Origin of the sequence: Paenibacillus terreus (genome assembly GCF_042138595.1) — a bacterium.
In the GTDB taxonomy this organism is placed as follows: domain Bacteria; phylum Bacillota; class Bacilli; order Paenibacillales; family Paenibacillaceae; genus Paenibacillus; species Paenibacillus terreus.
Genome location: NZ_JBHIRX010000007.1, coordinates 173,015 through 230,685 on the forward strand (window position 1 = coordinate 173,015; position 57,671 = coordinate 230,685).

At 48.3% G+C, this 57,671-nt stretch carries 56 protein-coding genes and 4 pseudogenes (2 of these 60 running past the window's edge); 39 read left to right on the forward strand and 21 right to left on the reverse strand.

All coding sequences use genetic code 11. From position 1 onward, the window contains the following. Positions 1-352, forward strand: the end of a protein-coding gene (locus tag ACE5KN_RS14800; RefSeq protein WP_375523908.1) for a 5-methyltetrahydropteroyltriglutamate--homocysteine S-methyltransferase. The gene continues 770 nt to the left of window position 1, outside the view; 352 of the gene's 1,122 nt are visible here — the last part of the coding sequence; its start codon lies beyond the left edge, outside the window; it ends in the stop codon at positions 350-352. Here the strand turns inward: ACE5KN_RS14800 and ACE5KN_RS14805 are convergent. Further along, positions 349-1,284, reverse strand: coding sequence for a DNA-3-methyladenine glycosylase family protein (locus ACE5KN_RS14805; protein WP_375533098.1), 936 nt, complete (start codon positions 1,282-1,284; stop codon positions 349-351). The genes ACE5KN_RS14800 and ACE5KN_RS14805 overlap by 4 nt on opposite strands. Positions 1,285-1,572: 288 nt before the next feature. Between ACE5KN_RS14805 and ACE5KN_RS14810 the strand changes: the two genes are divergently transcribed. Beyond that, positions 1,573-3,393 (forward strand): assimilatory sulfite reductase (NADPH) flavoprotein subunit, encoded by a 1,821-nt coding sequence (locus tag ACE5KN_RS14810; protein ID WP_375523910.1) that lies wholly within the window; start codon positions 1,573-1,575, stop codon positions 3,391-3,393. Positions 3,394-3,429: 36 nt separating this feature from the next. After that, positions 3,430-5,157, forward strand: a complete 1,728-nt coding sequence (gene cysI, locus ACE5KN_RS14815) for an assimilatory sulfite reductase (NADPH) hemoprotein subunit (protein WP_375523911.1) — start codon at positions 3,430-3,432, stop codon at positions 5,155-5,157. A 66-nt stretch (positions 5,158-5,223) separates the two neighbouring features. On the opposite strand, the gene ACE5KN_RS14820 is transcribed toward cysI, so the two are convergent. After that, complete coding sequence (locus tag ACE5KN_RS14820) at positions 5,224-6,342, reverse strand: mandelate racemase/muconate lactonizing enzyme family protein (protein ID WP_375523912.1); 1,119 nt, start codon at positions 6,340-6,342, stop codon at positions 5,224-5,226. A gap of 268 nt (positions 6,343-6,610) precedes the next feature. On the opposite strand from ACE5KN_RS14820, the gene ACE5KN_RS14825 reads away from it, so the two are divergent. The 5 genes from ACE5KN_RS14825 to gerPC all read left to right on the forward strand — a co-directional run bounded on the left by ACE5KN_RS14825 (position 6,611) and on the right by gerPC (position 8,505). Then, complete coding sequence (locus ACE5KN_RS14825) at positions 6,611-6,841, forward strand: spore germination protein (protein WP_375523913.1); 231 nt, start codon at positions 6,611-6,613, stop codon at positions 6,839-6,841. Continuing rightward, a complete protein-coding gene (locus tag ACE5KN_RS14830) occupies positions 6,841-7,104 on the forward strand; it encodes a spore germination protein GerPB (protein WP_375523914.1) in 264 nt (87 codons plus the stop codon). Before ACE5KN_RS14825 ends, ACE5KN_RS14830 begins: the two co-directional genes overlap by 1 nt. Positions 7,105-7,186: 82 nt before the next feature. Then, entirely contained in the window at positions 7,187-7,360 is a 174-nt protein-coding gene (locus ACE5KN_RS14835) for a spore germination protein GerPD (protein ID WP_375524018.1), read from the forward strand. Positions 7,361-7,363: 3 nt separating this feature from the next. After that, positions 7,364-7,732 carry a spore germination protein GerPE gene (locus ACE5KN_RS14840; protein WP_375523915.1) on the forward strand — a complete coding sequence of 123 codons (369 nt, stop codon included), beginning with the start codon at positions 7,364-7,366 and terminating at the stop codon, positions 7,730-7,732. Positions 7,733-7,905: 173 nt separating this feature from the next. Then, positions 7,906-8,505, forward strand: coding sequence for a spore germination protein GerPC (gerPC, locus tag ACE5KN_RS14845; RefSeq protein ID WP_375523916.1), 600 nt, complete (start codon positions 7,906-7,908; stop codon positions 8,503-8,505). On the opposite strand, the gene ACE5KN_RS14850 is transcribed toward gerPC, so the two are convergent. The 3 genes from ACE5KN_RS14850 to erm all read right to left on the reverse strand — a co-directional run bounded on the left by ACE5KN_RS14850 (position 8,484) and on the right by erm (position 10,277). Continuing rightward, the gene (locus ACE5KN_RS14850) at positions 8,484-8,855 is read right to left on the reverse strand and encodes a YmaF family protein (protein ID WP_375523917.1); all 372 of its coding nucleotides are present in this window, start codon (positions 8,853-8,855) and stop codon (positions 8,484-8,486) included. The two genes, gerPC and ACE5KN_RS14850, sit on opposite strands and share 22 nt — an antisense overlap. Positions 8,856-8,862: 7 nt before the next feature. Next, the gene (locus tag ACE5KN_RS14855; RefSeq protein ID WP_375523918.1) at positions 8,863-9,294 is read right to left on the reverse strand and encodes an Hsp20/alpha crystallin family protein; all 432 of its coding nucleotides are present in this window, start codon (positions 9,292-9,294) and stop codon (positions 8,863-8,865) included. A 122-nt stretch (positions 9,295-9,416) separates the two neighbouring features. After that, positions 9,417-10,277 carry a 23S ribosomal RNA methyltransferase Erm gene (gene erm / locus ACE5KN_RS14860; protein ID WP_375523919.1) on the reverse strand — a complete coding sequence of 287 codons (861 nt, stop codon included), beginning with the start codon at positions 10,275-10,277 and terminating at the stop codon, positions 9,417-9,419. Positions 10,278-11,283: 1,006 nt separating this feature from the next. Here erm and ACE5KN_RS14865 point away from each other — a divergent pair. From ACE5KN_RS14865 to ACE5KN_RS14895, 7 genes are all read left to right on the forward strand, one after another. Next, on the forward strand, positions 11,284-12,513 hold the full coding sequence (locus ACE5KN_RS14865; protein ID WP_375523920.1) for an MFS transporter: 1,230 nt from the start codon (positions 11,284-11,286) through the stop codon (positions 12,511-12,513). A gap of 51 nt (positions 12,514-12,564) precedes the next feature. After that, complete coding sequence (locus tag ACE5KN_RS14870) at positions 12,565-13,386, forward strand: class I SAM-dependent methyltransferase (protein ID WP_375523921.1); 822 nt, start codon at positions 12,565-12,567, stop codon at positions 13,384-13,386. A gap of 206 nt (positions 13,387-13,592) precedes the next feature. Continuing rightward, positions 13,593-15,131 (forward strand): spore germination protein, encoded by a 1,539-nt coding sequence (locus tag ACE5KN_RS14875; RefSeq protein WP_375523922.1) that lies wholly within the window; start codon positions 13,593-13,595, stop codon positions 15,129-15,131. 33 nt (positions 15,132-15,164) lie between these two features. After that, complete coding sequence (locus ACE5KN_RS14880; protein WP_375524019.1) at positions 15,165-16,316, forward strand: Ger(x)C family spore germination protein; 1,152 nt, start codon at positions 15,165-15,167, stop codon at positions 16,314-16,316. A gap of 24 nt (positions 16,317-16,340) precedes the next feature. Then, complete coding sequence (locus ACE5KN_RS14885; RefSeq protein WP_375523923.1) at positions 16,341-16,565, forward strand: hypothetical protein; 225 nt, start codon at positions 16,341-16,343, stop codon at positions 16,563-16,565. A gap of 14 nt (positions 16,566-16,579) precedes the next feature. Next, positions 16,580-17,668, forward strand: a complete 1,089-nt coding sequence (locus tag ACE5KN_RS14890) for a GerAB/ArcD/ProY family transporter (protein ID WP_375533099.1) — start codon at positions 16,580-16,582, stop codon at positions 17,666-17,668. A 387-nt stretch (positions 17,669-18,055) separates the two neighbouring features. Next, positions 18,056-18,820 (forward strand): TrmB family transcriptional regulator, encoded by a 765-nt coding sequence (locus ACE5KN_RS14895; RefSeq protein WP_375523925.1) that lies wholly within the window; start codon positions 18,056-18,058, stop codon positions 18,818-18,820. A gap of 18 nt (positions 18,821-18,838) precedes the next feature. Here ACE5KN_RS14895 and ACE5KN_RS14900 read toward each other — a convergent pair whose 3' ends face one another. Next, entirely contained in the window at positions 18,839-19,960 is a 1,122-nt protein-coding gene (locus ACE5KN_RS14900; protein ID WP_375524020.1) for an MFS transporter, read from the reverse strand. A 255-nt stretch (positions 19,961-20,215) separates the two neighbouring features. On the opposite strand from ACE5KN_RS14900, the gene ACE5KN_RS14905 reads away from it, so the two are divergent. From ACE5KN_RS14905 to xerS, 18 genes are all read left to right on the forward strand, one after another. Continuing rightward, complete coding sequence (locus ACE5KN_RS14905) at positions 20,216-21,343, forward strand: ROK family transcriptional regulator (RefSeq protein WP_375523926.1); 1,128 nt, start codon at positions 20,216-20,218, stop codon at positions 21,341-21,343. 184 nt (positions 21,344-21,527) lie between these two features. Then, the gene (locus tag ACE5KN_RS14910) at positions 21,528-22,493 is read left to right on the forward strand and encodes an ROK family protein (RefSeq protein WP_375523927.1); all 966 of its coding nucleotides are present in this window, start codon (positions 21,528-21,530) and stop codon (positions 22,491-22,493) included. After that, a complete protein-coding gene (locus tag ACE5KN_RS14915; RefSeq protein WP_375523928.1) occupies positions 22,462-23,187 on the forward strand; it encodes a glucosamine-6-phosphate deaminase in 726 nt (241 codons plus the stop codon). Before ACE5KN_RS14910 ends, ACE5KN_RS14915 begins: the two co-directional genes overlap by 32 nt. A 67-nt stretch (positions 23,188-23,254) precedes the next feature. Then, a complete protein-coding gene (locus tag ACE5KN_RS14920) occupies positions 23,255-24,565 on the forward strand; it encodes an ABC transporter substrate-binding protein (protein WP_375523929.1) in 1,311 nt (436 codons plus the stop codon). A 199-nt stretch (positions 24,566-24,764) separates the two neighbouring features. Beyond that, on the forward strand, positions 24,765-25,568 hold the full coding sequence (locus ACE5KN_RS14925; protein WP_375523930.1) for a carbohydrate ABC transporter permease: 804 nt from the start codon (positions 24,765-24,767) through the stop codon (positions 25,566-25,568). Between the two features lie 9 nt (positions 25,569-25,577). Beyond that, positions 25,578-26,411, forward strand: a complete 834-nt coding sequence (locus tag ACE5KN_RS14930) for a carbohydrate ABC transporter permease (protein WP_375523931.1) — start codon at positions 25,578-25,580, stop codon at positions 26,409-26,411. A gap of 22 nt (positions 26,412-26,433) precedes the next feature. Continuing rightward, a complete protein-coding gene (locus ACE5KN_RS14935; RefSeq protein WP_375523932.1) occupies positions 26,434-27,819 on the forward strand; it encodes a family 4 glycosyl hydrolase in 1,386 nt (461 codons plus the stop codon). A 20-nt stretch (positions 27,820-27,839) separates the two neighbouring features. Beyond that, positions 27,840-29,963: a glycoside hydrolase family 3 N-terminal domain-containing protein gene (locus tag ACE5KN_RS14940; protein ID WP_375523933.1), complete on the forward strand. Its 2,124-nt coding sequence runs from the start codon at positions 27,840-27,842 to the stop codon at positions 29,961-29,963. A 162-nt stretch (positions 29,964-30,125) separates the two neighbouring features. Continuing rightward, positions 30,126-30,404 (forward strand): GntR family transcriptional regulator, encoded by a 279-nt coding sequence (locus tag ACE5KN_RS14945; protein WP_375523934.1) that lies wholly within the window; start codon positions 30,126-30,128, stop codon positions 30,402-30,404. Between the two features lie 652 nt (positions 30,405-31,056). After that, entirely contained in the window at positions 31,057-31,689 is a 633-nt protein-coding gene (locus ACE5KN_RS14950; RefSeq protein WP_375523935.1) for a YkoP family protein, read from the forward strand. A gap of 86 nt (positions 31,690-31,775) precedes the next feature. Then, complete coding sequence (locus ACE5KN_RS14955) at positions 31,776-32,402, forward strand: YqaA family protein (RefSeq protein ID WP_375523936.1); 627 nt, start codon at positions 31,776-31,778, stop codon at positions 32,400-32,402. Then, positions 32,380-32,901, forward strand: coding sequence for a phosphatase PAP2 family protein (locus tag ACE5KN_RS14960; RefSeq protein WP_375523937.1), 522 nt, complete (start codon positions 32,380-32,382; stop codon positions 32,899-32,901). The genes ACE5KN_RS14955 and ACE5KN_RS14960 overlap by 23 nt, the downstream gene beginning before the upstream one ends. Before the next feature lie 24 nt (positions 32,902-32,925). Beyond that, the gene (locus tag ACE5KN_RS14965; RefSeq protein ID WP_375523938.1) at positions 32,926-34,092 is read left to right on the forward strand and encodes an MGDG synthase family glycosyltransferase; all 1,167 of its coding nucleotides are present in this window, start codon (positions 32,926-32,928) and stop codon (positions 34,090-34,092) included. A gap of 30 nt (positions 34,093-34,122) precedes the next feature. Next, the gene (locus ACE5KN_RS14970) at positions 34,123-34,824 is read left to right on the forward strand and encodes a polysaccharide deacetylase family protein (RefSeq protein ID WP_375523939.1); all 702 of its coding nucleotides are present in this window, start codon (positions 34,123-34,125) and stop codon (positions 34,822-34,824) included. A gap of 138 nt (positions 34,825-34,962) precedes the next feature. Next, positions 34,963-35,247 carry a hypothetical protein gene (locus ACE5KN_RS14975; protein WP_375523940.1) on the forward strand — a complete coding sequence of 95 codons (285 nt, stop codon included), beginning with the start codon at positions 34,963-34,965 and terminating at the stop codon, positions 35,245-35,247. Between the two features lie 34 nt (positions 35,248-35,281). After that, on the forward strand, positions 35,282-36,184 hold the full coding sequence (locus ACE5KN_RS14980; RefSeq protein WP_375524021.1) for an MFS transporter: 903 nt from the start codon (positions 35,282-35,284) through the stop codon (positions 36,182-36,184). Then, positions 36,162-36,779: a DedA family protein gene (locus ACE5KN_RS14985; protein WP_375524022.1), complete on the forward strand. Its 618-nt coding sequence runs from the start codon at positions 36,162-36,164 to the stop codon at positions 36,777-36,779. The genes ACE5KN_RS14980 and ACE5KN_RS14985 overlap by 23 nt, the downstream gene beginning before the upstream one ends. A 283-nt stretch (positions 36,780-37,062) precedes the next feature. Further along, complete coding sequence (gene xerS, locus ACE5KN_RS14990; protein ID WP_375523941.1) at positions 37,063-38,133, forward strand: tyrosine recombinase XerS; 1,071 nt, start codon at positions 37,063-37,065, stop codon at positions 38,131-38,133. A gap of 144 nt (positions 38,134-38,277) precedes the next feature. On the opposite strand, the gene ACE5KN_RS14995 is transcribed toward xerS, so the two are convergent. Both ACE5KN_RS14995 and ACE5KN_RS15000 read right to left on the reverse strand, forming a co-directional pair. Then, a complete protein-coding gene (locus tag ACE5KN_RS14995; protein ID WP_375523942.1) occupies positions 38,278-38,646 on the reverse strand; it encodes a nuclear transport factor 2 family protein in 369 nt (122 codons plus the stop codon). Between the two features lie 235 nt (positions 38,647-38,881). Further along, complete coding sequence (locus ACE5KN_RS15000; RefSeq protein ID WP_375523943.1) at positions 38,882-39,505, reverse strand: AraC family transcriptional regulator; 624 nt, start codon at positions 39,503-39,505, stop codon at positions 38,882-38,884. A 151-nt stretch (positions 39,506-39,656) separates the two neighbouring features. On the opposite strand from ACE5KN_RS15000, the gene ACE5KN_RS15005 reads away from it, so the two are divergent. Beyond that, positions 39,657-40,826, forward strand: coding sequence for an epoxide hydrolase family protein (locus tag ACE5KN_RS15005; RefSeq protein ID WP_375523944.1), 1,170 nt, complete (start codon positions 39,657-39,659; stop codon positions 40,824-40,826). Between the two features lie 591 nt (positions 40,827-41,417). Further along, positions 41,418-41,611, forward strand: a pseudogene (locus ACE5KN_RS15010) (IS30 family transposase); the annotation flags it as partial. Positions 41,612-41,643: 32 nt separating this feature from the next. On the opposite strand, the gene ACE5KN_RS15015 reads toward ACE5KN_RS15010, so the two are convergent. The 5 genes and pseudogenes from ACE5KN_RS15015 to ACE5KN_RS15035 all read right to left on the reverse strand — a co-directional run bounded on the left by ACE5KN_RS15015 (position 41,644) and on the right by ACE5KN_RS15035 (position 46,189). Continuing rightward, positions 41,644-42,063 (reverse strand): GNAT family N-acetyltransferase, encoded by a 420-nt coding sequence (locus ACE5KN_RS15015; RefSeq protein WP_375523945.1) that lies wholly within the window; start codon positions 42,061-42,063, stop codon positions 41,644-41,646. A gap of 282 nt (positions 42,064-42,345) precedes the next feature. Continuing rightward, positions 42,346-43,040: pseudogene (locus ACE5KN_RS15020) on the reverse strand (MerR family transcriptional regulator). 185 nt (positions 43,041-43,225) lie between these two features. Beyond that, on the reverse strand, positions 43,226-43,942 hold the full coding sequence (locus ACE5KN_RS15025; RefSeq protein ID WP_375523946.1) for a hypothetical protein: 717 nt from the start codon (positions 43,940-43,942) through the stop codon (positions 43,226-43,228). Positions 43,943-44,057: 115 nt separating this feature from the next. Next, positions 44,058-45,440 carry a sensor histidine kinase gene (locus ACE5KN_RS15030; protein ID WP_375523947.1) on the reverse strand — a complete coding sequence of 461 codons (1,383 nt, stop codon included), beginning with the start codon at positions 45,438-45,440 and terminating at the stop codon, positions 44,058-44,060. A 41-nt stretch (positions 45,441-45,481) separates the two neighbouring features. After that, positions 45,482-46,189 (reverse strand): response regulator transcription factor, encoded by a 708-nt coding sequence (locus tag ACE5KN_RS15035; RefSeq protein WP_375523948.1) that lies wholly within the window; start codon positions 46,187-46,189, stop codon positions 45,482-45,484. Between the two features lie 152 nt (positions 46,190-46,341). Between ACE5KN_RS15035 and ACE5KN_RS15040 the strand changes: the two are divergent. Further along, positions 46,342-46,504 (forward strand): annotated as a pseudogene (locus tag ACE5KN_RS15040) (GlsB/YeaQ/YmgE family stress response membrane protein); the annotation flags it as partial. 190 nt (positions 46,505-46,694) lie between these two features. Here ACE5KN_RS15040 and ACE5KN_RS15045 read toward each other — a convergent pair. Together ACE5KN_RS15045 and ACE5KN_RS15050 are read right to left on the reverse strand one after the other, a co-directional pair. Continuing rightward, positions 46,695-47,126 (reverse strand): universal stress protein, encoded by a 432-nt coding sequence (locus tag ACE5KN_RS15045; RefSeq protein ID WP_355323555.1) that lies wholly within the window; start codon positions 47,124-47,126, stop codon positions 46,695-46,697. A gap of 331 nt (positions 47,127-47,457) precedes the next feature. Next, positions 47,458-48,018 carry a helix-turn-helix domain-containing protein gene (locus ACE5KN_RS15050; RefSeq protein ID WP_375523949.1) on the reverse strand — a complete coding sequence of 187 codons (561 nt, stop codon included), beginning with the start codon at positions 48,016-48,018 and terminating at the stop codon, positions 47,458-47,460. A 402-nt stretch (positions 48,019-48,420) separates the two neighbouring features. Here ACE5KN_RS15050 and ACE5KN_RS15055 point away from each other — a divergent pair, with 402 nt between their 5' ends. After that, positions 48,421-49,368 carry an NAD(P)-dependent oxidoreductase gene (locus ACE5KN_RS15055; protein WP_375523950.1) on the forward strand — a complete coding sequence of 316 codons (948 nt, stop codon included), beginning with the start codon at positions 48,421-48,423 and terminating at the stop codon, positions 49,366-49,368. Positions 49,369-49,483: 115 nt separating this feature from the next. On the opposite strand, the pseudogene ACE5KN_RS15060 reads toward ACE5KN_RS15055, so the two are convergent. Further along, a pseudogene (locus tag ACE5KN_RS15060) lies at positions 49,484-49,999 on the reverse strand (GNAT family N-acetyltransferase). A gap of 390 nt (positions 50,000-50,389) precedes the next feature. Between ACE5KN_RS15060 and ACE5KN_RS15065 the strand changes: the two are divergent. Then, on the forward strand, positions 50,390-51,070 hold the full coding sequence (locus ACE5KN_RS15065) for a TetR/AcrR family transcriptional regulator (RefSeq protein WP_375523951.1): 681 nt from the start codon (positions 50,390-50,392) through the stop codon (positions 51,068-51,070). Then, the gene (locus tag ACE5KN_RS15070; RefSeq protein ID WP_375523952.1) at positions 51,057-52,193 is read left to right on the forward strand and encodes an alpha/beta hydrolase; all 1,137 of its coding nucleotides are present in this window, start codon (positions 51,057-51,059) and stop codon (positions 52,191-52,193) included. Before ACE5KN_RS15065 ends, ACE5KN_RS15070 begins: the two co-directional genes overlap by 14 nt. A 177-nt stretch (positions 52,194-52,370) precedes the next feature. Here ACE5KN_RS15070 and ACE5KN_RS15075 read toward each other — a convergent pair whose 3' ends face one another. From ACE5KN_RS15075 to ACE5KN_RS15095, 5 genes are all read right to left on the reverse strand, one after another. Further along, positions 52,371-52,739: a glyoxalase superfamily protein gene (locus ACE5KN_RS15075; protein WP_375523953.1), complete on the reverse strand. Its 369-nt coding sequence runs from the start codon at positions 52,737-52,739 to the stop codon at positions 52,371-52,373. Between the two features lie 85 nt (positions 52,740-52,824). Further along, positions 52,825-54,324 (reverse strand): alpha/beta hydrolase family protein, encoded by a 1,500-nt coding sequence (locus ACE5KN_RS15080; protein ID WP_375523954.1) that lies wholly within the window; start codon positions 54,322-54,324, stop codon positions 52,825-52,827. A gap of 153 nt (positions 54,325-54,477) precedes the next feature. Then, the gene (locus tag ACE5KN_RS15085; protein ID WP_375524024.1) at positions 54,478-54,633 is read right to left on the reverse strand and encodes a phosphotransferase; all 156 of its coding nucleotides are present in this window, start codon (positions 54,631-54,633) and stop codon (positions 54,478-54,480) included. Between the two features lie 128 nt (positions 54,634-54,761). Further along, complete coding sequence (locus tag ACE5KN_RS15090) at positions 54,762-56,801, reverse strand: GxGYxYP domain-containing protein (RefSeq protein WP_375523955.1); 2,040 nt, start codon at positions 56,799-56,801, stop codon at positions 54,762-54,764. Between the two features lie 2 nt (positions 56,802-56,803). Then, a protein-coding gene (locus ACE5KN_RS15095; RefSeq protein ID WP_375523956.1) for a glutaminase family protein crosses the window boundary here: on the reverse strand, positions 56,804-57,671 show its final stretch. 1,145 nt of this gene lie beyond the right edge of the window; the window shows 868 of its 2,013 coding nt (coding positions 1,146-2,013); the start codon falls outside the window, past its right edge — the gene reads right to left on this strand; the stop codon is at positions 56,804-56,806.

Sequence of the window (57,671 nt, forward strand, 5' to 3'; positions counted from 1 at the left end):
GGCAGGAGGGTATGAGCCTATTGCCGAGCAGCTGTTCTCGCAGGCGAAGGTTGATGCTTTCTTCCTGGAGTATGACAATGAGCGTGCGGGTGATTTCCGGCCTTTGCGCCATATCCACGATCAATTCGTTGTCCTCGGGCTGGTCACGACCAAGCATGGGGGGCTTGAAAGCAAGCAGCAGCTTAAGGAAAGAATTGCCGAAGCCGCTCAATACGTAGACATAGAGAAGCTCTGTCTTAGTCCGCAGTGCGGCTTTGCCTCGACTGAGGAAGGCAATTTGCTGTCAGAGGAAGAGCAGTGGGACAAAATCCGGCTTGTAATTGAAACGGCAAATGAGGTCTGGACCGACTAATACAGCACCCTCCACAAATAAAAGGTGGCATAAGCTTCCCAAGGTGCCCAGTTGGCGGACAGCTGCAGCAGCTCCTGCCTGGTCGGTTTGCGTTCAGAGCCGAGCAGCGCTTTTACGGAGTTATGCAGCCCTACATCATCAATTGGAAAAGCCGACGGGAAGCGCAGGCACCTCATCAATACATAATTGGCCGTCCAGGGGCCGATGCCGCGGATGGAGGTCAGCATTCGCTCCGCTTCTTTGATGCTGCCTGCTCGCAAGAGCTGCTCCTTGTTGAGCTGTCCGTTTGCGATCAGGCGGGCTGTTTCAATAAGATATTCGCTTTTTCTGGCGGTGAAGCCGAGAGGTTTAAGCTCTTCTGCCGTCAGAGCCGCAATCCGTTGGGGGGAGGGGAAAATCCAATATGGCTCCCCTTCATATAATATGGAGCTGCCGTAGGCTTCAACAAACCTTCTTTTCAATGTATAGGCAAATGCAAGGTTGATCTGCTGACCGATGATGCCCCAGCAGACGGCTTCGAACAAATCGGGAATTCCCATGATACGCAGGCCGTAAAACGATTTGGCCGTCTGGCTCAGCAGCGCATCCGATTGGGCCGTCTCGTAGAAAGGGGCAAGGTCTCTATCCAGATCGAACCAATCACGTATGTAAAATGCAATATCCTCTCGAAGCTGACTGCTTATGCCGCCTGATTTCTCCAAAAAGCGGACATGCAGCCCGCCGCTCTTATCCGGACCGATTTCAACCATCACGACTTCCTGTCCTGCCTGAATGGCCTTATACACTTTGCCGTCACGGATCTCCAGCATACATTCATTGGTCGATCTGGAGAGGTATTTCAAGTTCTCCTGAAAGCTGAATTCAACCGGCACATGTACAGCAATGCCATCCGGCAGATCCGTCCAAAGGGGCGTATTCATCGTACTTTCCATTCCTTTCTATGCAAACTCTCTCGTAATTGGCTACACACAATCATAGGAACATATGTTCACATCTATCTTAATATGCAATATGGAGCTTAGCAAGCAAAATTAACCGCGGAGAGATGGAACCTCTTATTGGCCCGGGTCTTTCCTTTTTATCAGCAGAATTGATAAAACATATAAGATGAATATAATTGACCTGTATCGCCTGCTGTGATAGGTTCAATAGAGCGAAAAATAATTTGGATCAAAATACTAGGAATTCATACTACAGCAGCTTTGCGAGGTGGGATATCGTTGGAATTACAAGTAACTAATAGCCCTTTTAATCAGGAACAAGCGGAATTGCTGAACACAGTTTTGCCTACGCTGTCACCGGTACAACGGATCTGGCTGAGCGGATATCTCACGGCTCTTCAGGGTGCCGTGGCTTCGAATACCTCTGCTGAAGCGGTTTCTCAGGCTTCTCTCCCGGCCGCGGCAAGCGTATCCAAGGAGGCCACGGTTCTCTTCGGATCCCAGACAGGCAACAGCAGCGGATTGGCGAAGAAGACGGCCAAGCTGCTTGAAGACCGAGGCTTCCAGGTAACGGTGACCTCCATGGGGGATTTCAAGCCCAATACATTGAAAAAGCTGCAAAACCTGCTGATTATCGTCAGCACCCACGGCGAAGGCGAACCGCCGGATAATGCGATAGCCTTCCATGAATTTCTGCACAGCAAGCGGGCCCCTCAGCTCGAGGAGCTTCGTTATTCCGTACTGGCGCTGGGCGATACTTCCTATGAGTTTTTCTGCCAGACGGGTAAAGACTTTGACAAGCGCCTGGAGGAGCTTGGCGCCAAGCGGATCGTGCCGCGTGTGGACTGCGATGTCGACTTTGACGAACCGGCAGCGGAATGGATGAACCGGGTGGTTCAGGAGCTGGGGCAGGCATCCGCATCGGCGGTCACCCCCATTTCTGCAGGCTCGGCTGTTAGAAGCGGAGTGGAAACGGAATATTCACGGACCCATCCCTTCCATGCGGATGTTCTGGAAAATCTGAATCTGAACGGCCGCGGCTCGGACCGTGAAACCCGCCATATCGAGCTTTCTCTGGAAGGATCCAATCTGCAGTATGAACCAGGAGACAGCCTGGGCATATATCCGGAAAACCACCCTCGTCTGGTGGACGAACTGATCGATGCGATGGGCTGGAAGGCGGAAGAATCCGTCACGCTGAAAAACGGCGACGTACTGGCGCTGCGTGATGCGCTGCTGCGCCATTATGAAATTACGGTTTTGACCAAACCCCTGCTGGAGCAGGCGGCGCAGCTCGTTCCTGACAGCGGAATTTCCAAGCTGCTGGAACCGGGTAAGGAGCAGGAGCTGAGAAGCTATATCGAAGGCAGAGACCTGCTTGATCTGGTGCAGGATTACAGCCTGAGGGGGGTTCCTGCTTCAGCATTTACAGGAATACTGCGTAAAATACCTGCCCGTCTGTATTCGATCGCCAGCAGTCCGAAGGCATTCCCGGATGAAGTGCATCTGACGGTGCGGACCGTGCGCTATGAATCGCAAGGACGGAACCGGTATGGTGTATGCTCCGTACAGCTAGCGGAGCGCGTCCAGCCTGGCGACAAGCTGCCGGTGTACGTTCAGCATAATCCAAGCTTCAAGCTGCCGGAGAATCCGGACGCTCCGGTCATTATGATCGGACCGGGCACGGGCGTAGCTCCGTTCAGGGCTTTTCTTGGTGAACGGGAGGAAACAGGGGCTGAAGGAAAAACATGGCTCTTTTACGGGGATCAGCATTTCAGCACGGACTTTTTGTACCAGGTGGAATGGCAGCGCTGGCTCAAGGAGGGTGTTCTTACCCGGATGGATGTGGCGTTTTCCCGGGACAGCGACCAGAAGGTGTATGTCCAGCACCGGATGCTGGAAAAGAGCCACGACCTCTATCAATGGCTGCAGGAAGGCGCCTATATCTATGTCTGCGGGGATGAGAAGAAGATGGCGCATGACGTCCATGCCGCTCTTGGAACCATCCTGGAGCAGGAGGGCGGGCTGAGCCCGGAGCAAGCCTCGGAATATTTGATTCGTATGCAACAGGAAAAACGTTATCAGCGGGACGTATATTAGACAACAGCCCCCATGATTACGAGAGGAGATGCAAGCATGGCACAAAATCAATTTTATCCGCCGCATGATCGGCCGCACAGCGATGTTGAAGATATCAAGCGCCGCAGCAACTATCTCAGGGGCAGCCTGGCCGAGACGCTGCAGGACCCGATTACCGCGTCCATTCCCGAGGATGATAACCGCTTGATGAAGCACCACGGCAGCTATATGCAGGACGACAGGGATCTGCGAAATGAACGGGCGAAGCAGAAGCTGGAGCCGGCCTATCAGTTCATGCTGCGCGTACGGGCGTCCGGCGGTGTGGTCACTCCCGAGCAGTGGCTGATGATGGACCGGATTGCCCATAAATACGGCAATGGTACAATCCGTCTGACCACACGCCAATCCTTCCAGCTGCACGGCGTATTGAAGTGGAATCTGAAAAATACGATCCGCGAAGTCAATGATGCGCTGCTGAGCACGCTTGCAGCCTGCGGCGACGTGAACCGGAACGTCATGGCCAGCCCGAATCCTCACCAATCCGATATTCATGGCGAGGTGTACGAGTGGGCGTGCAAGGTGAGCAAACATCTGGATCCGCGCACCAGAGCGTACCATGAAATCTGGCTGGACGGGGAGAAGGTCGTGGACAGCCGGGAGCAAGGGGAAGAACAGGAGCCGATTTACGGTGCGGTGTACCTGCCGCGCAAATTCAAGATCGGCATTGCAGTGCCCCCATCCAATGACGTGGATGTATTCTCACAGGATTTGGGCTTCATCGCCATCGTGGAGGACGGCAAGCTGCAGGGCTTTAATGTTTCCGTAGGCGGCGGCATGGGCATGACGCATGGTGATCCGAAAACGTATCCGCAGGTGTCCAAGGTGATCGGGTTCTGTACGCCTGAGCAGATGATTGAGGTCGCGGAAAAAATAGTAACCATTCAAAGAGACTTTGGGGACCGGGCGGTACGCAAGCACGCGCGTTTCAAATATACCATTGATGACCGCGGACTCGACTGGCTCGTACAGGAATTGAGCAGCCGTCTGGGCTGGAATCTTGCGGAAGCGCGCCCTTACCATTTTGACAGCAATGGAGACCGGTATGGCTGGGTGCAGGGCAGCAATGGAAAATGGCACTTTACCCTGTTCATCCAGAACGGCAGAATCAAGGACGAAGAGGGCTACCTGCTGATGACCGGACTGCGCGAGATTGCCAAGGTCCACACCGGCGACTTCCGGCTTACTCCCAACCAGAACCTGATTATCGGCAGCATCGGGCCAAAAAAGAAGAAAAAAATCGAGAAGTTAATCAGTGAATACGGGCTCACCGACGGCATCCATTATTCTGCTCTGCGCAGAAACTCCATGGCCTGTGTCGCTCTGCCGACCTGCGGCCTGGCGATGGCCGAATCGGAACGGTATTTGCCGACACTGCTGTCTAAAATCGAGTCGATTCTGGAAGAGGCCGGCCTGCGTGATGAAGATATTGTGATCCGCATGACCGGCTGCCCGAACGGCTGTGCCCGTCCAGCACTGGCCGAGCTCGCTTTTATCGGGAAAGCGCCTGGCAAGTACAATATGTACCTGGGCGGAGGGTTTACAGGCAACCGCTTGAACAAGCTGTATAAGGAGAACATCGGAGAGGCTGAGATTCTTAAAGAGCTGCGGCCGATCATGAACCGTTATGCCAAGGAACGCCATGAGGGCGAGCGTTTTGGCGACTTTGTGATCCGGGCCGGTTATGTAGAGGAAGTAAACGATGGACGCCAATTCCACGTATCCTGATAACAGAGATAAAGAAGGATATCCACGCCGATGCAGGCGATGGATATCCTTTTTTGCATCTGCTTTTCAGGAATAGACGGCCCCATCCCAGGTATAGAAGCGGATTCTGTCCATATCCGGCTCAACGCCGATGCCCGGCTTTTCCGGCACCTGGCACAGGCCGCCTCTACGTGGTAACACGAAAATGTCATTTAGCGGATTGTCCATGGCGTCCCATTCGACGGGTTCAATGGGTCCGAAGTCGGCTTTGCCACAGGGAGGCAGGCATGCTTGAGCCATGATGGCAAAGATTCTGGATAGCGGTCCGTCATAACTATGGGGAGATACCGCCATACCGAATACCCGCGCAAGCTGCAGTGTATTTCGATAGGCCTCAATGCTGCCGAGATGAACCGGATCAGGATGCAGGTAATCGAGCGCCCTGTTGGTAAGCCAGGGGAGATAACCGCTCGTCTCCCGTATATTTTCTCCACCGGACAGCGGTACAGCCAGCGTGTTTCTGAGGCGGACATAATCTTCCGTTTGATTCAGGGATACAGGCTCTTCGAGCCACATCCAGTTGGCATACGAATCCATCATTTTTTTCCATTCCAGTACAGCGTGGGGCAGATAGCTTTGGTTCGCATCGAGAGCGATCCGGATATTCGAGCCGAAATAATCCTGAATCATGCGTATATGCTGCTGGTCCTCGGCTGTGGATCTTCCGCCAATTTTGACCTTGATGAGATTAAAGCCTGCGATCACTTGTTTTTCCACATCACGCAGCGAGCTATCCTGCCAATCGAGTGCTTCACGATAGGACTGAAAGGAGGCATAGAGCGGTATCTCCGCCCGCTGCCTGCCGCCCCAGTATTCACACAGGGAAATGTCCGCAGCCTTGGCGGCCAGATCGGCAAGAGCCATGCTGACGGCTGCAGCAGCTCTGCGATGCCACCTGGCCACTGTTTTCTCGATCAAGCTTCTGTCCAATATGGTTCGGCCCAGCAGAAACGGAATGATGCGGTCCCGGAAGCCGATGTGAAGCGTTGGCAGCCAATCCGAGCATTCACCCCAGCCGGACAGGCCATAGGCGGTCTGAATACGAATCAGAAAGAGGGAACGGTAGCGTTTATACCCGTTGGCATCCCCATAAGGAACGGGCAGTCTGTAATATAGTGGATAGGTTTCAACCGCTGTAATAATCATGTAGGTCACCTGAATTTTTTCATGAGTTGGGTCGTTCGCCAAAGGAGAACGGTTCCATTATTCCCACAAGGCAGAAAATCATGTGTGAGTATTCATCTTCACGCTAAAATGTGGAACGGTTTGTTCGTTGCATGCAATTCATCAAAAACCGTAACGAAAAGACGCTTAACCCCATATAAATGTAAGGGTTGAAATAATGGTTATTTATCCAAGAGCATAACATCCATCCTAAACACGGGACGAACCGGAGGAAGAAGGTGTCTAGCGCATGCCTGCAATCGTCGGGAACATAAAGATAGTTAGCGTTGGTTCCAGTGGAGTGGTGCAATTTGGCGATGCTCTGGTCATTTCTCCGCAGAGCTCATCGAAAACATTTGCAGGCTCGGGATCTTTCAATACTGGGGATCTTCCAGTTACGAACAACGGCTTGAGTGCGACCCAAACCTTTGATCCTGATGTTATCGATGATGCGATCAGCAAGGGGGGGACCGTGGCTTAATGATAAAAGTACAGCAGACCATTACAATTGGTTGCCTCCGCATCAACGGTATTTCGAATTCTTCCGTGCTGCAAATCGGAACGGCCGGGATCATAAAATCGCTATCCAATCTGTACAATACCGGAGGGTTTACCGGCCCCGCTCCGACAGCTGGTCCAACGGGTCCAACGGCTCCAACCGGTCTAGTTGCTCCGGTTGCTCCAGCTGGTCCAGCTGGTCCAGTTGCTCCAGCTAGGCCGTTGGTCCCTTTTGCCGGCCGATGATCAACCTACACAGTACATATGGTTAAGCCGACTGAGGCCAAGAATGACAAGGGGAAAGGTGTTGAAAAGAGTGAAGGAAAAAATTCGCTTGGATGTGACAAATGATAAAATCCTGGTTGACAACATTAAAATTTTGGGAGTAAGCAGCTCGTCGGTCGTTTTAATTGGGGATACCGGCTCCATTCGATGTTCCTCCATGTTTGATACTCCGCCGGAATCCCTCATTATCGGGCCGCTTGTTCCATTTGCGATGTAGACCATGATACGGACATCTTGTGTCAATCAGTTGAAAGTGAGTTTGGTGATTTATTCCTCTTTTCTTCATGTAGGGGATGTTTGGGGTATCTTTCCCGATTCAAAGGTACTCGCTATACAACGCGAAGTTCCTGTTTTTTGGGGGGATGAGGGAAAGCTGACGAATATACCTCTGTTCGCTCAACCGTTTCCCTACCCCGAAATCAATGAACAAGTCATTTTTACACAAAAAAATAAAAGCTCTTGCATTGGTGTGAACAATATTTATATCGTGGGTCTTTCAACTTCCGCAGGGCTGCAAATCGGCAACACCGTGAAGCTTGACGCCAAGAACCGCACCAAGCATATCAGGCATCTTTTGTCCAAAGATTAACGGTTAAGCGGGCGGTCATTGCAGATCCATGCTGAAGGAGAGTCCGGTAATTCTTTTCATTTTACCGGGCTCAGTTGATCCGTACGACGGACATGCCTTTATGCATCTAATTCATTGCAAGGCGGGCGATGGATTAGCATACGTTGATAAAGAAAGGGAAGGGGGAAGGCCCATTGTCGGGACATTACTCAAATCATTGGCTGGAACAAATCCATCATGCCTTGCGTTGGCAGCATGATAAATTATTTCAATTGGAAAATGAAATTTCGACGCTGAAAAAGCAGCTCCAGGAGCTGCAATCCATACCAAGGCAGCATATCGAAAAAATAGACTACAATTTTGAGCAGTTGAAAGTAGAGAACCTCAACGGCACCCTGATCATCGGAATCAGTCCTACTGATCAAGGAACCGTTGAGGATCTATGGACAGTCGGCAAACATACGGAGGATGTCAATCTTGGTCAGACCCCCGGGAATCCAAGCGATTCAACTTTCAAAACCATTAAAATTGAAGTGCAACGGTACATAGAAGAGGACATCGCCTCCTTGCTCGCCGAGAAAGCAAGCCACCGTAACGTGAACCTCTCGGCCGATCAGCTGCAATCCATCAAGGACGACATGACCCGACAAGTCGAGGACCGCCTAGCCTTTTATATGAGTCAAGGGCAAGCGGGTGCGGATGTTCATGAACAGGTTGAGCGGCGTTTAAAGGATGATCTTCTGCAAGCGACGGATCAATATATCGATTACTTTCACCAACAGGCAGGTTCGTAACCCAAGGGGGGACCGGTTTTCCCCCGAAAATCGTGGCGATGTCGCGGGATATTAAACAGGGTTTTATAGTATTGTCCTTCAAATTCAAACGGCTCGTCATCGACAACGCCGTCAATCATGTGAACATGAGATCCGTCAGGCAATGCGATAGGCGGGCCGGTGTAACCGTCAAATGTATGGAAATGCTGATCCCGGTAAAACGTGATGCCATGATAACGATGAAAGTGCAAATCGCCTGCATTTCCATTAACGGGATACGTAAAAATATAGATGCTATGTTGGTGCCCCAGATTGATGGATGTCAATGCATGAAACTCGTGCGCATGCGCCAGGCCATTCGTCACAAACATGGGGGATTTATTTCCCGTTTTCATTTTCGATAAAGATATCGCTAAAATTTTTGGACTCCGGCAGCTTGGGCAATTGGATTTCCAAAACCCCGTCCTTATATTTTGCGCGGGCTCGTTTGGGATTCACTTGTTTTTTGAGCTGGATTTCCTGTGTCTCGCCGCTCGGTGAAACGATCCGCAGCTTGTTGCGATTCACCGAGACTTTAGTTTGATCAGCTGCAACCTGGTCTGGAACGGGCAATCGGACAATCAGATTGTGGTGTGTTTCGTGAAGGTCACAGCTCATCACGTTTTTTACTTTACCAAAGATAGGAATATTGAAATCGGTTGACATGGATTTTTGAAGCTGTTTTTGAACAAAATCGCCTACCCAGGAGAGATTTCTGTCGTCATTGGCATGTGTAAAGTTTTTCGGCAAAAAAGGAAACCGCTCCAGCATTTCCTTTTCGAAATCCTCCCAGCTCGACAACCCGTCATTATTTTGCATATGGCATCACCTGTATACATAATATGCCTAAGTTTATTCAGCGGAGCATGTTCAAACGGACGATATAACCGTACTTATCTGGAGCTTCTCTTCTTTTTGCCTCGCTTGGGCCAGCGGTAAGGAGGCACTTTCTCGCGCATCGTCTGAAAAATGACGCCCCAATCCCGTTCCCGCAGGGAGCATACAGGTATTCTTCTGTCCAGCTTTAGTTGCAGCAGCAGCAGCTTGATTTGAACGGGCGTGAAAATTCCGGCCAGTACATCGCACACCGGCATTTCCGGATACGCAAGCCCGTATTCCGCCAGACCCTCGAACGCATGCCGGTCCTTGGCTTCCACCCAAGGCGTATTGCGGCGGCGGATACGGAGAATGGCCGCGTCAACGCGGGGCGGCGGTGAAAAATACCTGCGTGGCACAACTTTCACCAGCTCAAGGTCAAACCACATCCGCCATGTGAGCAGCCGAGGGCTGCGGAACATCCTTGAAGTCAGGCCCTTGGCCGCCCCGTGCTGCACAATCAGCACCGCGCCCTGGAATGGCGAGCCGGGTTGGTCAAGCAGCTTTTCCAAAATAGGTGTTGTGATAAAAAAAGGAATGTTGGCGACCACATGAAACGGTTCCTTTGGCAAATACGTGTCCCGGATGTCCTGTTCGATGACGGACACATTGCGACAGGGGGCTGATTTCTGCCGGAGGACCGCCGCAAAGGCGTCATCGTTCTCGACAGCCAGCACTTTGCCTGCCCGCTCTGCAAGCGGCATGGTGATGGCCCCGCGGCCGGCACCCAAATCGAGCACCACGTCGGCGGCAGTGATTCCCGCCAGCTCGATCATTTCATGAATGACCGGTTGATGGTGCAGCAGATGCTGCCCCCTCACTGCGGGTATCTCCGCAATGCTCTGCGTTCCCGCTTTTCGTTGTCGTTGTTTGTGCATGAATGAATCCCTCCGTTACTCAGCGATATAAGATTCCGATCGGCTGAGCTGTGTGGAAGGGAAACGCAGGAAATGTCCGGATTCGCGAACGAGCCAGGCAGGTCACGGACATGCCACGGCATGGGAGCGGAAGATGCGTCGGTTGAAGAGAATACCGCCATGAGCCGGACTAAGGCGCGGTTGATGTCGTTCACAAGGGCAATTATTTCCTGGATATAAAGAAGGTTACCTGTAAAAAAGGGCAGACCTATCCTGAGTTTCTCTGTACACAGCAAAGCCAACGGCTTTTTGTCTTAGCAGCTGTACACCGTGCGAACCCGGATAAACTGATCTACCACACGTAACCCTCCTTATCCTGAAAATCGAAATAGGAAAACCTGAAAACAAGCACAAAAAAACACAGGCTGTCTGCCTGTGTTACTGTTTCGCGGAGAACCTTTGCAAGGGAAAGGAGATACTGCTCCTTCACCGCAGGATACGAGGTCCAATTGGATGAAGAACGACTTCGGCCTGAGCGGCAGGAGGCATATCATCTTCCTATCATATCAGGCACTATATTCTTTATCCATGAGTGGTTTCTTAAAGGCGGGCTGAAAGCTACTTTCTGATATCCATAAGTATTACAGCCCTGATTCAATGTATGCAGTACATATAAGGTTACCTTTAAAAAATGGCAGACCAATCCCGGTTCTCCGCGTACAAGCAGAGAGGTTTGCAATATTCATTTGCAAAACGTTCTAACCCGGATAAACTGATCTACCACACGTAACCCTCCGTTCATTGTGAATTAACAACAGGCTAACATATCAATCCATTTTTAGCAAGTGACAATCCGTCAGCTGAATGAATGGCATGATGAGATGATGACGCGTTCCGGAAATGATCGAGACCCGCTGCTTTGCTGGCGAGGGCCGATTTTTTTATTGACAAGCAGTTGGCAAGGTTTGTGTTATATACTGGATGTGTCAATGACAGAGACAAAATCCAATTGCTAAGGAGAGAACTGATGAACTCGGACAGGAACTGGAAGAGGAACACCGCGCTTTTCTTATCTGGCCAGACGATATCTCTATTTGGATCATCACTGGTACAGTATGCCATTATGTGGTACATCACGCTAAATACCCAGTCAGGCATCATGATGACCCTTTATATTCTTTGCGGTTTTCTGCCCACCTTCATTCTATCGCCATTTGCAGGCGTTTGGGCGGACCGCTACAACCGGAAAAAACTGATCATATGGTCCGATTCGACCATCGCCTTTTCGACGCTTGTCCTCGCGATCTTGTTTCTGGCAGGCTATCATTCGACCTGGCTGCTCTTCGTAGTAGCAGGGATACGTGCATTGGGAACGGGCGTACAGACACCTACGGTCGGCGCATTGCTGCCGCAAATGGTACCAGGGGACAAGCTTACCAAAGTGAACGGGATTTTGAGCAGTCTGCAGTCAGTTGTCATGCTGCTGTCTCCCATGCTTAGCGGCGCTTTGATGACGGCAGCTCCTATTGAATTCATTTTCTTTATCGATGTGATTACGGCGGTTATTGGGGTTTCAATCCTCTTATTTTTTGTGCGGGTACAATCCCATGAGAAAGCCGGGCAGGAGCAGGCTATTAGCTATTTTGAAGATATGCGTATCGGTTTTGCTTATATCAGGGACCACGTTTATGTACGAACCTTTTTTATATTTATAGCCTTTTTTATGATCCTTGTTTCGCCGGCCGCATTTTTGACTCCATTACAGGTGACACGAAGCTTTGGCAATGATGTATGGCGTCTGACCGCCATTGAAATCGTCTTTTCGATCGGCATGATGGCAGGCGGCCTGCTGATGGCTTCCTGGGGAGGCTTAAAAAACAAGGTTCATACGATGGTGCTTTCCTGCCTGGTGATCAGCCTCAGTACCATTGCGCTTGGCATTGTTCCTGCTTTTTGGCTGTACCTCGTGATCATGGGCATTTTCGGAATTGCAATGCCATTTTTTAACACCCCCTCCAATGTGCTGCTGCAGCAGAAGGTGGAGGAGAACTATTTGGGCAGAGTATACGGCGTTTACGGGATGCTGAGCAGCAGCATGATGCCGCTCGGAATGCTGGCTTTTGGCCCGATCTCCGATATGATTGCGATTGAATGGCTGCTGGTGGGAACCGGGGTGCTTCTCCTGATTGAGAGCCTTCTTATGCTGCGGAGCAAAGCGTTGGTCGAGGCCGGAAATCCTGATGGATTGGCAGAGTGATTAAGAAAGCGAAGAAACGGAAGCTTGCGGAATCGGGCAGAGAGAGGCAAAATGGAAGAGTCATCATCTGATAAAGGGGATGCTGCTATGCCAATCGATTTTCATTCGGAGAGAAACCGTTTCACCTATGCGAGCCGGGAAGTGGATGCCAGCTGGCTGGAGAAAATTAGTGAGCTTGCAGAAGTCAGTGGTAAGCAGGCCTTGGACCTGGCCTGCGGGGGAGGTATTTATACCAAAGGTCTGGTGCAATTGGGGGCTGGTCATGTCACAGGTCTGGATTTCTCGAAAGAGGTGATCGCAGGTGCCCGGATCCATTGCCAAGGCATCGAAAATATCGAGTTTGTTGAAGGCAATGCACTCGAAACGGGCTTACCGGGTGACGGATATGATTTGATTTTGCAAAGAGCGTTGATTCACCATCTGGATGAACCCGGTTTGAAGCAGTGTTTATTGGAATGCAACCGTTTACTGCGCAAAGGCGGAGTACTGCTTATCCAAAACCGTACACCGGAAGACTGCTTGCTGCCTGGGAGTAGTACCCATATTCGCGGTTACTTTTTTGAGCGTTATCCAAAATTATCGGCCAAAGAGGTTAAACGCCGTTATGCAAGTGATGTGGTGATGAATAGCTTGCGGGACGCAGGCTTTACAAAGGTGGAAGAACATCAGTTTTGGGAGACCCGGAAAATTTACAATGAACCCGAACAGTTATCCGACGACCTGCTGCAGCGCACGGGCCGTTCTTTGCTGCATGAGCTGACCGACGAGGAGCTCGCAGACCTTGTGGGTTATATCGGGCGACAATTACAATGGCAGGCGGGCTCGCCAATCATTGAAAAAGACAGATGGACGATTTGGAAAGCGACTAAATAGAGTTTAAAAAGAGATAAAAAAATCTTTTAATGCAGGAGATGATGCCCTCTATGGAGCAACTCCTTCTTTTTTTTGCTATTAAAAAACTATTTTGCTGGAGGAACATGGATTGAGCGGCTGGTAAAAGACGGGATAATAATTACCACTTTGGTTAAAATAACGATATGTTAATACCGTAAACAGAATTGATGACAGGAGGAGGGGGGATGCAGACACGATTTTCTGCTTCGGATGGCAATAACGAATCTAAAGACCGTACTGCTCTGGTTGCTGAGCTGGACGTCAATGTAAAGGCACTTAAAGAAGCATTAGGCGAAGCCGACGACATTTCATTTCGGTCATTTTTGATCGGAGGAACGGTCAGGGCAGAACTTATCTATATTCCCGGTATGTCGGACAGGCAGGAGATTGACAACAGCATCCTGAGGCCTCTCATGGAAGCAGGGGACATTGCAGTCAACGATTTGCAGGCTGTGAAACTCAACCTTTTACCTGTCATTTCTGTCGATGAGTTTGCGTCTGCTGAGGAATGTGCCGCGCAGTTGATCAAAGGAAATCCCATGATCCTTGTTGATGGTTGCACCGGTGCTTTAGTTTTCGGAATAGCTCAATGGGACAAGCGCAATGTGGAAGAGCCTCAGACTGAAACGGCGTTGCGGGGCCCGCGCGAAGGTTTCACCGAATCGATCACGACCAATCTCTCCCAGTTACGGCGCAAAATTCAGAGCGTCAAACTGAAGGTAAAATCGCTGACACTTGGAAGATATACAGGGACTGAAGTCTGTATCGTTTATATCGACGGCTTGGCTAAACCTTCCTTAATACATGAAGTGCAGAGCCGGCTTGAGCGTATCGATATTGACAGTGTACTGGAAACCGGATACATAGAAGAACTGACAGAAGATCATCCATACTCACCGTTTCCGCAGCAGCAGTTTACGGAACGGGTCGATATCGCGGCAGCGAGCTTGCTCGAAGGCCGCGTTGTTCTGCTGGTCGACGGCACGCCCGATGTGCTGATCGTCCCTGCGACGCTGGCAACGCTTCTCCAGGCCTCTGACGATTATTACAACCGAGCAATATATTCAAGTTCATTGCGTTTTTTGCGATACTGGACACTTCTCATATCCATGGTGCTTCCGGCAGTGTATGTCGCGATTTTAAATTTTCATCATGAAATGGTGCCTGGCAAGTTGTTGGTCAGCATTGCCTCCGCTCGTGAGGAAATCCCGTTTCCGACTTTCGTGGAAGTCATGATGATGCAACTCGCGTTCGAGGTGCTGCGTGAAGCCGGGCTCCGTCTTCCTAGGCAAATCGGTTCGGCTGTTACCATCGTCGGTGCGCTGGTTGTGGGAGAAGCCGCCGTATCCGCAGGACTTGTGTCGGCTCCGATCGTCATTATTATTGCGTTCACGGGTATTGCGGGATTTACAGCGCCACATTATTCTTTGGAATTCGCCATTCGCCTGTTGAGGCTGCCGCTCATCGTGCTGGGCGGGACACTGGGCATGCTCGGCGTAATGTTTGGCATTATCGCCATTGCTACTCATTTGTGCATGCTGCGCTCTTATGGCGTCCCCTTTTTATCCCCGTTTGCACCTTTTACGCCAAATGAAATAAAGGATACCATCATTCGTGCCCATCTCTGGAAAATGTTAAGGCGTCCCGGTTTTACGAGTCTGAAGAACCGTCATCGACTGGCACGGGGACAAAACCCGGGCTCACGCAGAGGAGGCGGGAAGTGACGTCATATGAACAGAAGGTTAACTTTTACCTGCATGCAAGCTTCTAAGCAGCTATTACTTGTGATGGCGGTGACTGTTTTAATATTTACGACGGGATGCTGGGATCGAATGGAAGTCAATGATCTGGCGATTGTGACGACAGCAGGTTTGGACCGCAAGAACGATGGAATGATTGAATTGTCCTTGGAGATTGTCATCCCCAAGGAGGGAGGGAGTAAGACACAAAAGAGCAACAGCAGCTCCAAAGGCAACGGCTCGACTTTGATTTGGTCCGCTTCAGGAGTTACGGCGGCGGATGCTGCCTCAAGGGTGCAGCGCAAGCTGTCCCGCACCGTCTACTGGGGGCAGCTTGAAATGCTGGTTGTGGGAGAGGCGTTGTCCCGCAGCCAGTTTCGCGAACAGCTGGATTATCTCGTTCGCGACAACAATATCCGCCTGCAGGTTGAGCCTTTCGTCTGCAAGGGAGCAGCACGGGATTTTCTTGCATCCGCCTCCCCGCTTGAACAGACCAAAGCGGATTTTCTGGGTGGTGAATCCCGGCGGCTTTTTGGCAGACCGATAACGCTAAACCGCCTGGTACAGCATCTCGGCAATATTTCAGAAGAGGCTATAATTCCTTATGCTGATACTACGCATGACGGCAAGAAGAGTGTCCCATATGTAAAAGGTTATGCTGTCTTCTCCCGCGATCATATGGCTGGAGTGATTCAAGGCAAGTCATTCTCGGGAATGAAATGGATATTGAAGCAAGTTGAGGGTGAAGTTGATACGGTGAGGTTGGAGCGGCCCTTCTCTTCGCTCATTTCCCTTAAAGTCATCTCTTCCAGCACCCGGCTGGTTCCTAAACTGGAGGGAGAAACGCCGCATATGGACATGTTGATCGAAACCGAGATGAGTGTTGTTCAAAATACGACTCGTTTCAAAACGTCTGATACGAAATTTATTCGTTATGTTGAGAATGCGGAGGTCGACAATATCCGCAATAAGGTTGAGACATCAATAAAGCAGGCCCAAAGGCTGGGGACCGATATTTTCGGCTTCGGCGAAGCAATCAACCGCCGCAATCCCCGGGAGTGGCAGCATTTACAAGACCGGTGGAGGCGAATTTATCCTTCGATTCAAACCAATGTAATGGTCAAGGTGAAGATCCGCCAAATTGGGATGAACAATGAGCCAGTCGGCTAATCATGAAAAGAGGTGTTGAGCTAAGTGACTTGGTTGAATGTGGCAGGAACAACGTTCGCAACCGCTTTGATGATCTGGGCCGAATGGCGCGGTCTGGGTGATAAGCAAAAGAGAGAACGGGTGTCCTTGATCGCCGCCGCAGGTGTCGCATGGTTCATGGCTATGCTCATACTTCTGTTTCCCAATATTCCAGGCCCGATCGAAATGTTGAACAGTCTATTCAATCCGCTGACTGCCGGGTTGAAGTGAGGAGGGGGTTTCCTGTGGTGGAGAAAGGAAAGATTTCCGCAGCGCAGCTAGGTCTGCTTTTTTATTCGGTAGCTGCCTATGACGGAATCCTGTATATCCCGAAAATAACGGGGAAGGAAGCCGGACACGATTTGTGGATATCACCGATCTGGGCTCACCTGCCCGGTTTGCTGTTCGTTCTTATGGTGCTCCGCCTCGCCCGCATATTTCCGAAGGAAAGCATAATCCAGTATAGCGAGCGGCTTCTCGGACCCTGGTTTGGCAAAGCCGTGGGACTTGCCGTTGTATTTTACGGTATTAATCTGACCTCCGTTATATTGAGAGAGTATGGCGACTTCATTTCAGCCGTTTTTATGCAAAAAACACCCACCCTTGTCGCCACAGGAAGTATGGTTTTGCTTATATCTTATGCCGTCAGAGGAGGCGTGGAGGTTCTGGGGCGGCTGGCACAGCTGTTCCTGCCGCTGACGTTCCTGGTGTTCGGACTGTTGATTTTGTTGTCGATTCCTGAATGGGACGCAAATAATATTTTACCAATTATGGGCAAAGGGATTGCTCCGTCCGTTGAGGGGGCCATTATTCCGTTTAGCTGGTTCGCCGGATATTTGATGATCGGGCAATACTTTCCATTCGTGTCGAATCAGAGGAAAACGATAGTGTACGTATTATTAACCTGGTTTGGTATCATGCTTACACTGTCTGTCTCTGGCCTCGTGTCCGTCTTTCTTTTTGGCAAGCATATCAGTACATTGAACTATCCGTTTATTGAAGTCGTTCGGTATATAGGGATAGGTAAGTTTATCCAGCACCTCGACGCTTTACTGCTGATCGTTTGGCTCCCCGGAACCTTTATTCAGTTAACCACCTATTTGTACACGGCAGCTCTGGGTGCGAGTCAGTTGTTCAGGCTCAATCAATACCGCCAGCTTGTGTTTCCAATTGGCATGCTTGCGCTGGTGATGTGTATGTGGAGAACTTCCAGCGTTGACGCCTTCGAAAAATATTTGGGAACAAGTCATGTCATATTCGATTTTTTCTACATGCTTCTCGGCCTTCTTCTTTTCTTAACGGCATGGATTCGTAAGCGCTTAGGCCGATTGTAGCTTCCCAAGGACCTGCGTCTGCCTGTGGCAATGCTGCGAGTGGTCTGTTTTTTTGTCAAAAACGACTGATAGTACGTTTCGAGGTCTGGTATAATTCAGCTATAATCCATCTTAATGAGGTCATTCATGCATAACCTTGCGGATTTTATTGTACGACATCCTGTTGTTTCTTTTATTCGCGGATGCGAATTCGCAATCCGTGCGCCATGGTCCATGCGGGAAAGACGCTGCTCGATTATTTGTTGTTTTATATACAGAACGGAAGCTGCCGCTTTTGGGTGGACAGCAAATCTTACCGAGTATTCGCCCTGTTAGCACTTGAGTAAGATGGATGAAGGGAAACATTGTTTGTGGATTAAGTCCCCTTTAAGGAGGAGTAATACAGCAGTGCTACAAAAATTCGGCTATTCACAATATGAAAGCAAAGTCTATGAAGCGCTCGTTCAGAGAGGAGAACCGCTGGATGCAACGACTGTTGTCAAATTATCTGGTGTTCCCAAGGCCAAAATTTACGAAGTGTTAGCCCGTCTGGCGGAAAAAGGCCTCGTGCTCGATGCACTATCTGGCAAGAAGCGTTTGTATGCCGCGCTCCCTATGGATAGCGTCATCGACAAGCTGAAGCGCGAATTCGAACGAGACATAGCGGAGCTGCGCGAGACTGGCGTCCGCAAAACCTATCGGGATGACCAAATATGGAGCCTGAAATCGCACGCCTCCATTCAGGCTTATTGCAAGCAGATGGTGGAGGAGGCGCAGAAGTCTATCGTGCTTTCCATGTGGAGCGACGAATTCGCGGAGTTCGCAACGGTGCTGGAACGAAAGGAGCGGGAAGGCGTACAGGTTGAGGCACTCGTTACGGGAAAAGATGAACCGCTCGTCAGTATTTCGAAGCTGCATGTTTTGTGCCCCTCTGCTGAGCATGAACATCTGGAGCGTTTTACGCTGCTTGTTACGGACGGAGACCAGGTGTTGTTTGCAGGCATGGAGCAGGGGAGCTGGCAGGCGATCCGGACGAAGGCTCAGCCATTCGTCACTTTTTTTACGGAATATTTCCACCACGATGTAGCGCTGACTGCAATCACACGCAGATACGCGCCCGATTGGATGCAAGACGAAGAACTGAAATCGCTCTTGATGAGACTGCGGTATTGATGGTTGTGGTAATCGGCACTATGCGCTGCGGGTAAGCGAAAAGACTGCGCAGCCGAGTGCGGCCAGAGCCAGAAGACCGCCGACCCAGAAATTGTTCGCCACCGAGCTCGTTTCAATGATGACGCCACCAATCAATGATCCGCACGCGATACCAAGCTGCATGATGGACGAGTTCAAACTAAGCTGAATATTTGCCTCCTCCGGTGCGTTCTGGATCAGGTATGTTTGCTGAGCTGGGGAGATGGCCCAACTAAGCGCGCTCCAGATCATGACGGCAGCCAGAAACAAGTAGAATGAGATGTTTGCCGCCAAGGGAAGCATGAACATGGAGCAGGCGAAGCATGCCGTAATGACGATAAGCGACCGCCTTGTGCCCCACCGGTCGGAAATCCAGCCGCCCAAACCGCCGCCCGTCACGGCCGCGATACCGAACAGGAAGTAGACGAGACTCAGGATTCCGGAGCTGACCGGAAAGAGCGACAGTACGTAGGGTGCCAAGTAAGCATACAAGGTCAAATGTCCCATCAACAACAGAAACGAGATGAGCTGACCGCTGACAATTTTGCCGTTCTTGAGCGAAGCAAGCTGCTTGCGCAGGGGAACGGCCTTTTCCGGTGGGGATTTGTGGAGAAATAAGGAGATGCCCACGATCGCCACAGCGCTCATTCCGGCAATGAATAGAAACGGCGCTCGCCAACCATACGCGTTACCGATTGTCATTCCAATCGGAACGCCCAGAACGAGTGAACCACTGATGCCCATATAAATGATGCCGATCGCCCGACCACTGTACGAAGGAGGGACGAGCCGGGATGCAAGCGTGATGGACAGGACGATGATAATAGCTCCGCTTATGGCGGACAATGCGCGAGCGGATAAGATCAGGGCGTAATTGGAACTGAAGGCAACCAGCACGTTGGATAATAGAAATACGCCTAAACTGGCAAGATATAACGTCTTTCGTTCCATCTTGGCGGTCAGGTTCATGAGAAGCGGAGCCGATAAGGCAAACGCAATGGAATAAATGGTAATAAACTGACCCGCGGCGCTGACGGAAATGTGCAAGTCCGTCGCAATCAATTCCAGTATGCCTCCTACGATAAGCTCGACTGTACCGACGACAAAGGCGACAGCGGCCATCAAGATGATGCGGAAATTCAAACAGACACATCCTTTACAATAAAAAAGTTACTACTATTATAGTAACCTTTGTTAAGAGTGTGCAATGAAAAAGTTTCAAACATTTCGGCTGCACAATCGCTCACAAGCGCAGGTGCGTTCTCTGCCATGGCTGCGGCAGATGAAAAGGAAGATCTCCCTGCAGGTTCATCAATTTGACGAGCGTAAACCTATGGATTAAATTAAGCTTAAACGAAAAGCAGGGAGATTGGGATTGTGAGAAAAGGAAATTTGGAGCTTCTGAAAAAAATAAACCGGGATCTCGTACTGGAGACGATACGCTCGCAACAGCCGATCAGCCGCGCGAAAGTCGCGCAGCGCTTGAACTTCAGCCGTTCGACCGTCTCGTCCATCGTCGATGAATTGATCGCCAAGAAATTCGTGATAGAGACCGGGCTCGGGTCTTCGACCAAGGAAGGCGGGAGGAGGGCGATTGAGCTCGGGTTCAATCCGAAGTCCGGTTTCGGCGTTGGCGTCGAGCTGATGGCGAACGGGCTGCTTATCTGCATTACGGATTTGGACGGGAACATCGTGTTGAAGGAGCGCTTAGATGCGGGCAACGACTTCAAGACGATCTACGAGTGTATCCTTGGGAGCTTGGATAAAGCGTCAATTTCGATGGATACCGTAATTGCAATCGGCTTCTGCATTCCCGGACTGACGAACAGTAAGAAAGGAATCATTGTAGACGCGCCCGAGTTTGGCTGGAAGGATGTTCCTTTCGTTGATGAAATGAAGAAATATCTGGACAAGCCCATCTATGCAAACAACGACGTGAACTGCGCGGCTCTCGGCGAACGTTGGGTCGGCGGGGCGAAGGACCTGGAGGACTTCATCTATATCTCTATCGGACTGGGCTCCGGCGTGGGAAGTGCGATCGTCGCGAACGGGAGCTTGGTGCATGGCAAAGATTTTATGGCTGGAGAAATCGCATATCTGATTCAGGAGGAAGATGTATCCCGCAATCAAGTGAACGTAGCCGGACAATTCGGAGTTTTTGAGAAAAAGATTTCAGGCAAATCGCTTGCCGAGAACGAGAGCTTGATGCAAGCTCTTTTTCAAGGGTATGCGCAAGATGAGCCGCGATCCGTTCAAACAGTAAACCGCTTCGCGACACACCTGTCCATTGGAATCGCTAACATGGTCAGTCTGCTTAATCCTGAAAAGGTGATTCTCGGCGGCGAAGTGGCCGGATATCTAAATCCCTTGTTGGGCGAAATTCAATCCAGCGTCGACCGGATGACCCCGATTCGGACGGCGGTGGAGATTTCACAAATAGGAGCGGAAGCTGGTGTTCTCGGGGTGGTCGCTTACGCCTTCGATCAGGAACAGAACGTCATTTAGAAGACGCTGCTCGTTCATTCGCTTGCTTCAGAGCGCGGCAGGTTCGTAAATCCAATACGAACCTGCCGCTTTTTTTTATTATTGACATCGTTATGAAAACGGTTTATTATTCGTTTTAGTTAGTACGGGCTAAGTACAAACTAACTTCAAAAAGTGGAAATTGGGGTGCCGACAGGGTGATTACATGGTGAAGAGAAACGTGACACAGCCGTCTCAAGCTGAACAGTTGTACAGTGTCGGTGTCGATATCGGCGGAACAAAGATTATGATTCTGATCGCTAATCAAGCCGGCGATATCCTGTACCGAAAGAAAGTGAACACCTCCGGCGAATTCGACGTCATCTCCGGGCACATTACGGAATGTCTGCGTGCCGCGGCCATCCCACTGGATCAAGTGGCCGCCATGGGCTTCGGCGTTCCGGGCATCGCCAACAGCGAGGAAGGCACTGTTATCGAAGCGCCTGCGCTTCAGTGGAATCACGTTCCGTTTCGGGAACGAATGCAGCGGTACTTTGACAAACCGATCTTCGTGGACAACGATGTCAACTGCGCAGCTCTGGGCGAGCGGTGGCTCGGTTCCGCGCAGAACTTGAACGACTTCGTGGTGGTGGCGATCGGAACGGGTGTGGGAAGCGCCATCATATCCAACGGTTCGCTTGTGAAGGGCAGCAATCACATGGCCGGGGAAGTTGCTTACCTGGTCCTGGAACAAGATGTTCTGGGCAACGGCGCCAATGCCTTCGGCGATTTCGGACAATTTGAAAAGAAGATCTCGGGAGTGGCCTTATCGCAATATGGCACCCTGCCTCATGAACTGTTCGAGCAATACGCTCGCGGCGATGAGAAGGCGATATCGATTATCCAACAGTTCGTATCGGATTTGTCGATTGGCATTGCCAATATGGTGAGTCTGCTGAATCCCCAGAAGGTGATCCTCTGCGGCGGAGTCTCTCAATCGTTGTCGTCGGTGCTCGAACTGATTCGTGAGACGGTGTCAAACTTGACGCCGATTCCCACTACGATCGAATTGACTTCCATCGGGGAGGAAGCGGGGGCAATCGGAGCGGTCGCTCTCGCATTTGAAAAGGCAGGCGTGATTAAAAGAAGGGGGATTAACAATGAAAACGCATATCGCACGCAATTACCTTGAGATGTCGGAGCAGGCCGCCGAATTGATTATTCATCAAATTAGGCAAAAGCCCGAATCGCTGGTGTGCTTCGCGGCCGGCACTACGCCGCTCGGCACGTTATCCTGTTTGGTGAAAGCGGTTCACGACGGGAGGATAAGCTTCGAACAGTGCCGTTTCATCAGTCTGGATGAATGGGTTGGCCTCGGCGCTTCGGACGAAGGCAGCTGCCGGCAGACGCTTGACTCCCATTTCTTCGAACCGTGTGGAATTCAGGAGCAAAACATCCATTTTTTCAACGGAACCAGCAACGATCTGGAAGCGGAATGCAAAGCGATGGACGATTTCATTCAGGCTCACGGGAGGATTGATCTGTTGCTGCTGGGAGTCGGAGTGAACGGCCACTTGGGCTTCAACGAACCTCACGTTGATGTCGAGCTGTATTCGCACGTGACGGACCTCGCCCCGGTTACGAAGCAAGTTTCCGTGAAGTACTTTCAGGAACAGAAAAATGTGCAAAAGGGAATTACGCTGGGGATCAAACACTTGATGCAGGCGAGTACGGTAATTTTGATCGCTGATGGAGACAAGAAAGCGGAGATCATGAGAAAAGCTCTGCATCACGAAATTAGCAGCGAGGTGCCTGTTACGGTTTTGCGGCAGCATCCGAATGTATATGTTTGCCTGGATGAAGCGGCGGCGGCCCTCGTTCGCTAAAGATCGATTCCACACCCTAAAGCAACGAACGCAACAATGAATCCGAGATGATCAGGGGGTAACTCTAATGTCCAAAGTGAAAGCCAGTCTGTTGATCGGCCTTCTGTCCGTCATGCTCGTCAGCCTGGTTGGTTGCGGTTCCAATAACGCGGGCAGTACGGACACTTCGTCCGGTTCAGGTAAAATTACGCTGACCGTCACTTCCTCCATGACCGACGAAGCCCGCATCAACATCATGAACGAAACCATCAAGATCTTCAACCAAACGCATCCGGATGTCACCATTGAGTACAGCCCGAGCGCGTGGTCCGAATACGCCCAAAACCTGAAGCTGTCGTTCAGTTCCGACGCGGGGCAGGATATCGTCTATGTGGACGATACAATGCAGCAGATGCTGCAGAAGAATAACTATTTGATGGATATTACCGGCGACGTAAAGAGCCGAGGCTGGATCGACAAGGAAGTGGACGGAGCGATCGACTTCCAGAATGCAAGAACGCCCGGCAAGTACTACAGCGTGCCATTTGCGACGGCTCCCGTTGTCGTTTACTACAACAAGGACATTTTCTCTAAGCTGAATCTGACGCCGCCAAAGACAATGGACGAATTTAACGCGATTCTGGCCAAAGTCAAAGAAGCCGGCTACGTTCCAATGGAGAACGGCGGCATGTCCAATATGCCGAAGATGTGGTCGGTGTTCCACATGCTGTACAATCAAGCACCGATGGACGACGTTAAACAGTTCTACTTTCAGAAAGGAATTACGCCTGAATTTGAGAAAGCGTTTACCTCAGCTCTGAATCAGGTCAACGAATGGGAGAGAAGCGGATACTACCGGCAGGAAGACGCTTCGATCGACGGCAGCGCGGTGCCGTCGTATTACGCAAAAGGGCAGTCCGCAATGGTGCTCGGCGGCAACTGGGATATCCCGAATTACGAGGGTACAAATGTGCCGACCGGCGCGTTTGCGTTCCCGAAGCAGGATGCAAGCAGCAAGACGCACGCGATCGTCAACGCGACGGACGGCGGCTGGGCGCTGAATACGAACCTGAGCGCAGAGAAGAAGCAAGCTGCGCTGGATTTCATCGACACATTCATGAACCCGGATGTCGTCAAGCTCTGGTATGAAGGCGGTACTACGCCAACGATCAAAGCGGACATGTCGGGAGCCCAAGCCTCAGATTTGAAGAAAGAAGTCGACCAAGCGATTCAAGGTACCCAAATGGGCTTCTTCCTCGACAATGCCGTTCCGGGACTGTTTGATATTGTGAACAAGCAGCTGCAATTGATGTCTTTCCAGAAGACCACACCCGAGGGGGCATGGGCGGAGATCAAGCAGGAATACGAAAAGCTGTCTGTGGCGGCCCAAGGCCAATAGACCTTCGGGTCCAATAGTGACGTTGTCCTCTGGCCCCCTTAGGAGCTGAAGGACAACCATTCTGTAAGATGAGGTGATCCTTGTGAGACAAGAAGCCATACCCCGGCGGAGGTTCACGTTCAAACGAAGGAGCCCGGAGAAGACCAATCCGCTCGCGTACTTGTTCCTTCTTCCGGCGTTTGCGATGGTGGCCGTCTTCATGATCTGGCCAGCCCTGCAAACGTTCTATATCAGCATGACGAGCTGGGATGGGCTCAGTCCGAAGAAGTTCGTCGGATTGCAAAACTACATCCATCTGTTTACCGACGAGCCGATGTTCTTGCAAGCGATCAAGAACACGCTGTTATGGGTCGTCGGCGGCGCGACGATCCCCGTATGGCTGGGTCTTATTTTCGCCAGTTTCCTGGTCCGGGGCAAGATCCGATTCACCAAGTGGTTTCAGATGGGTTTCTTCTTCCCGCAAATCATCTCTTCCGTTATCGCCGCTGTGATCTGGAAGTGGATTTACGACCCGAGCTTCGGGCCGCTGTCCGCGATTCTCGATCATATGGGCATTGCACGGCCGGTCGCGGGTTGGCTCGGCAATCCCGATCTCGTCATGTACGCGCTGTTTGTGATTTTTGTATGGGGCAGCTTCGGCTATACAACGATGATCTTCACCGCGGCGCTTCAGGGCGTGGACTCACAGCTGTACGACGCCGCCAACATTGACGGCTGCGGAGCGTGGGGCCAATTCCGCCACGTCTCGATCCCAGGCTTGAGGCAAACGGTCACGACGGTTGTGATCTTGATGACGATCGGTTCCTTCAGCGTATTTGATATCGTCATGGCCACGACCAAAGGTGGTCCAGGATACAGCTCGTATGTCATTTCATATTACGTTTACACGCAAGGTTTTATTGTCAATCGGCTGGGCTTCGCTGCGGCGGCGTCGATCGTTCTGACGTTGTTCGTTCTTATTGTTTCGAGAAGCATCATCTGGATCAGGGAAAGGGATCAATAGCTTATGACAATGACTAGATCTTTGCTTATCCGACGCTTGCTCGTTTATATCATCATGATTTGTACGGTCTTACTGACGTTTTCTCCGTTTCTGCTCGTCATCAGCACGTCTCTGAAAACGATGAATGAAATCAACATCCATGGTCCATTGGCTCTGCCGCAAATTTTTCATTGGGACAATTATTCCCGCATTTGGGAAGTCGGCAATTTTGTGACCTATTATAAGAATAGCGTGATGGTAACCGTTGTGGTTGTCACGTTCGTCGTACTGCTGTCCCTGCTTGGCGCTTACCCGCTCGCGTATATGAAGTTCAAGGGTAAGGGGATCTTTTTTCTGGTCGTGCTCTGGGGACTTACGGTTCCTTTGGATCTGATCATTATTCCGCTGTTCAACAATTTGAAGTCGATGGGTTTGCTGAATACGATCTGGTCGCTCATTCTGCCGCAAATCGCGATGAACATCCCGTTCTCGATTTTCCTGCTGAGAGGGTTCATGAAGGATATCCCGTATGCCCTGCTGGAATCGGCCCGGATTGACGGCTCGACAGAAGTGAAAAATTTGTATTATATCATCATGCCAATGTTGTATCCGCCAATGGTATCCCTGATCGTCTTTACGGCGATCGGCACCTGGAACAACTTTATGCTTCCGACGATCCTGATTCAGAACGACCAGTTGCGCACGCTGCCGGTCGGCCTGAACTATTTTCAAACCAAGTTTACGATGGACTATCCCATGATCGCCACGGCGGCCGTCGTCTCGGCACTGCCGGCTGCTATCGCGTATATCGTCTTTCAGCGGAACATTATTTCAGGCGTCATGGTAGGGGCATTGAAGGAATAAATTACAAAGGAGTTCGATAATGATGAAAAAGATGAAGATTGCTTTAATCGGAGCAGGAAGCGTATCGTTCGCACTTGGAGCCTTGCAGGATATTGTTCTGTCCCCTCGGCTTAGAAATGAAGTGGAGCTCGAAATCGCACTCATTGATATTATTGAGGACAACGTCAACCGGACTTATCGGTATGCAAAGGAAATGTTCGATTCGTTCTCCCATCCGGCCGATATCTGGCAGACAACGACATTGGAGCAAGCGCTGCAAGGCGCCGATTTTGCCATCGTCGCCATCGAGGTCGACCGGTACTTCTACTGGTCCCAGGATTTTCACATTCCGCGCCGCTACGGCAGCAAGCAAATCTATGGGGAGAACGGCGGGCCGGGATCGATGTTTCATACGCTCCGCAACCTTGGACCCATGCTCGAAATTGCCCGGACAATGGAGAAGGTGTGCCCGGACGCTTGGTTCATCAATTACACGAATCCCGAAGCGAAACTTGTCGAAGCTGTGTCCAAACTGACTTCGATCAAGATTGTGGGCCTCTGTCACGGTTTGGATATGGGTATCCATCAATTGTGCGAGTTTCTGGAGCGAAAGCCGGAAGAGATCGGTATCGAAGGCGGCGGCTTGAACCATTTCGGCTTCTTTACGAAGATTTGGGACAAGAAGACGGGCGAGGATCTGTATCCGTTGTTCCGCGAGAAGGAGCAGAAGGCCAATCGCCTGGCGCAATTCGATCATATCGGATTGTCAAGAGCGATGTACCACATTTACGGCTATTATCCGTACCCGGGGACGAATCATTCCGGGGAGTACATCTCTTACGCCGAAGATTTTTACGCCGGATTGTCGCTGCAATACCGCTATAATCCGATTCGTGAGCAGCTGTGGAAGGAAGGTTCAAGAACGCCGGATTTCGTCTATGCTGCGAGCGGCAACAGCCTGGACAAAGGACTGTTCGACAGCGTACAGTCTCAGGAGAGTTGGGTTGAACAGGCGTACACATTCGATAAAGAGAAAGTCAGTCCGAGCAACGAATACGCCATTCCGATCATTGAGGCGATCTTCTTCGATGACGAGGTGCAGATCAACTCCGTCAATCTGCCGAACAAGGGCGCCATCCGCGGTCTTCCTGACGATATGGTAGTTGAGACACAGGCGATCGTGAACGGGCAGGGCATCGTGCTGAAGCCGATGGCCGTCGAACTGCCGACGGCGGTGATTGGCACGATCCACATTCAAGGCACCATTCACAAGCTGCTGCTCGAAGCGTTCGTTGAGAAATCGAAGACGAAACTGCTGCAAGCGATCCTGCTCGATCCAAGTGCGCCGACTTATTATCAGGCCTGCGCGATGATCGACGAGATGTGTGAGCTGCAAAAGGATATTTTACCCGCCCTCGAATGGGTGTAATCCGGAAGAGAGGCCAGACGATGAATGATGATCGATTGCAAGAGTTGCTGGCGTCGATGACGCTGAAGGAAAAGTTCGGACAGCTGACGCAAATTACGGGCGAGCTCTACGTCGGCCAAGTCGAGAAGGAAATGGTGGAGACGGGGCCGGTGTACCCGCAGCATATTTTGAATGAGGAGACGCTCTTCACGATCGGCAGCGTCATCGGCGCATCAGGCGCCAAGACGACCAACCGGATTCAGGCGGAGTACTTGCAGCGGTCCCGGCTGAAGATCCCCTTGCTCTTCATGCATGATGCGATTCACGGCTACAGGACAATTTTCCCCATTCCATTGGGGCTGTCCTGCAGTTGGGACGAAGGGCTCGTGCAGCGGGTGGCGGAGGAGACAGCGTCCGAGCTGCGGGCGGCCGGCATCCATGTCAACTTCTCGCCGATGACGGATCTGGTGCGGGACGCTCGCTGGGGCCGGGTGATGGAATCGTTCGGCGAGGACCATCTGCTGTCCGGCGATCTGGGCAGGGCCATGATCCGCGGGTATCAGAAAAATAGCGAAGGGCAAATGCCGACGGCCGGTGTGGCGGCCTGCCTGAAGCACTTCGCTGCTTACGGCGCGGGAATCGGCGGGAAAGATTATAATACCGTCGACATGTCGATGCGGGAGTTTTTCGAGTACTACGGCAAGCCTTACGAGATCGCGCTGCAGGAGCGTCCGAAATTCGTCATGAGCTCGTTCAATTCGTTCAACGGGGTTCCGGTAACGGCCAGCCCGGCGATGCTCAAGGAGATTCTGCGAGAACATTACGGCTTCGAAGATCTGGTCATCTCCGACTGGGGTGCGGTGTCAGAGCTGCAGAGGCACCGCGTGGCCCGGGACGGACGGGAAGCGGCTGAATTGGCGCTGGGTGCGGGCGTCGACATCGAAATGGTCTCGACCCATTATCTGGAGCATTTCGAGGCGATCGTCGAAAAGCAGCCGGAATTGCTGAAAGATGTGGATGCGGCCGTTCTGAAGGTGCTGCGGCTTAAAAACGAAATGGGGTTGTTCGAAAATCCATATGCGGACGAAGGCGCGGAAGATGCGGTTCTCCTGAATCTGGCATCCCTGGAGCTTGCCGAAGAGGCTGGCATCCGAAGCAGTGTCTTGCTAAAAAACAAGAACGAGACGCTGCCGCTCCGTCCGGAGCATCGGAATCTCGTTCTTGTTGGGCCGTTCGCCCGCACGCCGGAATTGCTTGGCAACTGGGCCTGCAAAGGACGCTTCAGCGATGTTGTGACGCTGGAGCAGGGCTTGAAGCAGGCCGATGGCTCGCTGTCGGTTGCCGCCTTCGAAAAGTTGGAGGATTGCCCGCAGGGCGTGCTGGCCCGATGCGATTACATTGTCGTCACCGTCGGCGAGCATTGGGAACGAAGCGGGGAGGGGCACAGCAGTGTCAAACTCGAACTGGAGGAAGAACAGAAGCGGCTGATTCGGACAGTGAAGGCAACCGGGCTGCCCTATGCATGCATATGCTTCTCCGGTCGGCCGCTGGTGTTGCAGGATATCGTCGATGACATGCCGGCACTGCTGTGGTGCTGGTACCCGGGGACGAGGGCGGGGGCGGCTGTTGCGAAGCTGCTGACCGGCCAGGCGACCCCGAGCGGGAAGCTGACGATGTCGTTTCCGCGCGCTTCGGCGCAGACGCCGATCTATTACAACGAGTACAGCACAGGCCGGCCCGCCAACGCATCCAGCTACAGCAGCCGGTATCAGGATTGCGACATCGGCCCGCTGTTCACGTTCGGCCATGGGCTGACCTACACCGGAGCGACCTATTCTGACTTCGCTATATCAGGCCGCCGTATTACAGAGACAGAGGATTTGAAGGTGACCTTTAAGATTAATAATCCCAGCCGCTACGACTACCCGGAGATCGTCATCCTGTATATCGAAGATGTGGTATCCAGGTCGGTTCGTCCGGTACGGGAGATGAAAGCTTACCAGGTTGTTCCGGTTCCAGCCTGTGGTTCCGTGAACGTCGAGATGTCCATCTCCCTTGAAGATTTAAAATATTTGGATGCCGATTTGCGGCGGACGGTCGAACCCGGAGAATTCCGGATCTACGTGAACGATCTCGAACGTCCGGTGTTTACAATCGAGTATTGAGCCATGAAGCGTCGGAGACAATTTTCTGTCTCTGGCGCTTTATTTCTTTTCGTAAACCATTTTAGTTAGGGTGCCGGCTACGCTGAAAAGGTCTATTGACAGATGAATTCAGTGGTCTTGTAGTATGTTATATGACTAACATACTGATAGGGTGAGCTAACGATGGTTTTCTTTGATGACAGCCAGCCAATCTTCCAACAAATCGCCCACATGATCGAAGATGATATTCTGAACGGAACTTACCGGGAGGACGATCAGATTATTTCTATGGCACAATTTGCGAGTACCTTTCAAGTAAATCCGGCAACTGTGGTGAAAGGCATTGCTTTATTGGTTAATAAAGGGTTTTTATACAAAAAAGGGGATTGGGCATGTTTGTTGCAGCTGAAGCTAAACAGATTATTATGGGGAAACGGCGGCGCAGATTCTACGATGACTTAATTATGAAGTTGCTTGATGAGGCGGATAAACTCGAATTAACTACAGAAGACATTTGAGATATTTCATTGGGATCAATTCGGTTTAGCAGGTATGTTTATTTACCAGTTCGGGGCTTATATGATGCTTATGTCATTGTTAAATCTGCTGTTTTCTGGATTGCGGCATTTCGTAGGATGGATTATCTGGTCATTGCTTATTGCGGCGATAACGATTGGGACGTCGCTCTCCTCTCTCCGTCCTAAGGTGGCAGATGCATTCCTAACGTTGTTCTTTAACGATTCACTACTTCAGGGATTTGGACTCACGTTCTTATTCAGCTGTATATTTCTGGCAGGTGGTTGGTTGTTTACCAGGAGACGGACGATCTAAGAGTAAATCCATTTGAATGGGAAGCAGATTGAAAACCATATTACCCTATTTGCAAATATATTGATTGAATTATTCAATCAAAAATTTTTATTAGGCAACAGGATGTATCCGGCCTCCGTCTCAAGACGGGGCACCAACCCCTACCTCAGCCGGTATGCTCTTTTTGCTAAATCGTCTATTATAACATTGTCAGAAATAAGGAATTCACATGGAAATATTATTTCAGTTTGACAATTTCAATGAAATTCGTCGACTGAAATAAAAAGGAGGGATGGTTGGATCAATGTTGCTTCGTTTATGCAAATCTTCAATGCAGGCGGCCTGGATGGTTTGGGAAAGAGCGTTCGATTGGATTTCACGCTTTCGCGGCTCGCATACATCGCACTTTGGAATTTGCAAAGTCATGATTAAGAAACACCGAGGGGAGAGCATCGTCTGTGCGGACTCCACCATCATCGTTAAAGGCGATCTGGTCGGGGAACTGCATCTCAATAATGAAACGATTCTGACACTGATCAAATCCGAAGGCTCAGACCGCGCGGCGCTCATGACGGCCCGGCTTACACGGAAATCCATGCAGCAGATCAGCGAGGCGTTCGCAAGTCAGCCGGAGTTCAGAGAGGTGAAGGCGTTAGTCGGCATTACGCTGCTTCATCGTGGTTTGACACATGGTCTTGGTTTCGAACAACAACCGATGAAGTCCGACCTGTTCCAGCGCATAACAACGGCTTATCTCCGATTATTGTTATCCGTCATGCATCCTGAAGGCAAGAAGCGGATTGGCCGCAAGACGGAACAATTGATACCGATGATGCTGATTCACTCCCGCAGCTCGCTGAGGAACCGATTTATGAGGGTGAAGAGGCTGTCCTTTCCAGAGGAATTATGTCTACCCCAATCAAGCTCCATTTCATGAAAACAAAAGATACTAAGAGCGTGGTGAGTAAGTTGCTTTCATCATGCTCTGTTGCAAAGGCGGAATAGGCATTCATGGATAAAATTATGGAATTTTTACAGAACTTCGGAGCAACGGGGCTTTTCATTCACGCTATGATCGATGCGATTATTTTCCCCATCCCGGCGTTCTTTCTGCAGCTTTCTTTAAGCGCGGTGCAACCGGAGTCGGCTTTATGGCTCGCTACGGTCGGCTTTGCCGGAAGCCTGCTTGGGACACCGATCGGTTATGGGATCGGCAAGGTGTCGGGAAAGCATGTTTTGGGCGGTGTAATGAAGAAAAAATGGCTGGATTCGGCAAGCGACTTGTTTGCCCGCCGCGGCGAGGCCGCAATCCTGATCGGATCGTTCACTCCGATCCCGTTTAAAATATTTACGATTTTATCCGGATGCATGAATTATCCGTTATGGAAGCTGCTCAGTTATGCGGCCATTGGCCGGGCGGTGAAGTTTTATGTAGTCGGTTTTCTCTTCTATATATATGGCCGTGCGGCAGAGAATATGTTGAATCAAGTTCTCACGATTACGCTGGTGGGCGTTGGCATAGCGATTGCGGCAATATGGTTCTTGATACGGAAGCTGTACGAGCGGAGGAAGATAAGGGATGAACATCAACCGATCGAAAAAACAGGGGACGGAGGCGGAAAGCAGGATGCAGTGGATAAGGCGAATTGATCAAACGATGTTCTTCTGGTGCAACCATCGGCTGAGCAGTCGGGCCCTGGACCGATTGTTCGGATGGATTACCCATTTGGGCGGAGCTTTGTTTACCATCCTTTGCGCAGTGTCCTTGGCATGGTTCGCCGAGGGGGAGTTCGGCAGAATCGGGCTGCAAAGCTTGATCGCACTGGCCGTTAGCCATATCGTTGCTGTCCTGATCAAGAGAAAGGTGCGCAGAGTTCGGCCTTTCCGCAAGCTGGAGCAGGTGAAGGTAGGCAAATTCCCGTTGAAGGACTATTCCTTCCCATCCGGCCATACAACCGCTATTTTCGCCCTGGTTACACCTTTTATGTTCGCCTCATCGCCGGCAATTATGCTTGCCTTGATGGGTCTGGCCTTGTTGGTGGCCATATCCCGGGTTTATTGGGGCTATCACTATCCGATCGATTGTGTGGCTGGTGGTATGGTCGGATTCCTAACGGCGGTGCTGGTTGTTTTGTTCATACATAGTTGAATTTCACGAGGGAGGCAATTGTTGATGAAAAGCATGAAACGGGAAAAGCTGCTGATTCTGTCCGGCGCACTCGGGGATGGACATATGCAGGCGGCCAAGGCAATTTTGGAGGCATCGGTGCCGTACAAACTGGGAGTTGAGGTGGTCGACTTCATGGAATGGATCCATCCCCGCATGCATGTGGTTGAACGGTATTGCTTCCTGCAATGGGTGAAGCATTTTCCTTCCTCATACGGATATATGTATCAGAAGACCCGGACGGACAGTACACTTACCTTCTTCCTGAAGCATTTTCTCACGACCAGCCTGCAGCGGTTGCTCAAACTTCTGAATGAGGAACAGCCGACGTTGATTGTCAGCACGTTCCCGCTGGCATCAGCCGCCATTTCCTTGCTTAAGGAAAAAGGGATGACGGATCTGCCTGTGGCAACGGTCATTACCGACCATTCCGATCACAGCTATTGGATACATCCGTCTACGGATCTGTATCTGGTTGGCTCCGAAGGCGTGCGTGCAGCTCTGCGGAGAAAAGGCGTTGCTGACCACAAAATCGCTGTTACGGGCATCCCTGTTCGCCCATTCTACAATCAGCCCGACAATAAAGACCGGCTGCGCGAGAAGCTGGACTTGGCTCATGACGCCTTTGTCGTGCTGGTGATGGGCGGCGGCTGCGGGATTATCGATAAATCCTTCATTGAGCAAATGCAATCTGACTCTTTTCCCTCTAACGTGCAATTTGTCATCGTATGCGGACGCAATGTGAAGCTGCTGCACCGCCTGCGTGAAGAGTTGGGAGACAGGGATAACGTCATGCTGACAGGCTTCCTGGAGGGAATCCATGAATGGATGGCGTCCGCAGACGTATTGATTACCAAGCCGGGCGGACTGACGACCTCCGAAGCGCTGGCGCTTCAGCTTCCCATGCTGCTGCTGGAGCCACGGCTGGGGCAGGAAAAGGATAATGCTGATTATTTGATTCAAGCGGGAGTAGCGTATCTATGCCAGATTGACAATCTGCAGGATCAGCTTCAGCGACTGGTTCAACAGCCTTCCCTAATGGAAGAAATGAGGGAGAAGGCAGGGCTGTGCAGACAACAGGATTCCGCCAGAGATGCGGTCATGCAAATACTGAGCATGCAGAGTGATACACAGGAAGAAAAATGGGTTTGCTCCTTGCAGCAGTATGCTTAAGCTTTATTTTCGCTAAGGGGGATAAAGACGTTGCTTGTTAAATATTTGTTGATTGGGATGATAGGCTTCATCAGCCTGTACATGCTAATCCCTAGTTTTCTGCCGCGAATAATTAGATTTGGCGCCTTTCGCAAGGGAACGACCAAGAACCAGGTAGCGTTCACGTTCGACGATGGGCCGCATCCGAGGTATACACCGGAATTATTGGATTTATTGCAGGGTTATCAAGTGAAGGCCACATTCTTCGTGCTTGGCTCGCAGGCGGAGCTGCACCCTGATCTGATCAGAAGAATGCATCGTGAAGGTCATCAGATTGGAATCCACAATTACGATCACAACTCCAATTGGCTGATGCTTCCCTGGACGGTGCGGCGTGATCATATGGAACGGACCGCAGATATTATTGAATCCATTATTGGAAAAAGGCCGGATCACTATCGCCCGCCGTGGGGGCTCATGAATGCTTTCGATTTCTTTCATCCCAAATCGTACCGCATCGTGCTCTGGTCCTTAAAGGCAGGGGACTGGCGCAGCAGAAGCTGCCGCAAGAAGCTGAAGGCAACGCTGCTGAACGGAATTACGGACGGATCTGTTATTTTGCTGCATGACAGCGGAGATTCGCCGGGAGCGGACCGTCACGCGCCATATTTTATGCTTCGGGCTCTGGAGGAAGTGCTGCATCAATTACAGGGACGCAACTTGCAATTCGTTCGTATGGATGAAATGGCTTGACAAGTGAAATGAGGTGACAATAGTGGGACAGGAACCGCAAATTTTAATTTTAACGGCCGATTACGGAGTAGGTCATCTTCAGGTGTCCAAGGTGCTACAGATACAAGCGACAAGTCCTTTAAGAAGGAGTGGAATATGATGAGTGGGAGGAGCGCGTTCAAGTTTTCTACTCTGACGCTGTTCACGGTGCTTTTTTGCACAGAGTTTGTCCGAAGCGCTTTCTTGTTCTCGTTCCTGCCGAACTTTGCCGTCAACGAGTCGGGGCAAACCGTTGCTCTGGTCGGTCTTGCCGTCTCGCTTCATTATACAGCCGATACGCTGATTAAATGTGTGGCTGGATATTTGCTGGACAGGTTTTCGCTGCGCTGGCTACTGCCCGTCACTTTCGTCCTGATGCTGTCCGGACTAGCCGCCGTTCTTTAGTCCGTATGCCTGGGGGCTCGTTGTCGGTTCCGTGATGCTTGGGATGGGGGCGTCGCCTATATGGCTCATTTGTCTGGAGAAAATCCGGCTGACGGAGCGGGCGGCCCAGATGGGGGCGATATATACCGTGTGGCTGGCCTGCATCGGTCTGGGGCCGGTCACGATCAATCTCACCTTCGATTATGGCTTCGAACCTGCCTTCCGGCTGATGGTTGCGCTGCTCGTCGTCGGCTGCATCGCATCGTTCGCGATTAGCAGAACAACCCCCTTGCATCTCCAGAATGTCAGTATTGCCGAACAGGCGGCAGGATTGCGAAGAAGGCTCGTTCAGCTGAAATGGCTGCTGCCAGGCATGGTCCTGCAGATGACCGCGGCTGGACTGCTGCTGCCGATACTGCCCAGTTTTGCTGCAGACCATCTTGGTCTGAGCCAGCCGCAATATTCGCTAATGCTCATATTAGGCGGGGCCGGCGCGATGCTGTTTCTTGTCCCGATGGGGAAGCTGGCCGATCGATGGGGGCACAAGCGAATGCTGGTCGCCGGTTTCGTATCGCTTACGGCCGTATTGGCTCTGTTAGTCGTATCCATGCCACCGCCTGCATTAATGATGCTGTTTGCCTTTATGCTGGGATTGTCCTACTCAGTCGTGCTTCCGGCCTGGAATGCGGTGCTGTCGTACCTTGTTCCGGAGGATCAGAAGGGGACCGGGTGGGGAGTACTCTCCGGGATTGAAGGGCTCGGCATTATGATTGGCCCGGTCATTGGGGGATGGATAGCCAGCCAGTATACGAATGCCGCTGCCATTAGTATCAGCGCTGCTTTGCTGGCGGTTCTTGCGCTTTTTTATTTGATTTTGCCGCAAAACAAGCTTATCTCGGCTAGCGGGACTTTGCAGCACAAGAGGGAGAATGCTCATGGACCTGATCGGGTTAGTTGAACAATTGTTTCACGAATATGGATACCTGGTCCTGCTCATCGGCTTGCCGCTGGACTTCATCGCGCTCCCCATTCCGCCGGGCAACAGCACCTTGGCCTATACCGATTTCTTAGCTTCTAAAGATGTGCTTCACGGGCTGTCAGCTATTGCGATGGCCCTGGCGGGATCGATTATAGGGGTCACCATCACGTACGTGATTGGCTACAAGGCCGGTATGCCTGTGATCGAGCGTTACGGCCGTTGGCTCTTCCTCAAGCCGGAGCTGGTCGAGAAGACGCGCCGCTACTATGACAAATACGGGGACCGATTGCTGCTGGTCAGCTTCTTCATTCCTGGAGTCCGGCAGTTTATCGGCTATTTTATCGGCATTATCCGGGTGCCGTACCCCAAAGTGTTCCTATATGCCTATACCGGGATCGCTCTATGGGTCATTGCGTTTTTTTCAATCGGCTATTTCTTCGGGGAGCAGTGGCAATATATGTTCAGCATCATTGAGCAATATTTGAAGTTCTTTTTTATCGGAGTGGCTGTTCTCGCGGGGGTGTGGTTGCTGGTTCAAGTTCGAAGCGCGAGGGGGAGTCGCAGTAAAGAATAGCAACACACATTAAGCAGAGAAAGTCCATTGAGGATATGATTGAACTAGCTAGAAAAAGAAATGGAGAATGTTTATCTACGGTTCCATTCAAATAATGGTCGAGGGACAAGAACATATTCCGATTGAAGCCGCTAAAATAGCGGCTTTTTTAAGTTATCTCGGTACGTACGTATATATATTATTTGACGAGGAAGAAGCAATAAAAGAATATAATTACGTAAAATAATAATTTGACGAATAAATATAAATCATTTATTCTGTACATAAGGAGGCTTGGCAATCAATGGATAAAAACATAAAGCTGCATTACATAAAACGCGTTGATGATAAATGTGCGGAGCTCCCGTGGTACGTAACCGAATATATCGATAGCCGCAAACGCAAGCTGTCGCATACAACGCTGCTGAATTACTGCCACGACTATCTTATCTTTTTTGATTGGCTGGTGGCTGAGCAACTGGCTGCTGATCAACGCAAAAACATCGAGTTATCGGTTTTGGAGTCACTGACCGTACGTGAGGTCGAAAATTTTCTGTCATTCCTGGAATATCAATTGGGAAACAACAAATACACAATCAACCGCAAGCTATCGGCGTTAAAGTCGTTGTTCGATTATTTGCAGAATAAAGCCGAAACGCCGGATCTGAAGCCGTATATTCAGCGGAACGTCATGGCCAAGATTGACTTTAATTCCATCAAGGAAAGTCAGGAAACCGTTGCGAACCGTATTGAAGGCAAAATTTTGCGGGAAGACGATTTTGAAAAGTTTCGGCTGTTTGTGGCGCATGATTTCGGTGAAATATACAGAAACAACAAACGTATGGCACGATTCCATGAGTTTAACCGCGAGCGGGATACGGCCATCGTATCGCTGATTCTTGGATCCGGGCTGCGTCTATCCGAGGTAGCAGGCATCAACATCGAGGATTTGGATATGAATAAAGGTCAGGTTCGTGTGCTGCGTAAAGGCAATAAGGAGCAATATGTATATTTTAGCCAGCAAGCGCTATGGGACCTGGAAAGCTATTTGAACATCCGGGAAACGCGATATGTTCCGGATAAATCGGAAAATTACTTATTTATAGCAGCGCCAATCGGCCGCAAAGGCAAAAGCCGGCGCTTAACGCCGAGATCGATTGAAAAGCTGATCGAAAAATACGCGAAGGCATTCGGAAAACCAGCTTTAACGGTGCATTCCTTGAGGCATTCCTTCGCAACCCGTTACCATCTGGAGAACAACGATGTGCCAAGGCTGAAGAATCAGCTGGGGCATTCGTCAATCCAAACGACGATGATCTATACGCATTTAACGGATGATGAGATGAGAAAAGCCGTAATTAATATGGATAAGTAAACGTGGGTCAATTGGACGATGGCCGTAATGCGGCCGTTTTCTTTATATATTTTCACAAAACTCGTATTTTGTACATATGTATGTCGGTTTTCCCACTTTGGTACTTGGTAGGCAACTTTATTTATGTGTCATTCTCCAGCCTATTTAATCAATCTTACATGGTCTAAAAGTTTCATGTGTAGCTTCATACTCTTCTATTAATCGGATTTTATTTCCATCAAATCTAATCATTGATATACCATCAAATGAATAAAGTTGTTTTTCTTTTGCTTTAAAATACCATTCTACAAAAAATAAGGTTTCATTTACTTGATGAATATTTTTTATCTTCCATTCTAAGACAACTTGCTTCAGTAACATTTTTTTGATCCACAAATGGACTTCCTCTATACCCACATACATTGCTCCATAACATTCGCGGTAGATAATATCATCAGAAAAATACGTATCTAAAAACGTAAAATCTCTAGTTACCCACATAAAGAAATATTTTTTTATAATTTCTTCTTTCATAAGTACTCCTCTATTTTTTAATTAAGCGCAGTTTTTAACTAGTGTTTTGAATCTATTATATCAAATGAACAGAAAAAAAGAATGTACATAAGTCATACGAACGCATCTCCACTCGTTATTCTATCTCTTTACTACCTCCTCAATCAAGGTAGGATGTCAGCACTTCTGCAACGATCTCTATTGTCAGCTCGTTACGAAACTCCACTGTGGCTTGGAATCGATGAAATTCACATTATCAAGCCTTTGCGCACCTTTCCTGAAACCGTTTATTCAGCGATATACGGTTCAGATGGGCGCAATCCGTTAGTTCCTGCAAGGGAATCTTTCGCGAGTAATGCGTATGGATGTAATCCAGCACGGCATCGACGGGCGAGTGCTCCCTCTGCTGATTCAATTCCTCGAGCAGGCCTAAAATCTGGATCAGGTATCTTTTGATCCTGCACACCCAAAGGGAGTCGCTTTGTGCTTGAACCTCCGTGCCCAGCACAAAAAACCATTCAAATAGCAGCGGATAAGCCGTTTCGGTTATACGGGGTACACCATACCAGCCCTGTTCTCGTTGAAATAGGGAAAGGCCTGTATAAATCCTTGGCACTGTCGGAAACGACTTTGTTTCAGCAAGAACAGTCGAGTTCAAAAACTCCAGATGATAGCTAAAGGATTGAGTAGCAATGCTGCATTTTACCGTTACCTCCACCTTATCCCCGTCTGCCAGACAAAGAATGCCGGGGGCGCTTATCGATACAGGTCGCTCGTTGAGAGTACCTTTAAGGCTTCCGGACGTAATAAAAATCAGCGTAAGCCGCTCAGGATAAGGCAGTTCCGTAAAATTCTCCACCGGAGCAAATTCTATGTTCACGGTCCGGTTTTTTTATCGGTCTATTTGAGGCATCTTCGTCATCCACCTATCAAATCGTATAGTTAAATGCTTCATTTATAACAGTGTAGCACGTCGGCCAAAAGGATATAATGGCGTTGTAAATCCACTGAATAAAAGGAGGAGCAGCGCTATGGCTGTTGAACGATTTCACATTCATGTCTCTGATGAAGTCCTTGATGACCTGCAAGACAGGCTGCACCGTGTCCGCTATCCCGATCAACTGGAAAACGCCAACTCCAATTGGGAACGGGGGACGAATCTGCAGGCTTTAAAATCGCTCATCTCGTATTGGAAGGACCATTATGACTGGCGCGCCCAGGAATCGGTCCTGAACCGGCTGTCCCAGTACCGCTGTCAAATCGACGGAATCGATGTACATTTCGTCCATGAACGCGGGAAAGGTCCCGCACCTTTGCCTTTAATTCTCACCCACGGATGGCCGGACAGCTATCTGCGTTATCAAAAAATTATCCCACTGCTGACCGATCCGGCCAGCTATGAAGGAGACCCGGCGGATGCTTTTGATGTCATCGTCCCTTCGTTGCCCGGCTTCGGTTTCTCCGGCCGTCCTGCACATGCCGGCGTAAACAATTTTCGCGTCGCCGAAATGTGGGCTAAACTCATGACGGAGGAATTAGGTTATGACCGGTTTGGTGCCGCCGGCGGCGATATCGGCTCCGGCGTAACCCGCTACCTGGCTTCCAGCCACCCCGAACAGTTAGTTGGCATACACCTGACGGATATCGGCATCATCCGGGATCTTATGGCTGCGCCAGAGCCGGACAAACTTTCCGAAGAAGAACGCCAATACAGGAAAAATGCCGCAGAATGGATAGCCAAAGAAGGCGGTTATATGTCGCTGCAGACGACACGTCCGCAGACGCTCGCTTACGGCCTTTCCGATTCTCCGGCAGGCTTAGCTGCCTGGCTAATGGAGAAATTCCGGGCCTGGAGCGATTGCGGCGGCGACCTTCTGAGCACGTATAGTTCGGATGAACTGATTACCCATATTATGATTTATTGGGTTACCAACACGGCAGGTTCATCAGCCCGGATGTATTATGAAAATGCAAATACATTGCCGCCGCTGGGCAGTATAGAAGTCCCGACGGGGCTGGCATTGTTCCCGGCAGATATTCTGTTGCCTCCCAAGGCTTGGGCTTCCCGCAGCCTGAATATTACCCGCTGGACTCCGATGCCCCGTGGAGGCCATTTTACCGCCTTGGAAGAACCCGAGGCGTTGGCAGAGGATATCCGCGCATTTTTCCGGCCGCTAAGGAACAAGAAGATTCGTCCGTAACAACATGTATCATTGTTAGATATCGAAGAACGGTAATGATACGCGTCTCCGCGCCGTCTGTAACGGCAAGTTTAGGGCCATCCTTCGCGAATGGCCCTTTTTTGACTTGATTTATTATTCATCTTGCCCGTGAGCTTAAAACGTAATAATACTAGTCAATAAACCTGTTTTGTGATTGCAACTCATGATTGCCTCCTCTTGTAGTTTATTTAACGGATTCAAGAAAATCCCGGTACATCTTAGATACTTATCTAATCGGAAATAGGAACATGTTCTTGTCCATTTCGGCAATCGGTACAAGTTCTTGTCCTTGGCTAGGTTTTATATTCATCAGCAGCATTCAGTCGGGCTACTACTTTCAATTCTTCTAATCTTGGTTTTCTGTAAATTATCATATGTGCTACCTCCTGATTAAACGCTATGTGGTATTTGTTAATATTCTAACCTTCATCAGGACATCTAGGCATGACTGCGTCAACCTGACCATAAGCTGAACAAAAGCAACCGATCCATTGGGTCGGTTGCTTTCTAAGTTATAGTTTCCTGTTATCTGACGGATTGTAATATGAAGTGCGACACCTTCTGGAATAAATAAAAAAGGGCCCACATCGGCAAGGTCAAAGTTCAAGAGCTATCGCAAAAGAATTAGGAAGACACCCTTCGACGATTTGGAGCGCAGCGTTTCATCGCAACCCTATCACACAGAGCAGGCTCAGAGCGCTCATGAGGAGCGTCGTAAAGCTTCTATCTCACCTGGTAAATGGTCCGAAGTACAATCGACTTCATAAATAGTGCACTATTCACTATTCATTATTATTCATTCGTAAACAAGAACCCAATATTTTGCCCCAGGCTCTCCTTCTTCGACAACAGCTCTCCAGCCCCGCTTCTTATAGAAACTCAACGCTTTATGATTTTCGGAGACACATTTTAACGTGACGGGTGTGCCCAATTCTGCCACAGCGCTTTTGAGTAATAGATCGCCAACGCCTCTACCTGCAGCAGCCGGATGTACAAACAAATTGTGAATAAAGCGATTAGGTACATATAGGGAGGCGAACCCAAGGACTTGGTCGTTCTCTTCTGCCAAAAGAATTTGTTCTTCCGATGTATCCCGGTCAAAATCTTCAAGAGACATCTCATCGGCATTAACCCAGTGAAAGCTCTCCCGACGGGACTCCAGATAGATTTGTCTCAATTGCGGATAGTCTGCAATACTCGCTTCTCTGATGAACATCAGATCAATCCCCCTATTCTTCTCCATATGTAGATGCAGCTTATTTTGAGGCAGCTTCTACAATTCGTTTTGCCTGTGCATGGCCAGCCAGTGATAATTCCTAGGTTCTTGTACTACTTGTTCATTTGATGCAGTGCCTTCTGCCAGGCTTATAAATGGACTAATTAAGGCCAGTTGCAAACTTAGTATAAGCACCATGCATAAAGCTAATTTTCTTGAAATCACTTTCTTGCTCCTCTATAAGTAAATTATAATATAGAACAATTTACAAGTATATTTTTATTAGAGTCTGCTTCTCCAATCGCCATTTAATTGTTTCATATAATAGATTAATGCTTGATTCAGCCATTCTTCTTCTTCCTCTGTAAATGGAGAAGGATACTTCCAGATATTTTTGCACTAATGCTTGAACCTCTGGTTTCTCAATAGGTGTACTGTATAGTTGTTTTATTTCCTTGTACACTTGTACTGTTGATAAATACAGGGCATTTCTTTCATCTTCTGATTTGTGAGACAGATAGTCTACCCAATCGGAAAGCTGATTTTTTTCCATCCACTCTTTTTGAGCGGGCTCCGTTTGCATATACTGGACTAGATTGAACAAAATAGGAACTATCCACTTCTCCTTCTTCTTCTATTAACTTCATCACTTTTTGAATGGCCGATATTGATTTTTCGATATTCGTCTTATTTTTTTCTAATTGATTCACGTGCAGGCTCAGTGTTTCAGTTAAATCACTGTTGAAGCTTGGTTCATGGAGCATGCGTGTAATCTCTTCCAAGCTATACCCTAAGAACTTTAAATTCATAATTTTTTGCAGGGTTATAAGATCTTGATATGAGTAGATAGGATGGCCCGAGCTCGTATCCCGTTCAGGTTTTAAAACACCGATCTCATCATAATAATGCAAGCTCCGAATAGAAAGCCCCGTCTTTTCCGAGAATTCCCCAATAGCGTACTTGTTATTGTTATTCATAAATACCTCCTTTGTAATTTAGATTAATTATAAAATCTCACGTCACTGGAGGTGCAAGAGTATTTTTTAATACATGGGATCTAAATTTAGTAGTTTCCGTTTTTTTGAGTTTATAAACGAGAAAATACCTGCCCTTCTCCCGGGCAGGTATTAAAGATGAATGGCTCAGCATCGATCACTAAATATTAGTCCAGAAGACTGTAGATCTGAATGCTCTCCACCTTGGCGTCCTTGATATGAAACGACATCACATCCACATAATTGGATGGCTCGTAACGGAAGTCATCCTCCTCATTAGGAGCTCCATCACCAAGCAGTTTGCCCTCAGGGTAGGCGTTTTTGAGTGTATCCAGGCTATCTCCTGCTTTAATGTTTCGCACTGTCGCGTACTTAGGATCTGTAATTTCGATATGAAAGATGGAGTCTTGTTTGCCCTCCGGTATACTGATTGTTTTAATCTCCAGACCAGGATACGTATAAACCTTTTCTGTAAAACCGATTAACGTATCCATGTTTGTTCCATCGCCGGCACTGTACGTATGAGATTTCAGGTTATCCGGTTTGCCCAGCATCTGTTGCATCTGATCTTCATTCGCTGTATCCGAAATCGCAATGGTGTGCTCATTATAGACAAAAGCAAGCTCCTTCAGCACCACATTGCCTTCCTTCTCCATCGAACCTTCCTTAATAGCTTCAGCACTCTGTCCTTCCGAATTTTCTGAAGCAGGCGCAGTAGAATTTGAGGCTCCTTCGCCTTTGGCCTGTTCGTTCGACGTGTTTTTTTCAGCCGAGTTCTGCGCCGCTTCTGGCGACTTGGCACCATTGGACTGACAGCCCGTCAGTGCCATCGTTAGTAAAGTACTCAGCAGGATAACAGCTGTAGCTTTGTTTATCCATTTCATCATGATCCCTCCATAAATGTGTGATTTCTTCTTATGAAGTGATTATAAAAAAAGCATTTGTTAGTCTCATAGCAGAATTGTATCAATCTTGTAACGTAACTATTTACGCGCCTGTTTACGCACGGGGTAACACAATCGTAACGGTCGTTCCTTCTCCGATTTGACTTTCCAAGTCGATATATCCATTAAACCGCTCTACAATCTCTTTGCAAATAGAAAGTCCAAGACCTGAACCGTTCGCTGTGCTTGCATTTTTCGCCCGGTAAAAGCGTTCCTCCACTCTCTCCAGCTCATCGCCCGCGATACCGATACCTTGATCACGTATCCGTATAACTACCTCGTTTGGCGTATGTTCCAACTTCAATTCGATTAGCGATGGACTGCCTGAATATTTGATGGCATTGTCCACAAGATTGGCGATCGCATGAGACATCAGCATGGGGTTCACGTTGGCGTGGACTTTGTTCAGAAGCTTATCCTCCGGTTCCGCTTCCGCCTCCCTGAACATAATCTCGATTCCTTTATCTTTGGCCTTGGCACCCATACTCGTTGCGACTTGCTGAATCAGTTCGTTCATTTCCGTCTTCTCGACTTCCAGTTCGTTAGAACCAGCCTTGTCGAAGCGGGATAGCAGCAACAGTTCATTAATCAAGCGTGTTAGCCGATCCGATTCCTGCAGCAGATGAGCATAGATTTTTTGCAGCTCCTCGTTCTCATTTTCCCCTTCAACCAAGTATTGAGAGAAACCACGAATGGCTGCCAAGGGTGTTTTTAACTCGTGAGATACGTTGGAGACAAATTGTTTCTGGTACTGAATGTAATCATGAAGCTGTCGCCCCATGGAATCCAGCCCATCTGCCAGCATGCCCAGCTCATCCTTCCGATTTAGATGAACTCTCCGAAACTCCTGTCTGGAGAAACTTTGCGCAGCGCCAAGCAACAGCTTAATCGGCTTGGTTGTGCTGCGGGCAATCCACAGACTGGATAACGTAATCAGTACAATAAATCCGCCTGCACCCGCAAACAGGATATAGCGGATTTGATCCATAATTGCATAAAAGTACGAAATGTCCTCCACGAACTCATACACATAAGCGTTTTCATAAAATTGATTCTGAATGGGAGTGGCAAAATAAAGCAGATGATCTTTCGTTACGGTGTAGGCATAACTGCCGCTCAGGGCTTTCTCAATATTCTTTTCAAAAATAAGAGGTTTGCCATCATTAATGATGATGCCATCCACAGCCAAGCCCAGCAACTGCTTGGAGCTATCATAGATACGTACTTCCTTGCCTGAAGCTTTCAGCTTCTCCAGAGCAAGTCTGACGATTTCTTTGGTCTGCGGCTCTCCTGTCGATGATCTATGCTGTGCCAACACCTCACGGAAGGACAACTCGGACAGATCCGCCTTCTCCATCATCTGTTTTTCAATGGTAATGAAGCTGTAGTAATCGATGGCTTTATTCACCGCGAAAATGATGATGCCAAAGGACAGCACGGAGAAAAATAAATAATTCAGCAGTAACCGGGTTGCATACTTCAGGCCTCGCCACCTCCAAGTTGATAGCCAAATCCATAGATCGTCCTGACATACTTCGGTTCGTCCGCGTTATCCTCCAGCTTCTTCCGTAATCGCATGATGGTCATATCCACACTGCGACTGTCTCCCATAAAGTCATATCCCCATCCGATCTGCAGCAGCTCATCCCGGGTAAAGATTTTGTCTGGCCTTTTGAGTAACGTTTCCAGAATTTTGAACTCTTTGGCCGTTAAAGACACGGGTACACCGTTTTTCAGCACCCTTCGGCTTTCCAGATCAAATGTCAGCTCTTCATGAATGATGCGTGTAGATTTCACTTCTGTTCCTTCACTTGATTCCTCCTTGCTCTCGTTTCTTCTCAGAATCACCTTGATCCGAGCGAGCAATTCACGATTGTCAAAGGGTTTGGTCATGTAATCTTCCGCCCCTAGCTCCAGTCCCAACACCTTGTCGATTACCTCATTTTTGGCAGAGAGCATGATCACAGGAACGGAACGTTTCCCGGTGATTTGCTTGCACAGGTCATATCCGGAGCAGTCAGGCAGCATCAAGTCAAGCACCACAAGGTCCGGCCCAAAAGCATCCAGCAGCTTCAGGGCTATTTCACCGTTTTCAGCCGTTTGAACGACGTAGTTTTCTCTTCTAAGTACGAGCTCAATTAAATCTCTGATTGCGACTTCATCGTCAATGACAAGTATTTTCTTCAATGTGCACCCCTTCTAGCCTTGGTCCCCAGCATGAATCATAATTTACCCTCATCTTAGCACAGACACTTTAGATTCCTCCACCAACTGGAAGATGTGGTATTTTACTGAGCCCAACATAACTTATAATAAACCTGAAGAATGGAGAACAATCCATGGATCTGCTCGTGGTACACATTGTTGTTGGACTTATTGGCTGGTTAAGCGGCAACCTGGATAGGGCGGGACGTACCGAGTGGTGTACTTGGGAACATTATTGCGGGTTTTATCGGTTCCTGGTTAGGAACGGAATTGCTGGGACCAAGGAGGCCGGTGGTGATCGTTGTGGAGCACCGTGTAGTGACAGGTCCTCTCTCCCGTCATCTTTAGCGTCAGCATTTGAGCAACTAAGAGATATAGAAACAGCGGCATAGCAGGACACAAATATCCTGGAATGCCGCTGTATGATTCATACTATAAACACTCACCCGCCAGTATAACAATGCATCATCTCTGCAGTATAGAGGAGTTAATGTACAATTAGAACTGGGCAAATTGATAGCTGTGAAACCTTGTGGCTGACACTTCCAAGCATTATTTCTTTTATGCCGCTTAGCCCACGGCTTCCAATAATGATGAGTTGCTGCTCAGTATCCCTTGCATATTTTAATATTTCATGTGCAGGGTTTCCCTTAAGGTGAACTGTTTTCGGGTTAATCCCCGCAGATTCTAATTTGGATTTGGCTTGTTGTAATTGTTCCAAACTCGCTTTCTCCATTTCGTTCAATATTTCTTCCAAGAAATTCTCTGGTACATATGTCATGCCATTCGATACATATTCCTGGCTGACATTAATCAAGGTAACTTGAGCTGGTTTGTTTCGGGCTATTTCAACGGTTGCATCGAGGATTTTGTTCGTTATTTCATCTTGATCAATGGCCACCATAATGTTCTCAAACATTTTTATCGTCCTTTCCGTGCAGCTCGTAATGATATTGGAACTTCCGTAAAGAAGTCCGAGCGTTCCCGTCAAAAGCAAATGGTACGGCTTTTTTTATTTTGTCTGTTCGGTATTCTTCAATTCTCCTTTCTGAATTCATACGTATTTGTTTGTTTCCTGCTGATTGAAAAAAAGAGGCAGTAACATCCGCGTGGGCAAGGAAAGTATATTATAATATATTATTTTTTACAATAAACATTCTATAATATAATTAAAAACGTTTAAAACAAAAATACAACTCTGAATTCCCATCATGGAATTCGGAGTTGAATGATAAGTAGAATTTTGATTTTTAGAAACCATACTTTAAGGAGATATGGAGCACTGTTTCGCTATTCGTAGGATTGGTATAAGAGTGAGGACAATCTGCACGAAAACTGATCGTATCATATTGATTCAATGTGTAAATCTCTTCGTTGACTTGAATTTCAATGGAACCAGTCATTACTGTTGCAATTTCAGTTGTATTCACATGATGACCTTCAGGGTGATACGAGCTATTCGGCTGTAAGTAAGCCCGACACATTTCAATACCGTTGCTTTTAAAGACTGGTTCAATGATCCAATTTTTTTGATCATTAGAAAATCGCAGTCCTTCGCCTGCTCGATACAAACTAACAGGGTCTTCTGATTTGAACAAAGCCAATAGCGGTAAAGAAATGCCTTTTGATATTTTCCATATAATCGCCAAAGTTGGATTGGTCTCGCCACGTTCGATATTCCCCAGAGTAAGTTTGCTTACGCCCGTTAATTCCGCTAAGTCATCTAAGCTCATATTTTTTTCTTTTCTGTACTTTTTCAAGGCACCGCCCAATTGTAATACAATTTGTTTTGAATCATTGACTTCATCCATTTAATATTCACCCCAACAATAAACTGTTATAGCTAGTATATTGTTTATCTGAATTCTTTTCCATACGATTAGTATTTGTTCCGTCACTAGGCTACACGAATTCTTGCACCACAAACGCCACATCCATCTCGCGCCGCTCAATACTTTCAAAAGCTTCCTGTATACTTCACAAATATTTGAGATTTACAACATTATACTTTAAAATTATTTTTATAGAGACGAGGGATCAAATCCTTTTTCACTGGAGAGTTCTCGTCCTGATCAATGACCATTCAAGAGGTTGTACTACCGATGAAGTTTATAATAAGGCAATAATTACTGCTTCTTTAAAAGGATAAAATGACGAGCATCTAGCGAGTTTTATTCGAAGAATGGTATAAAGTGATGAAAGGTGGTTTAGCAATGAAGATTCTCATCGTTGGCTATTTTAGCGAGACCTCAAAATCAAATATTGTAAGGTATTTTCCGCAAGACTGGAACGTTGTAGTTGTCCCGCCCGGAAAAGAAATGCTGCATCATATTGAAGATTGCCAGGTAATCATCCCTGAACATATTAAAGTGGATCACAGCCTGCTTTCTGTAGCAAAAAAATTAAAATTGGTACAGACGGGTGCAGGATTTGATAATGTAGATATTCCTGCCTGTACACAGCTCGGCATTTGGGTCGCTAATGCTGCAGGGGTGAATGCACAGGCAGTGGCCGAGCACGTAATGGCACTGATATTGTCTTTTTATAAAAACATATCGTTTCTTGATACTTTCATGAAAAACAAGATGGATGAAAATCAATTGGACTATACAGGGAGTGAATTAAAGGGCAAAACGATTGGGATTATCGGTTTGGGCGCTATCGGAAAAAAGGTAGCTGCGTTTTGCAGGGTTTTTGATATGAATGTGCTGGCTTATGCGAGAAATGCCAATGTACAATCGGATGGTTTTGTGAAAATGACGGATTTCGATACTCTTGTAAGCACATCGGACATAGTCAGTGTACATATTCCTTTGAATCAGCAAACCAAACAACTGATCAACAAAGCGGTATTCAAGAAAATGAAGAATACCACACTTTTTATCAATACAGCCCGCGGCGGGATTGTCAACGAAAGAGACTTGATTGATGCATTAAAAAACGGGGATATTTCAGGCGCATGTCTGGATGTGTTTGAATCTGAACCGCTTCCTATGGACAGTGAGCTCCGGAATCTGGGTAATGTGATACTTACCCCCCATACAGCAGGAATGCCTGATGGTCGGAAATTTCATAAAAAAAGATATGATTTCTTTATAAAGAATATAAAACGTGTAGAAAATGGTGAAGAGCCTGAAAGCAAGCTCAATCAGATATTATAGTTTTGGTGCAATAAAAATGAGCTATCGGACGCAGTTCGAGTAAAAACTCGTGTTTCTTTTGCATGTTGTATCCCCTGTCTATTTTTTTACAGCAAGAAGATTACTTGTATTATGCTCATTTTGTTCGCTCTACAGAATACAAAAAAAATTCCATATCTATATTCCTAAAATTCTTAGTATCTTTATCAATAATATTCATACCGTTTCGAACAGCAACTTTTTGAGAGGCTATATTTGTGTCCCTAATAATAGAATAAACCCTATTTGCATTAAGAACTGAGAAAGCGTATTCCTTGCAAGCAATTGCCGCTTCTGTTGCGTAACCTTTGTGCCAATACGCTTTTTGAAACAAAAATCCTATTTCCAAAATTTCTTTTTCTCTCCAGCCTTGCATTGTCAATCCACATTGACCAATCATTTCGTTTGTTTCTTTTAATACAACAGCCTAAAGTCCAAAACCATACTCTTCATATCTTTTGAGATGTCTGTTAAGCCAATTTTGTGCTTCTTCTAAGTTGAATGCACTTTCATAAGCAGCACGCATTACTTCCTCATCACACAATCTTCCGCACAATGCATCATAATCGGACTGCACCATTTCTCTAATTATAAGACGTTTTGTTTCTATCAAAAATCTCCCACCTTTCTATCAGCTCCATCCCCCAATTAATTGGTATCATTATCTGAGGTTTCATTAATAATGCTAATTAAGGAGTTCAATAGTCCCCAACGATTAATATAGTCCATATCAATCACTCTCTTATCTTCGGTGTGAGGGAACAGCATAGTTATTTCTTCATGTTACCCTTTGTTAATTTCTCTTTTCTTCTTCACACCACTAATTTTATCTGCAAAAATCTTTTCACAACCCAAAGTAGTTAGACTATCTTTTTGTAAATCTAAATTTTATAAACCTATAGAAACATTTTCCTATCCCTTAATATTTCCATACTACTTGACACGTGAATGTATTACCGGTATAGTGATAATCAATTCACACCCCAACTTTAAGGAGTAATCTATGCCAAAAAATACTTTCTTTCGTTTAGATGAAGCAAGGCGCGAGGAAATATCGAATAGCGCTATGCATCTTTTTGTTGATCATCTTTACGAGGATATAACTATGAAGATGGTTTTGGATCGTTTGTCCATGCACCCCGGAACATTTTATCGGTATTTTGAAGACAAAGATGACCTTTATTGTCTCTTAATACGTAATGTGACCGAGAAAAGAGCTGCGTATTTTAATAACAGTAATGAAGATTCTCTTTTCCAGTTTTTCCTTACTGGCTTATTGGGTAACGTTAATGGCACTGTGACTGAGCCACTGAATGAGTTGGAGATCAAACTCATTGAAACATTTTTATACATTCCTGAGAATGTTTTGCTTAAAGTATATCTGAATGTGCTAAAGGGCGAGTCATTCCCCTTAATCAAGGACATTTTACGCCGAATGAGGGTTGATGGATATCTCCGACCTGATATTGACGACGACCTGATTTCTTTTATGTTTGAGTCAATGCAGTTTAATTTAGTCATGTTTTTTAGGGAATTCGATATTAAGGACTCTAAGCTGCAGCATAAGATTAGCAAGTATTTTGCTGACTTTATGGGTCATGGGCTGCTTGAAGATCATAAATATTCTGAAATTGTTAGCGATCTCAAGAAAGCCAAGGGGGAACAAGAAAATGAAAACTTATGACGCATTTCCAGAACCAATTGGCGGCTATACTGTCGGTCGAACCCAGATGGATTTTGAGTACACGGCATCAGATCACTCAAAGAGAGAACTGACGGCGTTTGTGTACTATCCGTCCGACAGTAACGAAGGTAAGACTACATCAACGTACATGTTTCCTGAAGTATACGAGATGTTGAATGAGCAGCCACTTCTCGCTGCGTTGAAGGATGCTTACTCTATAGATATCAAGACCCAGTGTTACGACGACCTTGCTCTCTCCAGGAAGGAAAAGCGCTATCCGGTGTTATTCTATGTTTGCGGCGGGGGCGGTTCTCCAGAATGGGGCACAGTGATCTGTACAGACTTGGCAAGCATGGGATATATTGTGGTAAGCATCGGCCATCAGAATAGCACGATGTATAAGCGTAAAGATGGGCGCCTGTTTAATGTATCAAAGGATTTTTCGGATGTCATTATGGCGTTTTCTGAAGATCCGGAGATGGTGGCGTTGGCTGGTAAGATGGAGATGCGGCCTGATGATGAAACTGCCATTGAGATGTGCCAGAACGTGCTTACACTTCCGATACTTTCCAAGTTAACGGAGTATAGCGAATTACAGGCAGAAGATGTAAGGTATGTAGCCGATTATCTTTACAAACTGGACTCTGGAGAGCTGAATTCCATCTTTAAGGGCAGATTGTTGCTTGACATCGGCATGGGCATAGTCGGACATTCTTATGGAGGGCCTACGACGGCGATTGTTTGCCGGGACGACGACCGGTTCGCCTGCGGGATTGGCTTGGATAGCGGTGCGTTCGGCCTTCTCGACAGCGACCTTAAGAAACCCTTCTTGCTACTGTTTTGTGAACCTAACTATAACATGAATGCGATAATTGGCGCTAACAATAGCATGGAAACCTATTATTTCTCTGTTGATCGTGTTGCGCATTTAGATTACTGCGATATCGTGTTTACCAGTGTTAAGGAGGAAATCAGAGGCGAACGGGATGCTATGGAGATGCGAAATCTTGTTACCGACTATACGAAGAACTTTTTTGATCATTACTTACTGCAGAAGGCTGTAAGTGTGGAAAGTCTGGCATACGATGGCGTGGACTTGATCAAGAAGACCAGCAACAAGTGACATAACCGGGAGGTTGCTGATAAACGCATGTCAAAGAGCTAGCCGTACAGACACAGAGCCGATAACCCTATTACGCGGTTATCGGCTCTCTCATATTTCAGGCATTGTTTTCTATTTGAGATGAGCGGTGTTTTCACCGTGGCCGGCTGCCGCGCTGCACATTCAACTCCCAATAGTTCAATCAGAATTGTCTAAACGAGTGCAGATACGTAATTGATTACCATCCGGATCTACGACTTTCATCATGCGAAGCCCTTCAAGATCCTCATTTGGAGGCTCAATAATATGGATATTCTTATTGCTCTTTAATTCGTTGTACCAGCTATCAACATTTGGAACAAAAAAATGAACTAATCCACCAACTTGGCAGTCCCCAGTATGTTCAGTCAAATAAATGGTCATCTCATCCTTGGTGATCTGAACAAAAACGGGAAAATGTGGTTCAAATCGATGTTCCCAGTCGATTTGAAAACCCATTCCCTCCACATAGAAGGCCTTACTTTTTTCATAGTCAGTTATACGAAATGCAGGAATCACTGTTTGCATATTAACCCTCCTCGTATCAGGTATTGTAATTATATTCAATTACCGAATTGTATTATCCTGCCAGTTAGCGAGCCTGATCCGTAATTTATAGCGAGGTTACGAACTTCACCTCCGGAAAGCGGATATCCGCTCCTTTCATTAAGATTCCGCCTTGATTTTTCAGATACATATCGAAGAAATCCAGCATATAGGCATTGATAACGGAGTTCGCTCTTTCGGGGGCAATTTTTCCCGTAATGTCCAGCATGTTGAAAACCGGAGAAATGAACTGTACGTCGGCAAAATTCAAATGCTCCGTATTTTCGATATAGAGGACTTGTCCCCCAGCGTCAACCGTTTCGCGCATCCGTTCAAGCTCCAACTTTTTATCTTCCGTTACTTGATCCTCCCACTCTCTTGTTGAGCCCATACGGTTAAGTTCTGCACCCGTGTATACCCGGTTATCCATCACCATTTTTAATGTTTCGAAATAGCTTTCCGAGTGGATGAACAAAAACGGCTTTCGCAGACCCTCTTGGTCACGCAGTCGATAAAGCCCTCCATCAAGGTCGACTCCAACCGCGATGCGCGGATCGTAAGAAGCGTCATAGGCCGTCGCTCCGCCGATGGAATGGCCGAACACCCCGACATGACCGAGATCCACCCTCCCTTTGAGATGACTTGGAATCTGTCCCGATTGGATGAGCTCGAATTGGTCCAGCACGAACGTCACATCGTCGGTTAGAACTTTTCCCAACTTGTCGCGAATTCCTCTACTCGTCCGGTAATCCTGGTCGGGCGAGAATAAGTTGTTCGTTGTGCCGGCCGTGATTCGCCCGTCCGGAAACTCAGTTGCAAATGTATTGTAGGTGTGGTCGATCACGGCCGCGATATATCCGTGACTCGCGAGGTTTTCGGCTTGCGACGTGTGGAGGAACCTCGAAGAGCCGTTGCCGGGATTCGCAAGGATCAGCGGGTATGAAGTCTGTGCCGAAGAGACTTCGGCCCCTGAATAAGCATGACTGGATACGTACTTCAGGTGTTGAAAAGTAAACGCGGGAAGGCCATAGTCCGCGGCCATATAACGTAAAATCCGGGGATCGGGCACTAAGGGAGCGGACTTACCGATGCCAGCTTGAGCCGGATACCATACCTGAACCATCAATTCTCTCTTGCCATCTCGGGCTTCATCGAAAATCTCTTCCCTATTCGTATCCACGAAATGAAAAGTTTGCGTTCCTACCTTTAATTCGCCAGTCGGTTCAGGGAGTTTAAATACAGGAAAAGCATACATGAGACCCGCTGTTACGACCAGCATTATTACTATAGCGGTATAAGCTGAACCCAATATGAATCGTGGGATTTTTTGGGGAACGTTTTTATTAAAATAGCTATAACCTGAAATGGCTAAAAATATGATCGTGATGCAATATGGGAAAAATAGCTGAACTCTGTATCCTTCCACCGTCCAATGAATGACCAGTAAAAGTGTGGCGAACCCGCTTGCAACGGATACTGGAATTCTACGACGCCCTTTTTTTAATACGACTGTTAATGCAAGCAAGCTGATGTTTGACAATAAGAGCAACAGTTCAAACAACCTCATCTCCATTCTCCTTTTAAAAAATTTCCATTTTCGTTCGTTACAATCTTACCTGCCAGGCTAGCCTAAGCCCCCCCCTCCTTTCACTACTTTAGTATAAAGACGGTTTCGGAATCCAAAATGTATCAGTTACGTTACTGTAAACTGCCTGTTGTCTTAATGAACTAGAGCAGTATAACTCCCAATGCCATCGGTCTTCTCATCCCAAAATATATTGTCATAATGAAAATCCCCATGTACAACACTTGTCTGAACTGATTCGGAAAGCTTGGTCTCCAAAAGTCTGATCCCTTCTTCCATGTCGTTTCGCACATCCTGTGCAAAGCCGGTTTGCAAGTCCAATCCTTGTTTTGATACTAAATGAAGACTGGTTTAAAAAAGGACAACCAGAAAAATCCGGTCGTCCTCTTTTCGTATTTTTGATTATGGGAAGTCAAATCTTATTTAGTTAATCCATAGGCTTTTCGAACAAGCGAGAAGTATTCATCAGCTTTAACGACCTCATATTCTGGCCCAAGAGATTCCGTTATCGCCAGGACATCCGATGGCGTCATTCCCCACGCGTTGAGCCCAATGGAAATAAATATCGGAGATTCGCCATCCCAGTCTTTCTTAGCATCGGCCAATACATTTTTGCCGTCCTGAACAGTTGAGATGCCGCGCATCATGGATACCGGAAGGCTTCCGTTCAGGATGATAATATTGTCTTTCTCTTCTCCGGCCAAGAACAGACCCTGGAGTTTATAATATTTCTCATACGCTGCTGCTATAGCTTCGCTGAGCGGAACATCTCTGCCTGATTCACGGTTCAGTACATAAGGGTACGACATGCCGGTATGTTTAAGATAGGAATAGGACTTTTTCAGAAATTCCGCAAAAGTCTCTTGAGGCCAGACTTGCGGGTAGAAGTAGCCCGCTCCGGATGGTCCGGCAACAAGCAGATCATTGTCCGTCGCCGTTGAACGGTAATAATTGAGAATGGCTGGTGCTGCGTCATACAGAAGCGGGCTTGACGTCCAGTTAATAGGAACTTTACCCCGGTTTGGATCATCCCACAAGTAGCGCATATGGTTTTGGTCGTATTGCAAATTATCCCCTTCGCCAAAGGTGTAGGTTACATAAATTTTATTCTCCAGCTTAAGGTTCGATCGAATGGGAGTCGGTGCTTGTTTTACTTTGGTTCCCGCAAATACGGTCATGTTATGGAACCAGTCGGATGGCAGCACATATACGCTGTGACGGGACGTTAGATCGACGCCGGCGACCTCTCCTTCCACATCATTGTCGAACCACCCCAGATAAGGGGTTCCTGGTTGCACGTCCGACAGAATCTTCTCGAACAGCTCTTTTTCCTCCGGTACACTTGTGGACAGCCAGAAAACCATGGCTTTATTGGCTACAGCATAATCACGGAGATAACCAAAAGGCTCCTTCTCTTCGGAGGATAGAGGTTTCATATGGCTTGCAGATACTTTGAATTGGTTCCACATTTCTATCGAAACGGTTAATTGCTCCGTTTCCGCAGAAGGTTTAAATTCATAAACGAAGTAATTGCCATTGTCGGCGAAGCGGTGATCGCTGCCAGGTAGAAATTTGGAGCCTTGCCGGTCATAGAGAAACTCCTCTTCCTCAACGGAACCTGTTTTGAAATCTGCGATGACCTGACCGTCTGCCTTTACCGTAATTTGATGCACAGCCGGTCCCCAGCCATCCTGAGGAAAGGCATCCTGGAAGCGGAGATAAACAGCCTCATTGCCCAAGTAAGGGGACAAATCATATTCATATGTTTTCCGATTGCTTGCATCGCGCAGTTGTTCCGTCTCCATGTCAATCGTTTGGAATGAATCAAAATTATCCGGGGGAATCGGAATGGAGGTATTTGGGCTTAACCCGACCAGCATTCTTTGCGTTGTTTGGCTCCAAAGATTCTCATACTGCCAATTGTATGCGTCCATCCGACTCTTGAATTTGCCTTGCAGATCTTGCAGGACCGGCAGCTTATATGGTGCCGCTGTTAATTGCTCAGCAAGCTCAGGACTGGCCACCACGGCGTTTTCTAGTCCGGCCAGAGTGGTTGCTACATTAATCGAATCCGGCAGATCAGGATCATAAATAATAATGCCTTTAATTTCTTTTGCGTATTTCTTGAAAACATCCATAGCGTTATCGTGCTGTTTGAATGGAACCTGGAGATCTTTCAGCCAAGGATCCTCTTTATTCTGCTGCACATAAACTCGTGGTTGTACTCTGTTTATGATTCCTTCAAGTGTTGTTAAAAGTAATTTGATATCCCCCGGCTCCTCGGATACATTGGCGACATCCAAAGATTTGGCTTTGCCGAAGGTTGGAAGCGCTTGAGATTCAGGCCATTTCAAAGCATTTACTTCCATAGAAGCATCATCAGCAGCAAAGGCGCCAGCTGATAACACCGTTGAACAGACAAGGGAAATACACAAAATGGCTAACTTACGAATGATCATTTTCATTTCTCCTTTAATTGAGATGAGATGAGTAAATAGATGAAGAAGCCCCCCACAACAGAACGATTCTGAAAATTCTTCTGCTCAGTAGTGATTGTGTCATACCAGTCCGTTAACGGCACACGAGCGATGGTTTGATTCATAAAATCCCATAGAGGTGTAATCAAGGCTTCAAACTCTTCTTGGGTTGAACTCATGGAGGCACACCATACCAGCCAATCCGATTTGGTATACGTATCACGGCTATCCAGCGGTAGGCCGAAGCGATTTTGTTTGTTCCTGTAATATTTGAGCTCTTTAGCGGCAACTTCCGGGAAAAGATTGAAGCCAAGTAGGCGATCCCACACCAAATTGTATTTCATGCTCCAGGTCTCTGGTCCGCTGTCGAAAGTGAGCTTATAGTGATCCCCGGCATCTGCCATGGATACCCACTCTTTTGCCATCGTTTCAGCTGCCGTAAGATAAGAGGCCCCTTCCTGTAAACCAAGCTTTTCACACATATACGCATAAGCGGCAATGCCTAATATCGCCTTAACGGACAGATTGGCGTTGTGTGCCAAATGACCGGCGAAGTCATCGGTGCACAGCTGATTCTCTGGATCAAGCCCATTCTGCAGAAGATACCCCGCCCATTTCGTAAGCAGCTCCCAATGTTCCCTGGCAAAGTCTGCACTTCCCTCATATTTGCATACCGCTGCAGTCATTAGGAGCATATTTCCACATTCTTCAATCGGCATTTGATTTTCCAACGCATTGTCTCCATATACCTGACCATTGGCTTTCGGATAAGTCCCTACGTCGTGGGGCGCAAACTCAAACGCCCAATTGAGGCTCTTGGCATACTGAAATATCGGACGCATCATGCCCTTA

What these genes read in the sequence shown, in the direction of transcription:
- ACE5KN_RS15055 (WP_375523950.1), top strand. Translation starts at nt 48,421, where the DNA reads ATGAAGATTCTCATCGTTGGCTATTTTAGCGAGACCTCAAAATCAAAT.
- erm (WP_375523919.1), bottom strand. Translation starts at nt 10,277, where the DNA reads ATGCACAAACAACGACAACGAAAAGCGGGAACGCAGAGCATTGCGGAG.
- ACE5KN_RS14875 (WP_375523922.1), top strand. Translation starts at nt 13,593, where the DNA reads ATGCAGACACGATTTTCTGCTTCGGATGGCAATAACGAATCTAAAGAC.
- ACE5KN_RS14935 (WP_375523932.1), top strand. Translation starts at nt 26,434, where the DNA reads ATGAAAAAGATGAAGATTGCTTTAATCGGAGCAGGAAGCGTATCGTTC.
- ACE5KN_RS14955 (WP_375523936.1), top strand. Translation starts at nt 31,776, where the DNA reads ATGGAATTTTTACAGAACTTCGGAGCAACGGGGCTTTTCATTCACGCT.
- ACE5KN_RS14980 (WP_375524021.1), top strand. Translation starts at nt 35,282, where the DNA reads ATGCTTGGGATGGGGGCGTCGCCTATATGGCTCATTTGTCTGGAGAAA.
- ACE5KN_RS14830 (WP_375523914.1), top strand. Translation starts at nt 6,841, where the DNA reads ATGATAAAAGTACAGCAGACCATTACAATTGGTTGCCTCCGCATCAAC.
- ACE5KN_RS14840 (WP_375523915.1), top strand. Translation starts at nt 7,364, where the DNA reads ATGATACGGACATCTTGTGTCAATCAGTTGAAAGTGAGTTTGGTGATT.
- ACE5KN_RS14915 (WP_375523928.1), top strand. Translation starts at nt 22,462, where the DNA reads ATGAAAACGCATATCGCACGCAATTACCTTGAGATGTCGGAGCAGGCC.
- ACE5KN_RS14965 (WP_375523938.1), top strand. Translation starts at nt 32,926, where the DNA reads ATGAAAAGCATGAAACGGGAAAAGCTGCTGATTCTGTCCGGCGCACTC.
- ACE5KN_RS14950 (WP_375523935.1), top strand. Translation starts at nt 31,057, where the DNA reads ATGTTGCTTCGTTTATGCAAATCTTCAATGCAGGCGGCCTGGATGGTT.
- ACE5KN_RS15050 (WP_375523949.1), bottom strand. Translation starts at nt 48,018, where the DNA reads ATGGATGAAGTCAATGATTCAAAACAAATTGTATTACAATTGGGCGGT.
- ACE5KN_RS14870 (WP_375523921.1), top strand. Translation starts at nt 12,565, where the DNA reads ATGGAAGAGTCATCATCTGATAAAGGGGATGCTGCTATGCCAATCGAT.
- ACE5KN_RS14930 (WP_375523931.1), top strand. Translation starts at nt 25,578, where the DNA reads ATGACTAGATCTTTGCTTATCCGACGCTTGCTCGTTTATATCATCATG.
- ACE5KN_RS14960 (WP_375523937.1), top strand. Translation starts at nt 32,380, where the DNA reads ATGCAGTGGATAAGGCGAATTGATCAAACGATGTTCTTCTGGTGCAAC.
- ACE5KN_RS15015 (WP_375523945.1), bottom strand. Translation starts at nt 42,063, where the DNA reads ATGTTCATCAGAGAAGCGAGTATTGCAGACTATCCGCAATTGAGACAA.
- ACE5KN_RS14855 (WP_375523918.1), bottom strand. Translation starts at nt 9,294, where the DNA reads ATGCTGGAGCGGTTTCCTTTTTTGCCGAAAAACTTTACACATGCCAAT.
- ACE5KN_RS15065 (WP_375523951.1), top strand. Translation starts at nt 50,390, where the DNA reads ATGCCAAAAAATACTTTCTTTCGTTTAGATGAAGCAAGGCGCGAGGAA.
- ACE5KN_RS14900 (WP_375524020.1), bottom strand. Translation starts at nt 19,960, where the DNA reads ATGGCCGCTGTCGCCTTTGTCGTCGGTACAGTCGAGCTTATCGTAGGA.
- ACE5KN_RS14985 (WP_375524022.1), top strand. Translation starts at nt 36,162, where the DNA reads ATGGACCTGATCGGGTTAGTTGAACAATTGTTTCACGAATATGGATAC.
- ACE5KN_RS15075 (WP_375523953.1), bottom strand. Translation starts at nt 52,739, where the DNA reads ATGCAAACAGTGATTCCTGCATTTCGTATAACTGACTATGAAAAAAGT.
- ACE5KN_RS14865 (WP_375523920.1), top strand. Translation starts at nt 11,284, where the DNA reads ATGAACTCGGACAGGAACTGGAAGAGGAACACCGCGCTTTTCTTATCT.
- ACE5KN_RS14820 (WP_375523912.1), bottom strand. Translation starts at nt 6,342, where the DNA reads ATGATTATTACAGCGGTTGAAACCTATCCACTATATTACAGACTGCCC.
- ACE5KN_RS15070 (WP_375523952.1), top strand. Translation starts at nt 51,057, where the DNA reads ATGAAAACTTATGACGCATTTCCAGAACCAATTGGCGGCTATACTGTC.
- ACE5KN_RS14925 (WP_375523930.1), top strand. Translation starts at nt 24,765, where the DNA reads ATGATCTGGCCAGCCCTGCAAACGTTCTATATCAGCATGACGAGCTGG.
- ACE5KN_RS14880 (WP_375524019.1), top strand. Translation starts at nt 15,165, where the DNA reads ATGCAAGCTTCTAAGCAGCTATTACTTGTGATGGCGGTGACTGTTTTA.
- ACE5KN_RS14945 (WP_375523934.1), top strand. Translation starts at nt 30,126, where the DNA reads ATGGTTTTCTTTGATGACAGCCAGCCAATCTTCCAACAAATCGCCCAC.
- ACE5KN_RS14850 (WP_375523917.1), bottom strand. Translation starts at nt 8,855, where the DNA reads ATGTTTGTGACGAATGGCCTGGCGCATGCGCACGAGTTTCATGCATTG.
- ACE5KN_RS14940 (WP_375523933.1), top strand. Translation starts at nt 27,840, where the DNA reads ATGAATGATGATCGATTGCAAGAGTTGCTGGCGTCGATGACGCTGAAG.
- ACE5KN_RS15090 (WP_375523955.1), bottom strand. Translation starts at nt 56,801, where the DNA reads ATGATCATTCGTAAGTTAGCCATTTTGTGTATTTCCCTTGTCTGTTCA.
- cysI (WP_375523911.1), top strand. Translation starts at nt 3,430, where the DNA reads ATGGCACAAAATCAATTTTATCCGCCGCATGATCGGCCGCACAGCGAT.
- ACE5KN_RS15080 (WP_375523954.1), bottom strand. Translation starts at nt 54,324, where the DNA reads ATGAGGTTGTTTGAACTGTTGCTCTTATTGTCAAACATCAGCTTGCTT.
- ACE5KN_RS14805 (WP_375533098.1), bottom strand. Translation starts at nt 1,284, where the DNA reads ATGGAAAGTACGATGAATACGCCCCTTTGGACGGATCTGCCGGATGGC.
- ACE5KN_RS15045 (WP_355323555.1), bottom strand. Translation starts at nt 47,126, where the DNA reads ATGTTTGAGAACATTATGGTGGCCATTGATCAAGATGAAATAACGAAC.
- ACE5KN_RS14920 (WP_375523929.1), top strand. Translation starts at nt 23,255, where the DNA reads ATGTCCAAAGTGAAAGCCAGTCTGTTGATCGGCCTTCTGTCCGTCATG.
- ACE5KN_RS15005 (WP_375523944.1), top strand. Translation starts at nt 39,657, where the DNA reads ATGGCTGTTGAACGATTTCACATTCATGTCTCTGATGAAGTCCTTGAT.
- ACE5KN_RS14995 (WP_375523942.1), bottom strand. Translation starts at nt 38,646, where the DNA reads ATGAAAGAAGAAATTATAAAAAAATATTTCTTTATGTGGGTAACTAGA.
- ACE5KN_RS15025 (WP_375523946.1), bottom strand. Translation starts at nt 43,942, where the DNA reads ATGAAATGGATAAACAAAGCTACAGCTGTTATCCTGCTGAGTACTTTA.
- xerS (WP_375523941.1), top strand. Translation starts at nt 37,063, where the DNA reads ATGGATAAAAACATAAAGCTGCATTACATAAAACGCGTTGATGATAAA.
- ACE5KN_RS14910 (WP_375523927.1), top strand. Translation starts at nt 21,528, where the DNA reads ATGGTGAAGAGAAACGTGACACAGCCGTCTCAAGCTGAACAGTTGTAC.
- ACE5KN_RS14825 (WP_375523913.1), top strand. Translation starts at nt 6,611, where the DNA reads ATGCCTGCAATCGTCGGGAACATAAAGATAGTTAGCGTTGGTTCCAGT.
- ACE5KN_RS14975 (WP_375523940.1), top strand. Translation starts at nt 34,963, where the DNA reads ATGAGTGGGAGGAGCGCGTTCAAGTTTTCTACTCTGACGCTGTTCACG.